This is a genomic window from Streptomyces sp. 7N604 (genome assembly GCF_052245475.1).
GTDB lineage: Bacteria > Actinomycetota > Actinomycetes > Streptomycetales > Streptomycetaceae > Streptomyces.
This window is the reverse complement of the sequence record NZ_JBQQBX010000008.1, coordinates 171,756-228,633: the sequence shown is the minus strand read 5'-3', so window position 1 is coordinate 228,633 and position 56,878 is coordinate 171,756. Positions and strand designations below refer to the sequence as shown.

Sequence of the window (56,878 nt, the reverse complement as noted above, 5' to 3'; positions counted from 1 at the left end):
GGGGTCCATGCCGAGTACTCCGTGCCGGGGGGTCCATGCCGAGTACTCCGTGGCGGGGGGTCCATGCCGAGTACTCCGTGGCGGAAAGGGGGTCCATGCGAAGCGTCGAGCGCCGATTGCCGTATGGGGCTTGTGCTTGCGGCTGCCTCTACCGAGAATCTAACGGTCCGTCAGAAACTGCGGGAAGGGGCGCGGCGTGGGGAACTTCTTGGCAGGCAAGGTCGTCGCCGTCACGGGCGCCGGTCGCGGCATCGGACGGGCGGTCGCGCTGGCCTGCGCGGCAGCGGGCGCGAAGGTCGTCGTCAACGACTACGGCGTCTCGATCGAGGGCGCAGAACCGGCCAGCGAGGTCGCCGAGGCCGTGGTCAAGGAGATCGAGGCGGGAAATTATGGGGCGCACAGCGCTTCCGCTGAGGGTGGCGGTGGGCGACGAGCGGGAGATGCGGTCGCCGTAGCCGACGACATCTCGACGATGGCGGGCGGGCAGCGGGTCGTCGACCTCGCGCTGTCCCGGTACGGGCGGATCGACGGCGTCGTGTGCGTCGCCGGGATTCTGCGCGAGCGGATGCTCTTCAACATGAGCGAGGAGGAGTGGGACCCGGTGGTCGCCACCCACCTGAAGGGCACCTTCACCGTCTTCCGAGCCGCATCCGCGGTCATGCGCAGGCAGGGCGGCGGCACGCTGATCGGCTTCACCAGCGGCAACCATCAGGGCAGCGTCTCCCAGGCCAACTACTCGGCGGCCAAGGGCGGAATCATCTCACTCGTGCGCAGCGCGGCGCTCGGGCTCCACAAGTACGGCGTGACCGCGAACTGCGTGGCGCCGGTGGCCCGGACGCGGATGTCGGCCAACGTGCCGATGGAACTGCAGGAGATCGGCGAGCCCGAGGACGTCGCGGCACTCGTCGTCTACCTGCTCAGCGAACGTGCGAAGGAAGCGAAGATCACCGGGCAGGTCTACACGATCGCGGGCCCCAAGATCGCGGTCTGGGCCCAGCCGCGAGAACTGCGCTCCGCCTACGCGGAGGGCTCCTGGACCCCGGAGAAGATCGCGGACTTCCTCCCGGGGTCGGTGGGGACGGACCCCATGCCCCTGCTGGCCCAACTGGAGGCAATGACAGCCGCAGCGGCACGCAAGGACCGTCCCAACGCGTGACTTTGCGCCGACGAGCGCACCTGGCCACCTGGCCACCTGGCCACGTGTGCACCTGGGCACGTGTGCACCTGGGCACGTGTGCACCTGGGCACGTGTGCACCTGGGCACAGGGGCACAGGGGCACGTGGCCACCTGGCTACCGCACCTCCGGTGCGGTCTTACCTCCTTACCCCGCTTGCCAAGGGCGTGCGGCTGGGAGACCAACCCCCGTGCTGAGCGCGGGGAGTGAGGGGAGAGCGGCGTGGACTTCAGCTTCGGGCCCGAGGACGAGCGCTTCCGCGCCGAGGCGCGCGCTTGGTTCGACGCGCACCCCGTCGGCGCGTACGCCGACGCCACCAGCCGCGGCGGCCCCGGCAGCGAGCACGAGCGCGTAGCCACCCGCCGTACGTGGGAGCGCAAGCTCGGCGCCGCCGGCTGGATCGGCCTCGGCTGGGACCGCACTTACGGCGACTACGGCAACCGGGCCGCCACCCTGACCCAACAGGTCGTCTGGGCCGAGGAGTACGCCCGCGCGGGAGCCCCGGGCCGGGTCGGCCACATCGGCGAGAACCTGCTCGCGCCCACGCTGATCGCGTACGGGGACGCGGCCCAGCGGGACCGTTTCCTGCCCGCCATCGCCCGCGGCGATGAACTCTGGTGCCAGGGCTACAGCGAGCCAGACGCGGGCTCCGACCTCGCCGCGCTCCGGACGGCGGCGGTCCGCGACCCGGCCGACGGCACGTACCGGATCACCGGCCAGAAGATCTGGACCTCCCTCGCGCAGCACGCGGACTGGTGCTTCGTCCTCGCCCGGACGGAGCCCGGCTCACAACGTCATCACGGACTCTCCTTCCTTCTCGTGCCGATGGACCAGCCGGGCCGGATCGAGGTCCGGCCGATCCGTCAGATGACCGGCACCGCCGAGTTCAACGAGGTGTTCTTCGACGGCGCGGTGGCGCGCGCCGAGCACCTGGTCGGTGGTCCCGGCAACGGCTGGCGCGTCGCCATGGGCCTCCTCGCGTGGGAGCGCGGCGTGTCCACCCTGGTCCAGCAGATCGGCTTCGCCGAAGAGCTGGACCAGGTCGTGCGGCTGGCGCTGGAGACCGGCGCCGCGCAGGACCCGGTCCTGCGGGACCGGCTCGTGCGCCAGTGGGCCGAGCTCCGCACCATGCGCTGGAACGCCCTGCGCACCCTGGGCACAGCGGCCGGGGACCCCTCCGCCGGGGACCGCCCCGCCGGGCGCAAGGCCGCCGGGGACCGCCCCGCCGCCGGGCGCGCGGCCGCCGGCCCCGGCGCCCCCAGCGTCGCCAAGCTGCTGTGGGGCGGCTGGCACCAGCGGCTCGGCGAGCTGGCCATGCAGGTGCGCGGCGCGGCGGCAGCGCTCGGCCCTGCGGACTGGTCGGCCGACCGCCCGTACGAACTCGACCCGTTGCAGCGCCTGTTCCTCTTCTCCCGCGCCGACACCATCTACGGCGGCTCGGACGAGATCCAGCGCAACATCATCGCCGAGCGTGTGCTCGGCTTGCCGAAGGAATCCCGATGACGACGACGTACCAGCACTGGATCGGCGGCTCCTGGCGGGCACCGGTGACGGGCCACTACCCCGTCGTCAACCCGGCGACCGAGGAGGTCGTCGGCGAGGCCCCCGAAGCGTCCGACTCGGAGGTCGGCGAGGCCGTCGCCGCCGCCAGGGCCGCGTACGAGGAGTGGTCGCGCACGGAGCCGCGCGAGCGCGCCGCCGTGCTCGACCGCATCGCCGACCTGCTGACCGAGCGCGCCAAGGACCTTGTACCGCTCCTGCAGGCCGAGACGGGCTCGACGATGCGCGTCGCCTCGACGATGCAAGTCCCCACCGCCGCCGACCGTTTCCGGCGCTACGCGCGCGGCGCCCTCGAGCCCGCAACCATCCCGCTCGCACCGCAGCCCGTCGCCTCGAGCCCGCTCGCGCCCGGCGGGCTCATCGGCGCCGCGGCCGTCCGCCGACCCGTGGGTGTCGTCGGCTGCATCACCTCCTACAACTTCCCGATCGTCAATCTCGCGGGCAAAGTCGCGCCCGCCCTGGCCATGGGCAACACGGTCGTCGCCAAGCCGGCCCCGCAGGACCCGCTGGGCTGCCTGGAGCTGGGCCCGCTGCTCCAGGAGGCCGGGCTGCCCGACGGCGCGTTCAACGTCGTCACCGGCTCGGGCGCGGCGGCCGGTCAGGCGCTGGTCGCGCACCGGGATGTCGACATGATCAGCTTCACTGGGTCGACTGCCGTGGGAAAGCGGATTGCCCGGTCCGCAGGCGAGACGATGAAGCGCACCCTTATGGAACTGGGCGGCAAGGGCGCGGCCATCGTGCTGGAGGACGCCGACGAGAAGGTCATCAAGTCGGCGATCGGGGCAGTCGGTTCTACCTGGTCGTTCCACAGCGGTCAGATCTGCACGGCGCCGACCCGCGTCCTCGTCCATCGATCGCTGTACGAGAAGGTCGTCGCCGGTCTCCAACCCTACGCATCCGCACTGACCGTCGGGGACCCTGTGGATAACTCCACGATCGTCGGCCCGCTGATCTCCGCCGCCCAGCGCGATCGCGTCGAGGCGTACGTCGCGGGAGCGCGCGACCAGGGCGCCCGTCTCGCCGCCGGCGGCGAGCGCCCGGAGACGAAGACCGGCTTCTACGTCGTCCCCACGCTCCTCACCGACGTCACGCCCGGCATGACCGTCGCGCAGGAGGAGCTGTTCGGCCCGGTCGTGGTGGCCATCCCGTTCGACGACGAGGACGCCGCGGTCCGTATCGCCAACGGCACCCCGTACGGCCTCTACGACTACGTGTTCAGCGCCGACGCGGGCCGCGCCTGGGCGCTCGCCGCCCGGCTGCGCAGCGGGAACGTCGGCATCAACACCGTGCAGCGCCACCCCGAGACGCCCTTCGGCGGATTCAAGGACAGCGGAGTCGGCCGCGACGGCGGCTCGTTCGGCCTGCACGCCTACAGCGAGCTCCAGTCCGTCGTCTGGCCATCCTGAAGGGATCAGCAGCCGTGAGAGGTGTCATTTTCGACGGCCGTCAGCCGCAGGTCGTCGACGACCTGGAAGTTCGCGACCCCGGCCCCGGCGAGGTGCTGGTCGGCATACGGGCGGCGGGCCTGTGCCACAGCGACCTCTCCGTCGTCGACGGCACGATCCCCTTCCCCGTGCCCGTCGTGCTCGGCCACGAGGGTGCGGGCATCGTCGAGGCGGTCGGCCAAGGCGTCCGGCACGTGGCGCCCGGCGACCACGTCGCCCTGTCCACCCTCGCCAACTGCGGCGCCTGCGCCGAGTGCGACCGCGGCCGCCCCACCATGTGCCGGGCCTCCATCGGCCGCCCCGGCCGGCCTTTCTCGCGCGGCGGGCGGCCCCTCCACAACTTCGCCTCCAACTCCGCGTTCGCCGAGCGCACGGTCGTCAAAGCGGTCCAGGCGGTCAGGATCCACCCGGATATTCCACTCACCTCGGCCGCCCTCATCGGCTGCGGCGTGCTGACCGGCGTCGGCGCCGCCCTCAACCGGGCGAAGGTCGACCGCGGCGATACGGTGCTGGTCATCGGCACCGGCGGCATCGGGCTGAACGTGATCCAGGGCGCCCGGATCGCGGGCGCGCTGACCATCGTCGCCGTGGACGCCAACCCGGCGAAGGGAGCCGTGGCCCGCCGCTTCGGCGCGACGCACTTCATCGACGCCTCCGCCGTCCCCGACACCTCGGCCGCCGTGAAGGAGATCCTGCCCACGGGCGCGGACCACGCCTTCGAGTGCGTGGGCAACACCAGGCTCATCCGGCAGGCCGTCGACCTCCTCGACCGGCACGGCCAGGCGGTGCTGCTCGGCGTCCCGCCCGCCACCGAGGAGGCGTCCTTCCTCGTCTCCTCGATGTATCTCGACAAGTCCATCCTCGGCTGCCGCTACGGCTCCTCGCGCCCGCAGCGCGACATCGGCCTCTATGCGGAGCTGTATCGCGCGGGGCGGCTGATGCTGGACGAACTCGTCACCGAGACCTACCCGGTGGAGGACTTCGCCAAGGCCGCGGACGACGCGCACCACGGGCGCGTGGCCCGGGGCGTGCTCACCTTCTAGGGACCCGAATTCCAGGGCCCGGAACTGGGCCTCCGCCCCAGGCCGCGGGCCTGGGGTCCATGCCCCAGGCCCCAGACCCGAGGGGTCCAGGGGGCGAAGCCTCTGGTTAAGGGAAGGGGCGGGCAGGGCCACCCGGGGGCTCAACTCCCGGCGGCGGCCGCGGCGGCCCGGAAAGTACGGCGGTACGCGGTGGGGGAGACACCGAGGGCGGCCTGCAGGTGCTGGCGCAGCGACTGCGCCGTGCCGAAGCCCGCGTCCCGCGCGACCCGGTCCACCGGCAGATCCGTCTCCTCCAGCAGATGCCGGGCCCGCTCCACCCGCCGCAGCAGCAGCCACTGCCCCGGGCTGACGCCGGTCTCCTCCCGGAACCGCCGGGTGAAGGTCCGTACGCTCATCGCCTCCTGCTCGGCCATGTCACGCAGTTGGATGGGCCGGTCGAGCCGGCTCAGCGCCCAGGCTCGGGCGGCTGCCGTGGTGGCCCGCTGCGGCTCGGGAACCGGGCGCTGGATGTACTGGGCCTGGCCGCCGTCGCGGTACGGCGGCACCACGCTGCGGCGCGCGACCTCGTTCGCGACGGACGTGCCGTGGTCGCGCCGCACGATGTGCAGGCACAGGTCGATCCCGGAGGCCACACCGGCGGAGGTGAGCACGTCCCCGTCGTCCACGAACAGCACGTCCGGGTCGACCTTGACCTGCGGAAAGAGCTGCTGGAAGTGGTCGGTGCTGCGCCAGTGGGTGGTGGCGGGCCGCCCGTCGAGCAGCCCCGCGGCCGCCAGCACGTAGGAGCCGGTGCAGATGGACACCATGCGGGCTCCCGGCCGCACGCGCGCGAGGGCGGCGGCCAGCGGCTCGGTCAGCCTCCCCTCCTCGTAGACAGGGCCCAGCTCGTAGGAGGCCGGGATCACGACGGTGTCGGCCTCGGCCAGGGCCTGGGGGCCGTGTTCGACGGTGATCGTGAAGTCGGCGTCCGTACGGACCAGGCCGGGCTCAGGTGCGCAGGTGACGACCTCGTAGAGGCTGCGCCCCTCGGGGGACGTGGCCTTGCCGAAGATCCGGTAGGGGATGCCGAGTTCGAACGGGATGACTCCGGTGAGCACGAGCACGGCCACCCGGTGCGGGCGCGTGCCGCGCTTCGCGCGCGTGGCCTCCTGCGGCATGGCGGCGGCCCCCTCTCCCTCAGCGGCTGGCCGGGCCCTTTGAGGGCCCTGGTGGCCCGATCCTAGCGGACCGTGTCCTTCGGGCCACTCGATTACCGGGGCCGGGCCACTGATGCTGGTCCGGTGACGCAGACGCCTCAGCTCCCCGCACGTGAAGACCACCACAGCCCCCAGGCCGCAGGCCGTCGCGGTCCGCGCATCCACCGCGCCTGGTGGGTCGCCGTCGTCTCCTTCACCGCCCTCGTCGGTGCGGCGTCCTTCCGGGCGGCACCGAGCGTGCTGATCGACCCGCTGCACGCGGAGTTCGGCTGGTCGCGCGGCACGATCTCGGCGGCCGTCTCGATCAACCTGATGCTCTACGGCCTGACCGCGCCCTTCGCCGCCGCGCTGATGGAACGCTTCGGCATGCGCAAGGTCGTGACCGCCGCGCTCCTCCTCGTCGCGGCGGGCAGCGGGCTGACCGTCTTCATGAACGCCAGCTGGCAGCTCGTCCTGTGCTGGGGCGTCCTGGTCGGCCTTGGCACCGGCTCCATGGCGCTGGCCTTCGTCGCCACCGTCGTGAACCGCTGGTTCGTGGCCCGCCGCGGCCTGGTCACGGGCGTGCTGACGGCGGGTGGCGCGGCCGGGCAACTGGTCTTCCTGCCGCTCGTCGCCTGGCTCGCCGAGCGCTACGACTGGCGCACGGCGACGCTCGCCGTGACCTTCGCGGCGCTGGCCGTCGTACCGCTGGTGCTGTGGCTGCTGCGGGACCATCCGCGGGACGCCGGCACGACCCGCTATGGCGCCGGGCCCGGGGACGAGGACGAGGCCGAGCGTGCGGCCGCGGCTTCGAGCGCGACGGCGGGAACGGGGGCGGGCGGAGCCGCGGGGCGCGCCCTCGGCGCGCTGCGCTCGGCGGCCCGCACCAAGGTCTTCTGGCTGCTGGCGGGCACCTTCGCCATCTGCGGGGCCTCCACCAACGGCCTGATCGGCACCCACTTCGTGCCCGCGGCGCACGACCACGGCATGCCGGTCACCGCGGCCGCGAGCCTCCTCGCCGTCATCGGCGTCTTCGACCTCGTCGGCACGGTCGCCTCCGGCTGGTTCACCGACCGCTACGACTCACGGCGGCTGCTCGCCGTCTACTACGCCCTGCGCGGCGTCTCCCTGATGTTCCTGCCGCTGCTGCTGGCCGACTCGGTCCACCCGCCGATGCTGTTCTTCATCGTCTTCTACGGTCTCGACTGGGTCGCCACCGTGCCGCCCACGGTGGCTCTGTGCCGGGAGCACTTCGGCGAGGACGGCGCGATCGTCTTCGGCTGGGTCCTGGCTTCCCACCAGGTCGGAGCGGGCGTCGTCGCCTTCCTGACGGGCGTGGTCCGGGACGTCACGGGCTCGTACAACACGGCCTGGTACACCTCGGGAGCGCTGTGCGCCGCGGCGGCTCTGATGGCGCTGGTGATCCGGCGCCGCCCGGACCACGCGCGCGTGGCAACGGTCTGACGGGCGGTCGATCGCGCCTTGACTTGGCGGTCGACCGTGCCCGGACGGGCGGTCGACCGTGCCCGGACGGGCGGTTCGGTCAGGAGGTGAAGCCGCCGAACGCCCCGCGGTGGAAGAGCAGCGGTCCTGCCGCAGAGGCGTCCTCGTCCGCGCCCAGCGCCTCGACGCGGCCCACGACGATCAGGTGGTCGCCGCCGGTGTGCACGGCGTGGATCGTGCAGTCGATCCACGCCGGCACGCGCGCGAGGCGCGGTGAGCCCGTCGCCGGCGCGGCGTCGTACGCGACGCCCGCGAACTTGTCGGGGCGCCGGTCGCTGCTCACCGCGAAGTCGCGGCACAGCCCGCCCTGTTCCGCGCCCAGGATGTTCACGCAGAAGGCCCCGGCGCGGGCGATGCGCGGCCAGGTCGTGGACGTCCGGCCGACCATGAAGGCGACCAGGGGCGGGTCGAGGGAGAGCGAGGCGAAGGACTGGCACGCGAAGCCCGCGGGGCGGCCGTGGTCGCCTTCATGATCCGCCGGACCGCCCTGAGGGTTGCGATCGTCCTCAGGGGTCTCGTCCGCAGTGCCGGGGGCCGTGATGACCGTGACCCCGCTCGCGAAGTTGCCCAGTACGCGGCGGAACTCGGCCGGGTCGACGGGCAGCCGCTCGTCCTCCCGAACGGCCCGCAGGTCGGGCCGGGGGAGCGGTTCGACCGGTCGTCCGGCGGAGGTCGGCGAACCGACCGAGCGCAGATAGCGCACGGCGGCGGCCGCCATGCCAGCGTGTCCCATCATGCCCCCCATTGAACCTGACGGGCCGTCAGATTGGAAGCTCCGGACGCTCCAGACCGGAACCTCAGCGTCCGCGGTAGTTCGGAGGCCGGCGCTCCACGAACGCGGCGACGCCCTCACGCGCGTCGGCGGTCGTCATGTTGATCTCCTGAGCGGCGGCTTCCGCGGCGAAGGCAGCCGCGCGGTCGGCGTCGAGTGAGGCGTTGACCAGCTGCTTGGTGAGGGCGAGGGCGCGCGTCGGGCCCTCGGCGAGGCGCCCGGCCCACTCGCGGGCCGTCTTCTCCAAGTCGTGGGCGGGCACGACCCGGTTGACCAGGCCCAGGTGCTCCGCGGCGGGGGCGGGCAGCGCGTCGCCGAAGAACATGAGCTCCTTGGCGCGCTGCGGACCGACGAGCCGGGGTAGCAGATACGCGCCGCCGCCGTCCGGGACGAGCCCGCGCCGCACGAACACCTCGATGAACTTGGCCGCTTCCGCGGCGAGCACGAGATCACAGGCGAAGGCGAGGTGCGCGCCGAGGCCTGCGGCGGTGCCGTTCACGGCGGCGATGACCGGCTTCTCGCAGTCGAGGACCGCGGCGACGAGCCGCTGTGCGCCGCGGCGGATCGTACGGGCGACATCGCCCGCGACGCGCTCGCCGCCGCCGTCGCTGCCGTCGCTGCCGCCCGGAGCGCTTCCGCCTGCCGCCCCGCCGCCCGGAGGACCGCCGCGCAGGTCGGCGCCCGCGCAGAATCCCTTGCCCGTACCGGTGATGACGACCGCCCGCACGTCCGGGTCGGCGGAGGCCGCTTCGAGCAGCGCGATGACGCGTTCCCGCTGGTCCCAGGTGACGGCGTTCATCGCCTCCGGGCGGTTCAGCGTGATCCACGAGACGCCGTTGTCAGTGGCGTGCAGTACCAATGTCTCCAGGGACTTCTCGGGGGAGGCAGTCATGTTGAAGCTCCTTGTCGTACGGCGACGTTGGACGCGTCCGCTTGCATCCGCGGCGGCGCGGCAGTTCGCCGCACGGCGGCGTGCGACCGGCCCGCGGGCCGTGCCGCGTCTTTCCCGCGCGGGGGGCGGGAAAGGCCCGGCGCGCCGACCCGCGGATCCACCGGCGCTGCGGCGATCCGCGCGCCGACCCGCCCGCCCGCTCGGCGGGGCCCCGTTTCCGGGAGCGCGGCTTCGCCGCTGCTCGCGGAGAGGGGAGCCGCCGGACCCGCCGCGCGAGCCGCACGGCTCACCGGCAGACGGCCAGCGCGTCGAGTGCCACCGCGCCCTGGCCCCGTGGCAGTACGACCAGTGGGTTGATGTCGAGTTCGGCGAGGCCGTCGCCCAGTTCGAGGGCCATGCGCTGAACGCGCAGGACGACCTCGACCAGGGCGTCGACGTCCGTCGGCGGAGAGCCGCGCACGCCCTCGAGCAGGGCGTGGCCGCGCAGTTCGCGCAGCATCGCTCGGGCCTGGTCCTCGCCGAACGGCGGTACGCGCACGGCCGCGTCCCGCAGCACCTCCACGAGCACGCCGCCGAGGCCGACCGTCACAGTGGGTCCGAAGAGGCTGTCGTGGCTCATGCCCACGACCATTTCCACGCCCTGCTCGATCATCTGGCAGACCAGGACGCCGTCCAGCTTGATCCCTTCGAAGCGGGCGATGTCCGTCAGCTCGCGATAGGCGTCCCGGACCTGGCTGGCCGAGGTCAGACCGACCCTGACAAGCCCCAGTTCGGTCTTGTGGGCGAGCTGGGCGGCCGAGGCCTTCATGACGACCGGGTAGCCGACCAGTCCCGCCGCCCTGACGGCAGCGGCCGCGCTGGTCACGAGCTGCTCGCGCGGCACGCGGATGCCGTACGCCCGCAGCAGTTGCTTCGCCGCGTGCTCGCTGAGCTGCTCGCCGGTGCGCAGCAGGCCCTGCGCCTTGCGCGCCGAGGGCGAAAGCGTGCGGGGCGCGTCGTCGAAGGGGGAGCGGTAGCCGGATACGAACCGGTGGTGGCCGAGGTAGGCGCGGACGGCGGTGATGCAGTTGGCGAATGTACGGAAGGTGGCGACGCGGGAGGAGCCGAGGAGGGTGGTGCGGTAGGCGTCCTCGGTGCCGACCGGAGAGCCCCACACCACGCACACCTGCTTGTCCGTGGCCTCCGCCGCGTCCACCAGGTCCTGCGCCAGCTTGTCGCTCATGGGCGGGAAGGGCCCGGTGATGGGGCAGATCAGCACGCCCACGGCGGGGTCGGCGAGGATCGCGTCGATGATCTTCCGGCCGCGCCAGTCGCCCACCGGGTGTCCGCCGCTGTCCACCGGGTTGGCGACGCCGAGGTACTCCGGTATCCACTGGTGGAGTTCGGCCTGCTTCGCGTCGGAGAGGGCGGGCAGCTTCAGGCCCGCGGCCGCGGCGAGGTCCGCGAAGTGCGCGCCCGTGCCGCCCGAGATCGAATAGACGGCGACGCCGTCGGCGCGCGGCGAGCGGGCTCGGGCGAGGAGCGCGGCCGTGTCCTGGAGTTCGTCGAGCCCGTCGACTCGTATCACGCCGAATTGCCGCATCGCCGCGTCCACCACCTCGTCCGCGCCGGTGAGCTTGCCGGTGTGGGAGGCGGCCGTCCGGGCTCCGGTCTCAGTGCGGCCGACCTTCACCGCCACGACCGGCACCTTGTTCCGGGCGGCCCGGTCGGCGGCGAGGAGGAATCCGCGGCCGTCCTTGAGCCCTTCCATATATGCGGCGATGGCACCGATCTCGGGCTGTGAGGCGAAGTACGAGATGAAGTCGGCCGTCTCCAGGTCGGCCTCGTTGCCCGTCGGCGCCCAGTGGGAGAGCCGTATGCCCAGCTCCTGGAGGGCGAAGACGGGGCGTCCCTGGTGACCGGACTGTGTGATGAGGGCGATGGCGGGGCCTTCGAGGTCCTCGCGGAACTCCTCGAAGGCGTTGAGGTTGGTGTTGGGGCCGAGCAGGCGCAGGCGGCCGGAGCGCCGTACGGCGTCGGCGAGCCGGTTCTGGGCGGCGGCTCCGTCCTCGCCGGTCTCGGCGAAGCCGGACGCGAAGGCGACCGCGAACTTCACCTTGGTCTCGGCGAGTTGCTCGATCACGGGAAAGGGATCGGCGACGAGCAGTACGGCGAGATCGACAGGCTCGGGAAGATCGGCGACGGAAGGGAGGCAGGGCAGGCCGAAGACGGTGGGGCGGCCCGGATTGACGGGGTGCAGGCGGGCGCCGACCCGCTCGGACCAGTCGATGAGCCGCCGGGTGATACCGGTGTTGGGCCGGCCCTCGCTGTCGGATGCCCCGACGACGGCCACGGACTCGGGCCGGAAGAACCGGTCCAGGTCGGGCACGGGTGCGTGCAGCGGGCGCCCGCTGACGTCCAGGTCCTCGCCAGGGGCCGAGGCGTTGTGCACCATGGACCTGGGGAGCTCGCCGCAGGCCACGACGCGGGCCGGGCGGGAGTGAGTGGTGAGGGTGCCGTGAGTAGATCCAAGCATCGTTCTCGCCCGCTCCTGCTCGATGGCCGATTGGGACGCGCGGCGCCCACCGGTCGAGCTCCGCGTATAGCTGACGCTCTGTCAGATTACTTGAACTGACACACTGTCAGGAACAGTCCTGCAGCCATTTCCCGCCCACCCGCAGGAAAACCAGGTGCCACCGCCCCGCCTGCGGCGGCACACTCACCCGGTGCCGCAGCTCATACTCCCGGATGCCCGGGTCCACGCCTCGTACCTCGCCGCCATGGAGGAATTCCGCGCCGAAGGGCGCGGCGGCCCGGACGACGACTCCAGCGTCGGCGTCAGCTTGCGCGAGTACGGCCTCACCTGGCACGACCCCGGGGTCTTCGCGGAGTACCTCGGTCGGCTCCGCCTCACCCACGGGCCGCGGAGCCTGCTCCAGTACGACGTCGAATGCACCACCCTCTGGTACGTGGACGGCGATGCCTATCTCGGCCGTCTCGCCATCCGGCACCGGCTCACGTCCTACTGGCTGGAGCTCGGCGGTCACATCGGCTACGACATCCGCCCCACCGCCAGGCGCCGCGGCCACGCCACCGCCATGCTGCGCGAGGCGCTCCCCCTCGCCGCCCGGCTCGGCGTCGACCCGGCCCTGATCACCTGCGATACCGGCAACGCGGCGTCCCGCAAGGTCATCGAGGCGTGCGGCGGCGTCCTGGAGGACGAGCGCGGCGGCGTACTCCGGTTCTGGGTCCCGACGTGCCGACCATGACCGGCGGCCTGGAGCCCGGCCCGCGCCGCATCAACCCGTGCCGCATCAACCCGTGCCGTCTCAGCCGTGCCGCATCAACCCGCGCCGCCTTAGCCCCGCCGTTTCAGCCCGCGCCGCATCAGCCGCGCCGCCTCAGCCCCGCAGTACCGCCTCGCGTGCGATCGCGTGGGCGATCTTGCGGGCGTCGATGGCCAGTTCGCGGAGCATGCCGCTGATCGGGTTGGTGTAGCCGGTGAAGTAGAGGCCGGGGGTGGCGGGGCGGCGGCCGTGGGAGCGGGGGCGGCCGCGGCCGTCGAGTACGTCCAGGTGGCCGACCAGGTCCTCCAGGCCGCGCCGGTAGCCCGTGGCGGCGATGACCACATCCGGAGTGACCAGGGACCCGTCCGCGAGGATCGCCTTGTCGTCCTCGAAGGACTCGACGGCCGCGACCGGTTCGACCTTCCGGGACCGGATCGCGGCGATCAGACCCACGTCCTGGACCGGGACCGCGCCCTCCAGGACCCGGGAGTAGAGGCCGGTGTCCGGGCGGGGCAGCCCGTACGGGCCGAGGTCGGGGACGGAGATACGGGCCATCGTCCGTGCCGCCCGGTCGACCGCGCGGCGCGGCAGCCGCCGTACGAGGATGCCGGTGGCCTGCGCGGGCCAGCCCGCCGTCGTACGGCGCACGATGTGCGGCGCCGTGCGCACCGCCAGCCGCACGCGCGCCGCGCCGCCTTCGGCGAGGTCGACGGCGATGTCGGCACCCGTGTTGCCGGTGCCGACGACCAGAGCGTCACGGCCGCGGTACGGCTCGGCGTTCCGGTAGTGGGCCGCGTGCAGCAGCTCTCCGCGGAAGCCGTCGCGGCCGGGCCAGTCCGGCACGTACGGGGTGTGGTTGAAGCCGGTCGCCACGACGACCGCGTCCGCCGCGAGCTCCCGCCCGCCGGTCGCCCGCAGCAGCCAGCGAGGCCCGGGCGAGCCGGAGTCGGACCCCGAGCCGGAGCCTGAGCCAGTTCGCCGGCCGGACCGTGCACCAGGCTGGGGCTCCGCCTCGGACTGCGGCTCCGCCCCGAGGCCGGACCGCTCGATGCGGGTCACCTCCACGCCCGTGGCGATCTCCAGCCGGTGGTACTCCGCGTACTCCTCCAGATAGCGCACCACGCCGTCCCGGCTGAGCCACCGCCCGTACGCCCGCGGTATCGGCAGGCCGGGCAGGGCGGACAGCCTGCGCGTGGTGTGCAGCTCCAGCCGGTCGTAGTGCCCGCGCCACGAGGCGCCCACCGCCCCGGACTTCTCCAGTACGACGGTGCGTACGCCGCGCTCGCTCAGCGCGGCCGCGGTGGCGAGCCCGCCGGGCCCGGCGCCGATGACGTACACGGGAGAACTGCGCAGCCGGGTCGTGTGAGCCGTGGCGGTCGTGGGGGTGATGTCGGGCATGGGCGTGAGCGTAGGACCGGACGATTGCCGTGCGTCGGTCGAGCTCATACCGAATGGGTTGCGGATCGATCACGGTCCGCTACCTTCACCGGCCTTCCGCCGCCCATGCTCCGTCCGCCGACCCTCGCTCCTTCCGCCACCCCTTGCGCCAAGCCGTCCGGATCCGTTGAACTTACTGAACTGACGCACCGTCAGGAAGTTCGGAAGGGGTGTGCCCCGTGCAGACGATCTGGCTCAGCGGAGTCGACTGGCTCGCCGTGCCGCGCATCGGCCCCGGCCGGCTCGACAGCGCCTGGGGGCTCTTCCCGTGACCGTGCCGCCCCGCTACGACCTGCCCGAGACGGATGCCTTCTCCCAGCCCTACTGGGACGCGGCCGCCGAGGGCCGGCTGCTCATCCGCCGCTGCGGCGACTGCGGCACGGCGCACCACTACCCGCGGGAGTTCTGCCCGCGCTGTTGGAGCGAGAGCGTCTCGTGGGAGGAGGCGAGCGGCCGCGCCACGCTCTACACCTGGTCGGTGGTGCACCGGAACGACCTGCCGCCGTTCGGCGACCGGGTGCCGTACGTCGCGGCGGTCGTCGACCTCGCGGAGGGCCCGCGGATGATGACGGAGATCGTCGACTGTGGCGAGTCCGACCTCCGCATCGGCATGGAGCTGCGGGTCCACTTCCGGGGCGACCCGCCCGTACCCGTCTTCCGGCACGGCGTCCCGCCGGAGAGCAACCGCTGAGAACTTGCCGGCGAGGGCCAGGAGTTCAGCGGGGCGCGGCGACCGCGAGTCCGAGGGACTCGGCAGCCTTCAGCAACCGCTGGTCGTACGTGCGGGATCCGGGCCGGGCGGCCGTTCCCGCTACGGCGCCCCCCGCTACGGCGCCCCCCGCTACGGCGCCCCGGCTACGGCGCCCCCGTTACGGCGCCCCGGCTACGGCGCCGCCGCCGGTGGTCCTCAGTCGCTGCCCAGGACGACCGTTCCCGACGAGCAGAACCAGCCGCCCGTGCCCGAGGCCACCGCCAGTTCCGGGAGCCGGCCGCCCGCCTTGCGGACCTGGCCTTCGCCCGCCTCGCCGCGCAGCTGCCGTACCGCCTCCACCAGCAGGAACAGCCCGCGCATCCCCGGGTGGCAGGCGGACAGGCCGCCGCCGTCCGTGTTGACCGGCAGGTCGCCGTCCCGCAGCAGCCGCCCCTTCCCGACGAACGCGCCGCCCTCGCCCTTCGCACAGAAGCCCAGGTCCTCAAGGGTCACCAGCGTCATGTACGTGAACGCGTCGTAGATCTCGGCGAGATCGATGTCGTCCGGCCGGACCCCGGCCCGCTCGAAGGCGAGGCGGCTGGACACCGCCGCAGGCGAGACCGTGAAGTCCTCCCACTCGGACATGGCGCTGTGCGACACCGAGGTTCCCGTGCCCAGCACCCACACCGGCGCCTTCGCCGTGTCCGGTACGTACTCCTCGGCCGCCAGCAGCACCGCGCAGCCGCCGTCCGAGCGGATGCAGCAGTGCAGCTTGGTGAAGGGGTCGGCGATCAACGGGCCCGACAGGACGTCGTCGACCGTGATCGGCGCGCGGTACATCGCGGCCGGGTTGTGGGCGGCGTTCGCGCGCGCCTGGACGGCGACCTCGGCGAGCTGCTCAAGCGTGGTGCCGTACTCGTGCATATGGCGGCGGGCGGCCATCGCGTACTTGGCGATGAGCGTGTGGCCGTACGGGACCTCGAACTGCAGCGGGCCGCGCGCGCCGAAGGAGAGGTTCGCGGTGCGCCGCTGCGCCTTGAGGTCGGCGCGTGCCGTGGAGCCGTACACCAGGAGTACGGCGTTGGCGTGGCCTGCGACGATGGCGTCCGCGGCGTGCGCGGCCATCACCTCCCAGGTGGCGCCGCCGACCGCTGTGGAATCGGTCCAGGTGGGCCTCAGGCCCAGGTACTCGGCCACCTCGACCGGGGCGAGCGTGCCGAGGCCCGCCGACGCGAAGCCGTCGACGACCGCGCGGTCGAGCCCGGAGTCGGCGAGTGCGCGGCGGGCGGCCTGGGCGTGCAGGGCGTACGGCGTGAGCTCGTCGACCCGGCCGCAGTCCGCGAGGGCGACGCCGACGACGGCGACCCTGCGGGCGCTACCGGTACCGGTACCGCTACCGGTACGGGTCGGGGCTGTCGTGCGTATCGCGCGGGTCGCGCGGGTCGCGTCCGCGTCTGCGCTCACGTTCGCGTTCGGCATGAATCTGACGGTACATCAGATTACGGGGGCGCCGCTTCCCGCGCGGCTCTGTCCATCTGGTTCTCGGCGGCCTAGCATGACGGCCCGTCAGATCAAGTTTCCCTGCACGCCGTGCAGCGCGCGCAGCGGTGGGAGCAGGCCGGGTGGGAGGAGCTTGCCGATGGACGCCGCCTTCACCGCCGAGCAGGACGAGATCCGCCGCACGCTGCGCGAGCTGCTGCTCAAGCGGTGCGGCCCCGACGAGGTCAAGGCCGCGGTGCGCACGCCCGCCGGGTGGGACGAGGGTCTGTGGCGGCAGCTCGGCGAGCAGCTCGGGCTGCCGGGGCTCGCGCTGCCCGCCGAATACGGGGGTGCGGGCTGCGGTCCTGCCGAGCTGGCGCTCGCCTGCGAGGAGGCGGGGCGCGTGCTGCTGCCCTCCCCGCTGCTGGCGACCGCGGTACTCGCCGCGCCGCTCATCGCCGCCCTCGGGACGGAGGAGCAGCGGGACGTGCTGCTGCCGCGCATCGCGGGCGGCGAGCTGACCGCCACGCTCGCCGTGCCCGGCGGCGCCCTGCCCCTCGCCCTCGGCCTGACCGGCGACAACGGCGGCGACAGCGACAGCGGCAACGGCGACAGCGGCGGCGACGGTGGCGACTGGGCGGGCGGCGCGCGCGCCGGGGGTGTCCAGGCGCGGCGCACGCCTGACGGTTGGCGGCTGTACGGGCAGGCCGACCAGGTGCTCGACGGGCACAGCGCCGGGCTGCTGGTGGTAGCCGCCCACACGGGCGGCTACGCGCGCAGCCGCACACAGCTGTTCGTCGTGCGGGACGACATACAGGACGACGACGTGCGGAGCAGGGCCACGGGGCTCACCCGTACGCGGCGGACCGCGCTCGACGAGACGCGGCCACACGCCCGTATCGAACTACGGGAAGTGGAAGGGGAGTTGCTCGGTCCGGAGAAGGGCGCGGACGTGCTGGGTGCGCTGGCCCGGCTGGGCGGCTCGGCGGCCGCTGCCCTCGCGGCGGAAGCGGTGGGAGCGGCGGACGGGGCGTTCGCGCGGACGGTGGAATACGTGAAGGCACGCGAGCAGTTCGGCCGCCCGATCGGCTCCTTCCAGGCGGTCAAACACCGGCTGGCCGACCTCTACGTACAGATCCAGGCGGCGAGGTCGGCGGCGTACTACGCGGCTTGGGCGGCGGCCGAGGCGGCGTCGTGGGACGACTCGGCGGAGGGCGGTCCGGCGGCCGTACCCGATCCGGCCGTCGGCGGGCTGGCCCTCGCCCAGGCGCTGGAGGCGCTACGAGCGGTGGCGGGCGAGGCCGTACAGCTGCACGGCGGCATGGGCTTCACCTGGGAGCACGACGCGCACCTCTACTTCAAGCGGGCCGCCTCGGACGAGCTGCTCTTCGGTCCCGTGCACCGGTTGCGGGCGCGCGCCGCACAGCGGGCGGGACTCTTCGATGCGGCGAAGGCTGCAGCTCGGGGCACGGCCCCGGGCGCCGCCGCAGGCCCGGCCGCGCAGGGAGTGGGGATCTGATGTCCGCCGCAGAGCGGATGGTCCAGAAGGTGTCCTCGACGCGGTTCTTCGCGAAGGTCGCGCCGTACGTGATCCCGGCCATGGACCGGGCCGTGCACCGGCTGACGCGCGGCAAGGTGCTGCCGAGCGCGCAGATGCTGCCGGGCGTGATCCTGACGGTCACGGGCGCGAAGAGCGGGGAGCCGCGGCGCACGCCGCTGGCCTGCATGCCGGAGGACGGCGGGACGTTCGTCCTGGTCGGCAGCAACTTCGGGCGGCCGGGTCACCCGGCCTGGACCGCGAACCTGCTGGCCAACCCCGAGGCGGAGATCAGCTGGAAGGGGCGGGACATTCCGGTGCGGGCGCGGCTGCTCGAGGGGGCGGAGCGCGAGGAGACGTGGGCGGCGGTCCTCGCGTTCTGGCCGCCGTACGCCACGTATCAGAGCCGCGTCGAGCGCCGCATCCGCCTCTTCCGCCTCCACTCGCGCTGACCTGGGGCCGAATGGCCGCCCGCGGGCGATGCCGGCATCGGCATCGGCATCGGCATCGGCGGCGCACTCCGGCGTGCAGGTCGACTCGTCCGGGAGTCCCTGGGGTCCGCCCCAGCGGTTACCGGGCTGTGCGGGCCGGGGTGGAGCCGGGCTGCGGGCCGTAGGCTTCCAGGAAGCGGTCGCGGAAGGTATCCATCCGCCAGACCGGGGCCTTCGGACCGGGCTTCAGGCCGTCCTGCCAGCCCCAGCCGGATATTCGGTCCATCACGGCCGGGTCGTGGGCGACGATCGCGACCGGTACGTCGCGGCTGGCGTGGTCGCCGCTGACCTTCGCGACGGGCTGGTGGTCACCGAGGAAGACGAGCACGGTGTTCTTGTTGCCGTACTTCTCCACGTACGAGATGAGGCTGTTCAGCGAGTACTCGATGGAACGGCCGTACTCGGTGCGCACCTGGTCGGTCTCCTTCCATACGTCTTTGGGGTCCTTGCCCGCCTTCCGGATGGCGTTGTAGACGGAGCCGTCACCGATCTCCTCCCAGCCGAGCGTCTTGGGGAGGGGCGCCCAGGGGTTGTGGCTGGAGGTCAGGATGATCTCCGTCATCAGCGGCTTGCCGCCCGGCTTGCCGTGTTCCAGGCGCTCGAAGGCCGACAGGGTGTACTGGTCGGGCATGGTCGACCAGCTGAACTTCGGGCCCTTGTACCCGAGGTGCCGGGAGTCGTAGACGTGGTCGAGACCGTAGAACTTGGCCTCCGGCCAGCCCGTGGTGACGCCCGGCATGATGCCGACCGTCCGCCAGGCGCCCGTGCGTCGGAAGGCCCCGGTGAGGGTCAGGTGGTTGCCCGCGGTGACCGTGCGGTAGCGCAGCTGGTTGTTGATCCACAGGCCCGACAGGAAGGTGGAGTGACCCAGCCAGCTCATGCCGCCGTACGTAGATGAGGTGAGCCAGCCGCTCCGGGACGAGTACCCGGCCGCGCGCAGCCGTTTGGTCCCGTCGGCGAGCACCGCGTCGACCCCCGGTGCTATCCCCGGGTCCTCGACCGCGCTGCGGCCGTAGCTCTCGATGAAGGTGAAGATGACGTCCTTGCCGCGCAGTCCGGTCAACAGCTGGTCGGGCGGGGTATCGCGGAAGGCGTCGACGGCGGCCTCCTTTTGGAACGCCTGCTCGTCCTCCAGGGCCGCATTCACGCGGTTCACACGGTCCTTGACCAGCGCGGCCGTGCTCCTGGAAGCGACCGGTGCGCCGGCGAGCTGCAGGCCGAGCGCCGCGCAGGTGACCCAGACGGTCCCGAGTATCAGGGTCGTACGGGTCGCCGTGGCGCTGTGCCGGGTCATGAGGTTGCTGAGCCTGACGACCGCCAGCGTCGTGAGGACGAGCAGGGCGAGGACGAGGACCACGATCCCGATCTCGACCCCGATCGCGCCCGCCCGGCCGATCGCGTCCCTGAGGAACGACTCGCCGTCGTCGAGCAGGACCCAGTCGAGCACCAGGTTGAACCCCCGGCCGAAAGCCTCGTTGAAGCCGATGTCGAGGAAGTTCAGGATGGTCAGCAGGCCCAGGCCCAACCCGGCGAGCACCGCCACCGCCCGCCTCGCCTTCGGCGGCAGGACGAGCAGCACGGCGGCCCCGAAGATCGCCTCGCCCGGGATGCGCACGAATGCGCTGGGCCTGACGCGGGTGAGCTCGTTCGGCAGGAGAAGGGCGAAGAGCACAAGGCCGGCGGCCAGGGCAGTGGTTCCCCAGGCCACGGCCCGCGCCGCGGCCGGATGCTTGTCCCGCCAGCCGCCACGTGCGACGGCCTCGCCCGGGTCGTCACCTGCGGCGCCACCTGCGGTGGCTTCTTCACGGATGCCGGTGCCGTCAGCGGCGGTGTCCTGGGTGGCGGTGTCCTGGCCGGGGGTGTCCTGACTCGCGGCAGTGTCGTCCGGCGTGGGTTCCGGGGGGCCCTCAGGCGTCAGGTCCTCCTCCGTGGATGCCCTGTCCGTATTCGGCAGCTGACGAGAGCTCGACAACCCCAAGATCCTTCCGTGCGAAGCCCGGTGGTGGCACGGCGGACCGGGATCGGGAGGTCGGGGGCCCGCCATCACCCGTACGGCTTGCCCGCGGCTTCCGTTCAATCACCAGCGCCGCCCGCGCCGGAAGCGTACGCCGGTGGGGGTGACTCAACCCGCGCGGGTGGAAAGGCGAGGTGGTGGGTGGTCGACAACTCATCTATCGCGGGGGCGTGTTCGTATGTCGGGGTGCGGGCCGCGGGCGCGCACCGGGTCGAGCCGCCGGGGCGGATCTCGCGCGTCGGATCAGGCGGTGCGCCGCAGATGGGGCTACGAGAGGGGCGGGCGCTTGGCGCTCGGCTTGGTCTGACCTGGCCGCGCGGTGCTCGCACTGTGGCCGCCGGATCTTGCCGGTGTGCCCGCCGGTCTCTCGCGCCGGGGGAAGAGAGCCGCCACAGGCTGACAGGACTTGGGCGGACGGCGGGCGCGTAGGGGGCACGAGACATGGACGGGACCAGAAGCCGGAGACGGCGAACGGGGAGGCCGCGAAACGGGGGCCGCGGAAACGGGGACCGCGAAAGCCGCGAAAGCGGGGGCCGCGAGAACCGGGGGCCGGGAACCGAAGGCCCCGGGGCCGGGAGTCCCGGCTGAGAGGAACCGGGGGCCGAGTAAGGGGCGGGTACCAGGGGCCGGGGGACCCGGAGGTCCAGGGGGAGCCCCGGCACCTTCGAAGTCAGTGCGGAGCGCTTACTTCGCCGGCTTCTTGCCCGTAATCCCCAAATGCACCAGCAGCGCCAAGTTCGGCTTCAGCTCGGCCTGTTTGACGCCCCAGCTCTGGAACCCCTTCTGGTGCGCAGCCACCGCAGCGAGCATCGCGACCAGCGAACCGGCCACCGCCGCCGGGCTCACGTCCTTGTCGACCTTCCCCTTGGACTGCAGCTCCTTGATCGAGTCCGTCAGGGAGTTGGTGACGGCGTTGAGGATCTTCATCCGGATCTTGTAGAAGCGTTTGTCCCCCTCCGCCGCCCCGAGGTCGACGACCCGCAGGATCGCGTCGTTCCGGCGCCAGAAGGAGAGGAAGCCGTCGACGAGTTCCTCGGCGGTCTGCCAGCCCGACTTGCCGACCCAGGAGCGGCCGGCGACCAATTCGGTGAGGCTCTGGCCCTCCTTGGCCATCTCCTCCGCGATCTCGAGGACGGCGCCCTCGACATCCGGGAAGTACTGGTAAAAGGTCGCGGGGGAAGTCCCCGCCTTGCGGGCGACGTCGATGACCTTGACGTCGCGGTACGGCGAGGAGCTGAGCATCTCGCCGAGGCAGTCGAGCAGCTTCTGCCGCGTCGCCTGCCCGCGGCGCCCCGCCACCCGGCCGTCCACGGTGCGAACTTGTCCTGTCATGCCGTCAGCTTACCGAGGGGTGATCGGAGCGCGATTCGGCCGCCTGCAAATGGGGAGGGTGCTCGGCGCCACCGTGAAGCGCCAGCTCAGTGCCGTGATCCGCAAGGCGCCCGCCGCCCGTTTGGTCCATACGAATGAATCCTGTTATCAACAGGCTGTGGACAACTTTCGTGGACGACGGGCGGGGCTTCAAATCACCGGATAGCGTGCTGAAACAAGACATCTTCCGAAGAATTTCGTGCGGGAGGAAGCACGCGATGGCCGCATATCCCGAGGGCGCCCCCTGCTGGGTGGACGCCATGGTCCCCGACCTGGAGGCGGGCAAGCGCTTCTACGGCGAACTCTTCGGCTGGACCTTCCAGGAGGGTGAGGCCGAGTACGGCTACTACACGCAGGCCTTCCACGAAGGAAAGAACGTCGCCGCGCTCGCCCCGGCCCCCGAGGGCCAGAACGGCATGCCTCCCGCCTGGAGCCTCTACTTCGCGTCCGACGACATCGCCCGCACCGCCGAGAAGATCCGCGCCAACGGCGGCGTCACGATGATGGGCCCGATGCAGGTCGGCGAGTACGGCAGCATGCTCATGGCCAAGGACCCGGGCGGCGCGATCTTCGGCGTCTGGCAGCCCGGCACCCACAAGGGCTTCGAGAAGAGATACGAGCCGGGATCGTTCGGCTGGGCGGAGATCGTCGTCCGGGAAACGGCGGGCGTGGACGCGTTCTACCCGGCCGTCTTCCCGTACGAGGTGGTGCCGCACGGGGACGAGACTTTCGACTTCAACGTCTGGAAGCTGGAAGGGAAACCGGTGGCCGGGCGCTTCAAACTGCCCGAGGGCACCCCGCCCGACGTCGGGCCGCACGCGATGGTCTACTTCGTCGTCGGCGACTGCGACGACGCCGTGGGCACCATCCGGAAGCTCGGCGGCCAGGTCCGCATGGGCCCGCAGGACAGCCCGTACGGGCGCTTTGCCATCGTCACCGACCAGCAGGGCGCGAGCTTCTCGGTGATCGACCCGCAGACGAAGGTGGGCGAGCCGAAGGCCTGACCAAAACGTCCAGTCGCAGTGTCGGAGGTGCCGTAGGCGCCGAAGGTGCCAAGGTCTAGAAGGTCGAGGAGGACCGCTGTCATGGCCGTGTTCGAAGACGGCGTGCCCTGCTGGGTGGACGCGATGCTGCCGGACCTGGAGGCGGGCAAGCGCTTCTACGGCGAGCTGTTCGGCTGGACGTTCCAGGAGGGCGAGAAGAAGTACGGCTCCTACACGCAGGCCTTCCACGACAGCCGCAACGTGGCCGCGCTCGCACCCAAGCCGGACGGGCGCATGCCCACTGTGTGGAACCTCTACTTCGCGGCCCGCGACATCGCGGCGACCGCCGTGAAGATCCGGGACGCCGGCGGCCAGATCATCACCGACCCCACGCCGATCGGCGACTTCGGCACGATGGCCATGGGCGTCGACCCGGGCGGCGCGGTCTTCGGGCTGTGGCAGGCGGGCTCGCACACCGGCTTCGAGAAGCAGGGCCTGCCCGTCTCGTACGCCTGGACCGATCTCTTCGCGCGGGAGCCGGAGCGCGCCGACCCGTTCTACGAGGCCGTGTTCGGCTACACCACGCGGAGGCTGGACACGGCCAACGGCACGGAGTTCGCAGTCTGGTCGCCGCCGGGCAGGCCGCCGGGTCTCGAGGGCGCGGTCGTCGGCCGCGCCGTGATCAGCGCCGGTCTCCCCGCCGAGATGCCCGCGCACTTCCTCGTTTACTTCGCGGTCGCCGACTGCGATGAGACGGTGAACACCACGACGCGGCTCGGCGGACGTGTCATCCTCGACCCGGAGGACACCCCGTACGGACGTTTTGCGGTGCTGGTCGACAATCAGGGGGCGAATTTCGCGGCCATCGACCTTTCCCGCGCAGTCCGATAACCGGAGCTGACCGGCCGGTAACCACCACCCGCTCACGTATATGCGTCATATGTCCGGGGAGACACCCCGATTCGCCCCCGGGTTCGCAACCACCGCCTTCGCCAGGAAGAATCAGGATGCGTACCCCGGGACGGTTCACGGTGAGACGCTGCACGGGGCTGAAATCATTCAAGCCCCTACGGGGAGGTGGCAGGCAAAGTGGTGGAGCAGCTGACGCAGCACGACCCGAGGCGGATCGGGCCGTTCGAGGTGCTCGGCCGACTCGGTGCCGGCGGCATGGGGCTGGTCTATCTCGCCCGCTCGGCGTCCGGCCGGCGCGTCGCGATCAAGACGGTCCGGACCGAACTCGCCGAGGACCAGCTGTTCCGGGTCCGCTTCACGCGCGAGGTGGAGGCCGCCCGCGCGGTCAGCGGCTTCTACACCGCAGCCGTCGTGGACGCCGATCCGCGGGCCGCGGTGCCGTGGCTCGCGACCGCGTACGTCCCGGCGCCCTCCCTCGAGGAAATAGTCAATGAGTGCGGTCCGCTGCCCGCGCAGGCGGTGCGCTGGCTTGCGGCCGGCGTGGCCGAGGCGCTGCAGTCCATCCACGGAGCCGGTCTCGTCCACCGCGACTTGAAGCCTTCCAATGTGCTCGTCGTCGAGGACGGACCGCGGGTCATCGACTTCGGCATTGCGAGCGGCGTTTCCAACACGCGGTTGACGATGACGAATGTGGCCGTCGGCACGCCCGCGTACATGTCGCCGGAGCAGGCGCGGGATTCGCGCAGCGTGACCGGCGCGAGCGACATCTTCTCGCTCGGCTCGACGCTGGTGTTCGCGGCGACCGGGCACGCGCCCTTTCACGGGGCGAACCCCGTCGAGACGGTCTTCATGCTGCTGCGGGAGGGCCCCGACCTGGAGGGGCTGCCGGAGGAGCTGCGGCCGCTCATCGAGTCCTGTATGCAGATGGCCGCGGAGAACCGGCCGAGCCCGGCGGATCTGCAGTCGCAGCTCGCGCCGCATCTCTTCTCCTCCGGAGGGGACGACAGCGGGACGGCTTCGGCGTGGCTGCCGGGGCGGGCGGTCTCGATGATCGAGCAGCGGCGGGGCGGGCGGTCGTCGTCGGGCGCGGCGGGTGCGGGCGCGGGCGCGGGCCGCGGCGCGAGCGGCGGCAAGGGCCGCGCTCCGGCGTCGCCCCCGCCGCCGTACGCGCCGGCCCCTGAGCCGGGCCAGGGCCAGGACGGCGGGCCGGGCGTGGGCGGTCGGCGGGGAGATGCCCGTGACGGGCGGGTTCAGGTCGCCGATTCCGGCCGGGGCGGCCTTGACGGCCGGGATGAGGCTTGGCGTGGTGAGGGCGGAGGCGCCGGAGGTCCGGCGGCGCGTATCGGTGATGGCGCCGACTGGGACGGCGCGTGGCAGGGCGACGGCGCGGGGGCGGGAGACCCGCGCGGGGCTGCCCGGCATGGTGATGGGTCGCGACGGGATGGCGGCCGGCCTGGTGAGGCCGGCGGTCCGGGCGCGGATGGCCCGGGAGGCGCCCGAGCGCAGGGGGTGGGAGCCCGGCACGCTGCCGGACCCGGACCCGGACCCGGACCCGGACGCGGACGCGGGCCCGAACCGGACGGTGGCGCCGTCACCGGAGCCGGGGATCCGCGTGGTGGGTCCGCGGCCGCACTGCACGGCCAGGGGCCCGGGCCCCTGGCCTCCGGACCCGCGATCGGCCCCGGCCCGACCGCCGTACGGGCCGGCCCGGGCCCCGCGGTTCCGGACCGGCCCCCTGCGGCCGCCGCGGGCTGGGCGGACGGCGGCGGTGCGCACGCCGCGCCCGTCGTGCCCGCCGCCCCCGACGGTGCCGTACGGCTGCCCGGCTCGCAGGTGTCGATAGGGCCGGGACCGCGGGCCGCGGAGGGCCGTGACCCGCAGGCCCGGCCCGCCGACGACGCCGGGGCCACCGGCTGGATCCGGCCCCCGGCCGGCGCGGCGGCCGCGGCCGTGCCCGGCCCTTCCCCCGCGGCCGACGGCCACCCCGCGCCGCCCGTGCCCCTTTCCGCTCCCGCTCCCGCGCCCGTACCTGCCCCCGCGGAGCCGCCCGGCGCGCAGGGTGCGCAAAGCGCTCCCGGGCGCTGGCGGCCGTGGCGGTTCCGGATGTCCAACGACGTCTGGGGCACCCCGGCCGTCGCCGGCGACCTGCTCTACGTCACCTCCTTCGAGGTGCACGCGCTCGATGTGGCCACCGGGCGGCGGCAGTTCAAGACCCGCGACGTGGCGTGGGCGATGGCGGTCGCGGACGGCCGTATCCACGCCTCCGACGGGCCGACGCTGTACGCGCTGGACGCCCTCGACGGCTCCGAGCGGTGGCGGCTGAACACCGACGGCTGGGTGTACTCGCTGAAGGTCGACCGCGGCACGGTCGTCACCGGCACGCGCGGCGGCGGCGTCCAGGCGTGGGAGGCCGCCAACGGCGAGCAGCTGTGGGAACTCTCCGGCGTCCAGGCCGACTTCGAGACCCCGGAGTCCGGTCCCGCGGTGCACGACGGCACGGTGTACGTCTGGTCGGACGGGCGGATGCGCGCGCTCGAGGCCCGTACGGGGGTGGAGCGCTGGTCCTATCCGGTCGGCGACGCGGCCTCCTGCGGCGGCGTACCGGTGCGGCTGCTGCACGCGCCGGACGGGGTCGTGTACGTGGCCGCGGGGACGCGGGTGCTGGCCATCGACGTGGCGCGGGGCGAGGTGCGGTGGCGCTTCGAGGCGCCGGCGGTCTTCCTGAGCGCCCCGGCGTACGCGCCGGGGCCGGCTGTGACGGGCGGCGGCGTATACATCGCCGACTACCTCGGCACGGTGTACGCCTTGGACCCGGCGGATGGCCGCGACCGCTGGCGGATCGCGACCGAGGCCCGGCAGTCGACCGAGCCGGTCCTGGTCGCGGCGGGCTCCGTGCACGTGGGCAGCGGCAGCGCGCTCTACACGCTGGACGCGGTCACGGGCACGCCGAAGTGGCGCTTCGCGGCGCAGGGCGAGGTCATCGGCGCGCCGGTCGTCGCCGACGGACGGGTTCACTTCGGCTCGGCCGACCACTGCCTCTACACGCTGGACGCGGGGGGCGGGCAGCTGCGGTGGAAGCTGGCGACGGGTGGGGAGATCACCGGGACGCCGGTGGTGTCGGGCGGCGTTGTCTACGCGTGCAGCAAGGATCGTTGCGTGTACGCGCTGGACGCGCTGAAGGGTACGGGCCTCTCCCGCCAATCGGCCTCCGGCCGGGCTTGAGGGTGTGGGCAGTCGTTCCCACAAGCTGTGGGCAGTCGTTCCGCTGGGGCGATGGGGGTGCCCCCATGCCGTTCAGGCTATGGGGGAGGGTGGGCACAGCGACCCGCACTCGGCAACGGTGCGCCACCCCGCGCCTGGGGTTGCCGTCTCGTACGCGGCTGCACGCCGGTGGCCGGGGTGTGCCCACCCGTACCGCCCCTCGGGCGGTCCGAGTGCCCACAACCCGGTCAGGACGTGTGGCGGTGGCCTGGGCTCCAGGGCTCGTCCGGGGGTGGCGCCGGAGGGAGGCCGTGCGTCGGGTCGGCCTCCGTCGTCGCCGGGCCGTACGGCTCCCCCTCCGGGACCTCCGGCCGGCCCCGCCCGCGCCGCGCCCGCCGCCCGCGCGGCCGCCGCCCCCGCATGACCAGCGCGCCCAGCAGCATCAGCACGCCGCCGCCCAGCGCCACCCCGCTCCCCATCCCCAGCCCGCTGTCGCCCCCGGCGGTCAGGCTCCCCAGCGCCAGCCCCTGCTGCACCATCCACAGGATCGCGAAGGCGAGCACCACGAGGCCCGCGCCCGCCACGACCAGCCGCGACCGCAGCAGCACGCCGAGCACGGCCAGAACAGCGCCGATCAGCATGGGCAGGAAGAGCGAGCCCATGAGCCCGGTCGGCGTCTGCGCGGTGATCCCGGTGAACAGGTCGCCGATGCGGATGTCACGCCCCTCACGGCCGTCGTACCAGATACGGAAGGGGCTCCAGGCGGCGGCCGCCGCTCCGAGGAGGGCGATCGCGGAGCCAATGAGATTTCGGGCCATACGCGCGGACCACCTCGTTCGGGGATCCCTCCTGCCGAAGGCAAAGGCAGGGGGAAGCGTCCACTGTCGACGCTACGCCCGGTGCCGGGCGCCCGCCACGCAGCCGCCCGGCCCCCCGAGGGCCCGCCTCACCGGGTCCGGAACTCGTGGCCGCGCGCGGCGAAGAGCCCGGCCTGCCGCTCCGGCGGCAGGTTACCGAGCGCGATGAGGTGCGGCGCGCCCGCGAGCGCCTGCGTGCGCGCCGCCTCACGGGCCGACCACACGGCCCGTACGGTCCCCTGCACCGCCTCGGTCGGGTACGACGCGACGACCGAGGCCACCCGCAGGGCCGCCTCCAGAAGCCCGTCCGGCGGGACGACCTCCGAGACCAGCCCGATCTCGCACGCGCGGGTCGCCGAGAGCCGCTCGGCCGTGCCCATCAGCGACATCCGCGCGACCTCGCCGAACGGCATCCGCTGCGCCATGCCGATGGCCTCGTACGCGCTGACCATCCCGTACGTCGTATGCGGGTCGAAGAAGGTCGCGGTCTCGGACGCGATGAGGAACTCGCTCTCGCCGAGCAGGTAGAAGGCGCCGCCGCACGCCATGCCGTTGACCGCCGCGACGACCGGCTTCCACAGGTCGCATGCCTTCGGGCCGACGGTCAGGAGCGGGTCGTCGATCGCGTACGGGCTGCTGGGCTGCGGGACGTCGGCCGACCGGTCGAGGCCGGTGCAGAAGGCGCGGTCGCCGGCCCCGGTGAGGACCACGGCCCGTACGTCGTCCGTCATCCGGAACTCCCGCCACGCGCACCGCAGTTCCGCGGCCGTCTCCAGGTCGATCGCGTTGTGGCGCTCCGGCCGGTCGAGCGTGACCAGCGCGACGCCGTCCTCGCTCTCGACTCGTACGGTCATGGCCGCTCCAGCAGCCAGCGCGGCACGGTCACGCCGTCCGCGTGCCCGGCGAAGACGGCCTTCACGGGGGCGCCGATCCGGATCCGTGACGGGTCGACGGAGCCGATGGGCGCATCCGGGGCCGCCACCAGGTTTCCGGCCAGCCGGATCGCGGGGTCCTCGGCCAGCTCGACGAGGATCACGTCGTACGGGGCGCGGGCGGCGTAGGCGGGCAGCAGCGGCGGGTGCGGGATGACGTACGACCAGATCCGGCCGCGCCCGCTCATCCTCCGCCACTCGCTGTCGAAGGACCGGCAGTGCGGGCAGCAGGGGCGGGGCGGGAAGCGCAGCCTGCCGCAGGGGGCGCACGCCTGTACGCGCAGCTCGCCCCGCGCCGCGTACTCCCAGAAGGGCGCGCCGTCCTCGTCGGCCACTGGCGTCAGCAGCCGGGCTTCCGTAGCGTCTCGCATCTCAACTCCTCAGCAGCAGCGCGGAGGTGGGGACTCCCTCGCCCGCGGTGACCAGGCAGGTCGTTGCGTCCGGGACCTGGGCGGTGGAGGTGCCGCGCAGCTGCTTCACGCCCTCGTTGATCAGGTTGAAGCCGTGCACATAGCCTTCCGAGAGCCCGCCGCCGCCGGTGTTCAGCGGCAGCCGCCCACCGATCTCGAGCGCCCCGCCCTCGGTGAAGGCCGCACCCTCGCCGCGCCCGCAGAAGCCGTAGCCCTCCAGCGAAAGCGGGATGAGCGGGGTGAACGCGTCGTAGATCTGGGCCACGTCGACGTCCTCCGGGCCGAAGTCGGCCGTCTTCCAGAGGTGGCGGGCCGCGGTCCAGGCGGGCCCGGTCAGCGGGTCCTCGCACCAGTAGTTGACCATTCCGTGGGCTTGCGCGGGCAGCCCCTGCGCGGCGGAGTGGACGTGGACGGGGCGGTGGCGGCAGTCGCGGGCGCGCTCGGCGGAGACGACGACGCAGGCCAGGGCCCCGTCCGTCTCCAGGCAGTTGTCGAAGAGGCACAGCGGCTCGCTGATCCAGCGCGCGGTCATGTACATCTCGCGGGTCAGCGGGCGCTCGTACATCATCGCGGCGGGGTTCTGGTTCGCCCGGTTCCGGCATGCCAGCGCGACGTTGAAGAAGTGGTCGCGGGTCGCCCCGTACTCGTGCATGTACCGGCGCGCCAGCATGCCGATCTCGTCGGCGGGGCGGAGCAGCCCGTACGGCCGGGTCCACTGGGCGGGTGTGGGCAGTTGGACCGCGGTGTTGGTCCACGGGCGGGGCCCGCTGCCGCGCTTGCGCGAGCGCCAGGCGACCCCGACGCTCGCCTGCCCGGTCGCGATGGCCGCGGCGAGGTGCCCCACGGTCGCGCAGGAGCCGCCGCCCCCGTAGCCGACCTTGGAGAAGAACGTGACGTCTCCGGCGCCCACGGCTTTGGCGACCTCGACCTCGTCGGTCTCCTCCATGGTGTACGAGGTGAAGGCGTCGACCTCGTGCGGGGCGATGCCGGCGTCGTCGAGGGCGGCCAGGATGGCGCGGCAGGCCAGGGTCTTCTCGGATTCGGGGAGCCGCTTGGCGAACGGGGTCTGGCCGATACCGGCTATCGCGGTCGCGTCCTTGAGCGTCGCCGCCATCGCCACCTCCGTGGTCGGCCGTCACTGCTGACAGCCGGGAAGGCTACCGCTAATCTGACGGATAGTCAGCTAGTACGTGGTGCGGGGTATGGGGTACGGCGGAGGTTGTGCGATGCGCGCAGACGTGGAGTTCGGCAGCATCCCGGGGCTGGTGTACGCGGCGGCGGAGCGCTACCGGGACCGCGAGGCCGTGGTCGAAGGGCGTACCAGGATCACCTACGGCGAGCTGGGGGAGCGCGTCGAGCGGGCGGCCGCGGCCTGCATCGCGGCGGGCGTCGAGCCGGGCGACCGGGTGGCGGTGTGGGCGCCCAACACGGTCGACTGGATCGTCTCGGCCCTCGGCGCCGTCACGGCGGGCGGCATCGTCGTCCCCGTCAACACGCGCTTCAAGGGCACCGAGGCCGCGTACGTCCTGGAGCGGACGCGGGCGAGGCTGCTGTTCATCACCGGCACCTTCCTCGGCACGTCGTACGTCGCCTCGCTGCGGCGCGCGGCGGGGGACGGCGCGGGCGAGGGCCCGCTGCCCGGACTGCCCTCACTGCGGGACGTGGTCGTCCTGGCGGACGACGCACCGGCCGACTTCCGCACGTGGAAGGACTTCCTGGCGGCGGGCGAGGTGGTGCCGGCGACTTCCGTACGGGCCCGGGCGGACGCCGTGCGGGCGAGCGCTCCCTCCGACATCACCTTCACGTCGGGGACGACCGGGCACCCGAAGGGCGTGGTCATCACCCACGCCCAGACGCTCCGGGTCTACGGGGTGTGGAGCGAGCTCGCGGGCCTCGGGGAAGGTGACCGCTATCTGATCGTGAACCCGTTCTTCCACACCTTCGGCTACAAGGCGGGCATCATCGCCTGCCTCATGCGCGGGGCGACGATGGTCCCGCAGCCGGTGTTCAACGTGGACACCGCGCTCGCCAATATCGCCGCCGAGCGCATCAGCGTGCTGCCCGGGCCGCCGACGCTGCATCAGTCGATCCTCGACCACCCGGCGCGTGCGCAGCACGACCTGTCGGCGCTGCGGCTGGTCGTGACGGGGGCGGCCGTGGTGCCGCTCGAGCTGGTGGAGCGGCTGCGCAGCGAACTGAGGATCGCGACGGTGCTCACCGCGTACGGGCTGACGGAGGCGAGCGGGACGGTGACCATGTGCCGGCGCGGCGACCCGGCGGAGGTCATCTCCGGCACGTCGGGGCGCGCCATCCCCGACACGGAGGTCAAGGTCGTCGCGCCGAACGGCGAGCAGCTGTCGCCGGGCCACCCGGGCGAGGTGCTGGTACGCGGCTACCACGTCATGTCCGGCTACTTCGAGGAGCCGCAGGAGACCAAGAAGGCCATCACACCGGACGGCTGGCTGCGCACGGGCGACGTCGGCGTCATGGACGCGCAGGGGAACCTGCGGATCACCGACCGCATCAAGGACATGTTCATCGTCGGCGGCTTCAACGCCTACCCGGCGGAGATCGAGCAGCTCATCGCCCGCCACCCGGACATCGCGGAGGTGGCGGTGGTCGGCGTTCCGGACCCGCGGCTGGGCGAGGTGGGCAAGGCGTACGCGGTACGGCGGGCGGGGGCGACGCTCACCGGGGACGACCTCATCGCCTGGTCGCGGCGGGAGATGGCCAACTTCAAGGTCCCGAGGGAGGTCGAGTTCCTGCGGGAGCTGCCGCGCAACGCGAGCGGCAAGGTGCTGAAGACACAACTCAGGTCGCGGGCCCTGTGAGACCGCTGCACTGGGACCCGTCAAGCGGAGGTGGCGGGGGTGCCGTCGGGGCTGGTTTGGGGGGCCGGGATAGTCGAGTGGTTGTCCCGGGTGGCGACGGTGCCGCCGCCGGTGGAGTGGTTGTCGGCCATCGCGGGAGCCACAGAGCCACCGGTCGCGGCGACCATGATTGCAATCGTTATGAGAAGTCTCTTCGTGCAGAACATTGCCAGCTCCTGGGGGCCGTAGGGGATGGGATGTCTATTCCCTGTTGAAGATGCGATGCGGATGCAAAGGCAGCGACTCTTCCGATGTCTGGCCAAAAGAGAGCGAAGGTTGGCGAGATCGCACAAGGTGATGACGCAGATGCGGCCGCGACGGCTCCCCCTCCGTGCCGCCGCGGCCGTCCCCCGCTCGGTGTGGCCGGGGTCAGATGCCCCCGCCAGTGGTGTGGTTGTCCAGCGGCTTGGTGTCCCCGCCGGTGGTGTGGTTGTCCTCCGGCTTGAGGTCTCCGCCGGTGGCGTGGCCGGCCAGTGCGGTCAGGCCTCCGCCGGTGGTGTGGTTGTCCAGCGGCTTGGTGTCCCCGCCGGTGGTGTGGTTGTCCTCCGGCTTGAGATCTGCGCCGGTGATGTGGTTGGTCAGTGCGGCGGTCACATCCCCGCCGGTGGTGTGGTTGTCCACCGGGACGAGGTCCGCGTGGCTGTCCAGGGTGGTGACGTCCCCGCCAGTGGTGTGGTTGTCCAGCGGCTTCACCACATCGGGCGCGACGGTTTTGGGCTTCTTCTCGGTCGTCATTGCGATCAACTCCTGTGAGTGCGCGCCCCGTTGAGCAACCCGCCCGGCGACTCCCCCGTGGGCCGCCGGACGGGCATATCGGAGCCGCTCACCATAGTGGTGGGGCCATCTCACCGACCCGTCTGCCCCCCGACGCGGCGGATCGGCACTCATGAGAATGGCGCGGAGCGATGAACGATCGATAAACGTCCGCGGCAATGCCCCCGGCAGGGATTCAGGTCGCGGCGACCGGCGCGAGGAGGCGTCGTACCTCGTCCGCCTCCGGCGAGCCCAACTGCTCGTAGACGGCCAGCGCATCCTGCCAGCACGCCCGGGCCCGGTCCGCGTGGCCGACGCCGCTGAGAGCCTGCCCGAGCACGGTCAGCGCGTTCGCGCGCCGCCACTCGCCGCCGATACCGCGGAGCACGGAGAGCGACTGTTCGGCGTGGACGGCGGCCTGGGCCGGGCGCTGCGCTGCGAGATGGACTTCGGCGAGCCGGAAGTAGGTCATACCCTCCCACAGCCGCTGCCTGCTGTCGCGGAAGATCGCCAGCGCTTCGGTGAGTTGGTGCATGGCCTCGTCGAGCCGCTTGTCCTGCGTGAGAGCAAGCCCGAGCGTGTACATCCCGTTGGCGAGGCGCATCGTGACACCCAACTGCCGGTAGATGGCGATCGCTTCCTCCGCCAGCCGTACGGCACTGCTGATCCGCCCGGTGTTCAGGTGCACTCGCGAGAGATTGCAGAGCGAACTCGCCTCGCACTGCTGGTTTCCGTCGGCCTGGAAGGTGGCCAGTGCCTGAGTCAGATACGCCTCGGCGTCCTCGTGGCGGTTCTGGTAGGTCGCGATGATGCCGCGGTCGTTGGGCGCGAAGCCGGAAGCGACGGGATCCTCGGCCGCGAGCCCGAGCAGCATGGCGGACTGCGCTTCCTTGTCCGCCTCGTCGAACCGGCCCGCAAGGCTGTGCAGATGCGCGAGCGAGGCGCGTACCCGCCCCTCGGCCAGCGGGTCGCCCACCTCTCGCGCGGCAGCCGCGAGCGCCGTGTTCGCCTGCCCCCACTGGCGGGAATCGGCTCCGGATTCGGCCAGGTCCTTGGTCACGAAGACGAGGTCGACCGCGCGCCTCAGCGTGCTCGGGCCGGACAGCTGCTGGGCGCAGGCCAGCAGGCACCGGGCTTCGGTGAACAGCCACTTCAACGCCGCGTTCCGGTCCGGGAAGGACAGACCGGGGCGCCGGGTGGGGGCGACGTGGGCCGTGACCCGGTCACCCGGCCGCTCCAGCGCGTAGACCCCCGCCGCCGTCGCCAGGTAGAAGTCCAGCAGCCGCGACAGCGCCGCGTCCCGCTCCGACGGGGGGAGTTCGTCCCTCTCCGCGCATGCACGCGCGTAAAGCCGTACGAGGTCGTGGAAGCGGTAGCGACCCGGGGCGGCGGATTCGAGGAGGGAGGTGTCCACGAGGGACTCCAGGAGTTCCTCGGTCTCGTAGGCGTCCAGGTCGAGCACCGCCGCGGCCGCCGTCAGGGAGATGTCCGGGCCGTCGGCGAGGCCCAGCAGCCGGAAGGCGCGGGCCTGTTGCGGTTCGAGCTGGGCGTAGCCGAGTTCGAAGGTGGCGCGGACCGCGAGGTCGCCCGCCTGGAGCTCGTCCAGGCGGCGGCGCTCGTCGCCCAGCTTCGCGGCCAGGACCGAGACGGTCCACGTCCGCCGCGCGGCCAGCCGGGACGCCGCGATGCGGATCGCCAGCGGCAGGAAGCCGCACGCCGCGACGACGTCCAGCGCCGCCTCCCGCTCACTCGCGACCCGCTCCTCGCCCACGATCTTCGTGAAGAGCTGAAGGGCTTCCTCGGGGCTCATGACGTCGAGATCGACCAGGTGCGCGCCCGCCAGGTCGACCATACGGGCCCGCGAAGTGATCAGTGCCGCGCAGCCCTCCGTACCCGGCAGCAGGGGCCTGACCTGGGCCGCGTCGCGAGCGTTGTCCAGCAGGACCAGCACCCGGCGCCCGTCCAGCGTCGACCGGTAGAGCGCGGCGCGCTCCTCGACCGCGTCGGGGATCGCGGTGTCCGGCGTGCCGAGGGCGCGCAGGAACGCGCCCAGCACGGCCTCCGGCTCCGCGGCGCGCGCACCCGCACCCTGGAGGTCCACATACAGCTGCCCGTCCGGGAAGCGGTCCCGGGCCGCGTGCGCCACGTGCACGGCCAGCGTCGTCTTGCCCACGCCGCCGATGCCCGCCACCGCCGACACCGCCATGATCCGGCCCTCCGCCGTCGCCAGCTGCTCGCCGAGCTCGCCGACGAAGGCCGCGCGCCCGGTGAAGTCGGCGACCGTCGCGGGCAGTTGCGCGGGCCGTACGACCGCCGCCTCGCGCGCCGGATCGCCGCCGTGCCCGCCGCCCGCAGGCGCGGCGGCCAGGCCCGCGTCGGCCTGGAGGATGCCCTGGTGCAGCTCGTTGAGCTCGGCGCTCGGGTCGATGCCGAGCTCATCCGCGAGCAGCCGCCGGGTGTCCGCGTACACGGCGAGCGCCTCCGCCTGCCGGCCGCTGCGGTAGAGCGCCAGCATCAGCAGGCCGCGCAGCCGCTCGCGCAGCGGGTGGGCGGCGGTCAGCGCGGTCAGCTCGGAGATCGCCTCCGCGTGGCAGCCGACCTCCAGGTCCATCTCGAGGCGGGCCTCTATGAGTTGGAGCCGCCACTCGTCGAGGCGGGTGCGCTGCGCCTCGGCGTACGGGCCCGAGAGCCCGGCCAGCGGTTCGCCGTCCCAGAGGCCGAGCGCGTCGTTGATGAGGTCGCGGGCGCGGCTGCGGTCGCCATGGCTGCGGACCTTCTCGGCTTCGGCCGCCCAGCGCTCGGCCAGCGCGATGTCGAGGCAGCCGTCCGCGACCCGGATCGCGTACCCGCCCGACTCGCTGACCAGCGCGTCCGCGTCCGGTCCGAACGCCTTGCGCAGCCGGGACGCGTACGTCCGCAGCGCGGCCACGGCGGCCTCCGGCGGGTCCTCGCCCCACAGTGCGTCGACCAGCTCGGGCGCGGTGGCGGTGCGGCCGCCGCGGAGCAGGAGGGCGGCCAGCAGGGCGCGTTGCTGCGGCGAACCGGTCGGCAGCGGCTGCTGGCCGCACCAGGCCCGTACGGGACCGAGTACGGCGAAACGCAGGCGCGCGCCGACCGCCGGTTCCTGACCCATTCGCTGCCCCCAGATCTCCTTAAGTCAAGTCGCACACGCCAGTTTGCCTTGTGCATGACTGCCGCGTCACCAGGAGTCCACTGTCTCCCCTTCTCTCTACAAACCGTGTACAGAGGGCGCGGAGCAAGCGCCTGCCCCGAGGAGCTGACGGTTCGTCAGATCGGCGCTACCGTGTCAGACATGGAGAGCTTCCCGAAGATAATCTCGGTGGACGACCACACGGTCGAGCCCCCCGGCGTCTGGCGGGACCGGCTCCCGTCGAAGTACCACGACGTCGGACCCCGCATCGTCCGCGCGCCCCTGAAGGAAATGACCTTCGTCGGAGGCAAGTTCGCCCCCAAGATGGGCGCCCCGGGCGACGAAGGACCGGTCGTGGACTGGTGGGTGTACGAGGACCTGCACCGCCCCCTGACCCGTCTGGATACGGCGGTCGGCTACGCCAGGGACGACATCAGGCTCGAAGGAATTACGTACGAGCAGATGCGCCCCGGATCCTTCTCGGTGCCCGAGCGGCTGGCCGACATGGACGTCAACCACGTTCAGTCCGCGCTCTGCTTCCCGACCTTCCCGCGGTTCTGCGGACAGACCTTCACCGAGGCCAAGGACCGCGAACTCGGGCTGCTGGGCGTACGGGCCTACAACGACTGGATGGTGGAGGAGTGGTGCGGGCCCGAGGCGCAGGGCCGGCTCATCCCGCTGACCCTGATCCCCCTGTGGGACGCGGAGCTGGCGGCCGCGGAGGTGCGCAGGAACGCGGCGCGCGGCGTGCCGGCCGTCTGCTTCAGCGAGATCCCGCCACACCTGGGCCTGCCGTCCGTCCACACCGACGCGTGGGACCCCCTCCTGCGCGCCTGCGACGAGACCGGCACGGTCATCGCCATGCACATCGGGTCCAGCTCGAAGATGCCGTCGACCTCGGCGGACGCACCGCCGGCCGTCGGGTCCACGATCACCTTCGCCAACTGCTGCTTCTCGATGGTCGACTGGCTGATGTCCGGCAAGTTCGACCGCTTCCCCAACCTGAAGATCATGTACGCGGAGGGCCAGATCGGCTGGATCCCGTACATCCTCGAGCGCGCGGACGTGGTCTGGGAGGAGAACCGCGGCTGGGGCGGCGTCGCCGACAAGGTGCTCCGCCCGCCGTCCGAGCTCTTCGCGGAACACGTCTACGGCTGCTTCTTCGACGATGCGGTGGGACTGCGGAACCTGGACGCGATCGGGGTCGGCAACGTCCTGTACGAGACGGACTACCCGCACTCGGACTCGACCTGGCCCAAGTCGCGGGAGGTCGGCGAGGCCCAGATGCGGCACCTGACGCCGGACGTCGTGGAGCGGATCGTGCGCGGCAACGCGATCGAGCTGCTGCGGCTGACGAAGGACGGCCTCTGGCCGGGGGCGTAGCGCCCGGGGGCCGTAGTGCCGGGGGCGTAGCCAGTCGGCCCGCGCCTGCGGCGCGGAAATTCCGCCCGCCCGCCGGGCCCGCCGCCGGGCCGTGCGCCGCTTGGTGCGGCCGAGTGACCGAGTGTGACCGTCGAGGAGACGCCGTGGTTCAGATCCTGCCCGGAGGGCAGCTGGTGTACGGCATGCAACTGCCGATCCAGTCGCTGAGCACCATCTACGCGGAGCCGTGGGAGGCCGGGGCCGGACCCGGCGACCTCGCCGAGGTGGCCAGGGCCGCCGACCGGCTCGGCTTCTTCTACATCGCCTGCTGCGACCACGTGGCCATCCCCCGGCGGCTCGCCGCCGCCATGGGCACGACCTGGTACGACCCGGTGGCCACCCTCGCGTACCTCGCGGGACTCACCGAGCGCGTACGGCTGCTGAGCCATGTGGCCGTGGTCGGGCTGCGGCACCCGCTGGCCACCGCCAAGCAGTACGCGACGCTCGACCACCTCTCCGGCGGCCGGCTGGTCCTCGGGGTCGGGGCCGGGCATGTGGAGGAGGAGTTCGCGGCGCTCGGCGTGGAGTTCGCCGAGCGCGGGACTGTCCTGGACGATGCGGTCGACGCGCTCAAGGCGGCCCTGGGACCCGAGGAGTTCCCGGAGTTCGGCGGCGAACGCTTCGCGTTCAGCGGCCTCGGTCAGCGGCCCCGCCCGGCGCAGGAGCCGCGCCCGCCGCTATGGGTGGGCGGCTCGTCCCCCGCGGCCGTACGGCGGGCCGCGGTCCGCGGCGACGGCTGGCTGCCGCAGGGGGACCCGCGCGACCGGCTGCCGCAGCAGATCGCCCGGCTGCATGCCCTTCGGGAGCAGGCGGGGGTGACGGAGCCGATCGAGATCGGCGCGATCACCGAGCCGCTGTACGTCGGTGAGCCCGGCTGGCACGTCGGCAGAAGGACGCTGTCGGGGAAGCCGGAGCAGCTGGCCGAGTCGCTGCGCGAGTACGCGGCCATGGGCGTGCACCAGATCCAGGTCCGCTTCCGGAGCCGGAGCAGGGCCGAACTGACCGACCAGATGGAGGCCTTCACCACGGACGTCGCCCCGCACCTGGACGCCTAGCCGCCCGGTTGTGGGCATTCGTTCCGCAGGGGCTGCGGGTCCCCCTGGACGGAGTCTGGGGGAGGGTGGGCCCACCCCGGCCACCGGGCCCGCACCCGAACGCGGGTCCAGGGGCGAAGCCCCTGGCTGGATCTGAGGAGTTCGTATGGGCAAGCTGGACGGCCGCGTCGTCATCGTCACCGGGGCGTCGCGCGGACAGGGCGAGCAGGAGGCACGGCTGTTCGCCGCCGAGGGCGCGAAGGTCGTCCTCGGCGACATACTCGACGACCAGGGCGAGGCGCTCGCCAAGGAGCTGGGCGAGAGCGTCGCCACGTACGTCCACCTCGACGTGAGCCAGGAGGCGGACTGGCAGGCCGCGGTCGCCGCCGCCAAAGCCGCCTTCGGGAAGATCGACGGGCTGGTCAACAACGCCGGGATTCTCAGGTTCAACGAACTGACCGCCACCCCGCTCGACGAGTTCCAGCAGATCGTGCAGGTCAACCAGGTCGGCGCCTTCCTCGGCATCAAGACCGTCGCCCCCGAGATCGCTGCGGCCGGCGGCGGCACGATCGTCAACACCGCCTCGTACACCGCCCTGACCGGCATGGCCGCCGTCGGCGCGTACGCGGCGACGAAGGCCGCGATCGTCGGGCTGACCCGGGTGGCGGCGCTGGAGCTGGCGGGCAGGAAGATCAGGGTCAACGCCATGTGCCCGGGGGCTATCGACACCCCGATGAGCAATCCCGCCCAGCTCGACCCCACGGCCGACTCGGCGGAGACCTCCGCGGCCCTGGACGAGCTCTACAGGAGGCTGGTGCCGCTCGAGCGCGTCGGGCGGCCGGAAGAGGTCGCCAAGCTGGCGCTCTTCCTCTCCAGCGACGACTCCTCGTACATCACCGGGCAGCCCTTCGTCATCGACGGCGGGTGGCTGGCGGGCGTCAGCATTTTCTGACGAGGCGTCAGCTATTGACGGCTCGTACGGCCGGTGCGACAGTCGTCTGCATCGCGAGCTGACGCTCCGTCAGAACAACCTCGGGACGGTGAACCTCCTTGGAATTCGGGATCTTCGTACAGGGATATGTGCCCGACACACGGCGTGCAGTCGACCCCGAGGCGGAGCACAACGCTCTGATCGAGGAGACCAAGTACGTCATCCAGGCCGACACGTACAACTTCAAGTACGCCTGGGCCTCCGAGCACCACTTCCTGGAGCAGTACTCGCACCTCTCGGCGAACGACGTGTTCCTCGGCTACCTCGCGCACGCCACCGAACGCATCCACCTCGGCTCCGGCATCTTCAACCCGCTCGCCCAGGTCAACCACCCGGTGAAGGTCGCCGAAAAGGTGGCCATGCTCGACCACCTCTCCGAGGGGCGCTTCGAGTTCGGCTCCGGGCGCGGGGCCGGCAGCCACGAGATCCTGGGGTTCCTGCCGGGTATCACCGACATGAACCACACCAAGGAGATCTGGGAAGAGACGATCGCCGAGTTCCCCAGGATGTGGCTGCAGGAGGAGTACGCGGGCTTCCAGGGCAAGCACTGGTCGCTGCCGCCGCGCAAGGTCTTCCCCAAGCCGTACGGGAAGTCCCACCCCGGCATGTGGTACGCGGCCGGGTCCCCGTCCTCGTACGCGATGGCGGCGAAGAAGGGGCTCGGGGTGCTGGGCTTCAGCGTGCAGAAGGTCTCCGACATGGAGTGGGTCCTGGAGCAGTACAAGACCGCCATCCGGGAGGCCGAGCCGGTCGGCGACTTCGTCAACGACAACGTCATGGTGACGTCGACCGCGATCTGCGCCGAGACGCACGAGGAGGCCGTACGGATCGCGGCGGGCGCCGGGCTCAACCGGCTGCAGTCCCTGGTCTTCCACTACCACGACACCTTCCCGAAGCCCGAGGGGCTGCCGGTGTGGCCGGAGATGCTGCCGGACTTCAACGAGGAGATCATCGAGCTGCTCATCCAGGAGGAGCTGCTGATCTGCGGTGATCCGGACGAGGTGCTGCAGCAGTGCAAGCGGTGGGAGCAGGCGGGGGCGGACCAGTTGAGCTTCGGCATACCGATCGGGGTGCCGTTCGAGGACGTGATGAACACGCTCAGGCTGGTGGGCGAGCACGTGATCCCCAAGATCGACACGGACCCCGTCCACCGCACGACCCGCTTCCGCCAGGCGGCAGGCACCTGACGACGCCTGCCGCTTTGTGGGCATTCGTTCCTCGGGGCTGGGGGTCCCCCCGGACGGAGTCTGGGGGAGGGTGGGCACACCACGGCCACCGGCGTGCAGCCGCGTACGAGACGGGAAGCCCCGGCGGGGGGTTGCGCGCCGTTGCCCGTCGACCACCGGCGTGCGGTTGCGTACGAAACCGGAAACCCCCCCGGCGGGGGTGCGCGCCGTTGCCGTGTGCGGGCCGGGTGAGCCCACCCTCCCCCAACTACCGCTGGGAGGTGCCCCCAGCCCCGCGGAACGAAGGCCCACACCCGTGAAACGTGGGCAGCTGCCGCCGTCCGGCGGGGGCTGCCCCGCACGGGCGGCGGCATCCCGGGCCGCCGTCCCGGTCGCGGTCCCGGCCGGAGGCCCCTCCGCGTCAGCCCCCGGCCGGGACCCATCGGGCCGGGCGGCCCGGCTGCCCGGCGGGCCACGGCCGACAGACCGCCTCAGCCGAGAAGGGACCTCAGCCATGCTCGACCACCTCATTCGCGGAGCGACCGTCGTCGACGGCACGGGCGCGCCCGCACGCGCCGCCGACGTCGGCATACGCGACGGGCGGATCGCGGTCGTCGCCGAGGCCGGTTCCGTCACGGAACAGGCCCGCAGCACCGAGGACGCCACGGGCCTCGTCCTCACCCCCGGCTTCGTCGACCCGCACACCCACTACGACGCCCAGCTCTTCTGGGACCCGTACGCCACCCCCTCCATGAACCACGGCGTGACCACCGTCGCCGGCGGCAACTGCGGCTTCACGCTCGCGCCGCTCAACCCCGACCGTCCCGAGGACGCCGACTACACGCGCCGGATGATGAGCAAGGTCGAGGGCATGTCCCTGGTGGCGCTCGAAGAGGGCGCCCCCTGGAACTGGCACTCGTTCGGCGACTACCTCGACGCGCTGGAGGGCGGGATCGCCGTCAACGCGGGTTTCATGGCCGGGCATTGCGCGCTGCGCAGGCACGTCATGGGCCCGGACGCGGTCGGCGGCCGGCCCACGCCGGAACAGCTGGAGCAGATGCTCCGGCTCTTCCACGAGGCGATGGACCAGGGCGCGTGGGGCCTGTCCACCACCCAGTCCTCCACGCACTCGGACGGCGACGGCAAGCCCGTCGCCTCCCGGCACGCCGCGCCCGACGAACTGCTCGCGCTCTCCCGCGCGGTCGGCGAGCACGAGGGCACGCAGATCGAAGCGATCGTCGCCGGCTGCCTCGACCAGTTCGCGGACGAGGAGATCGACCTCTTCGTCGAGATGTCGGCCGCCGCGGGCCGGCCTCTCAACTGGAACGTGCTCACCATCGACGCGGCCGTGCCCGAGCGCGTCCCGCGCCAGCTCCTCGCCTCCGAGCGGGCCCGCAAGGCGGGCGGCAGGATCGTCGCCCTCACCATGCCGATCCTCACGCCCATGAACATGTCGCTCGGGACCTTCTGCGCCCTCAACCTCATCCCCGGCTGGGGTGACCTTCTGGGCCTGCCGGTGCCGGAGCGGATCGCGAAGCTGCGCGACCCCGCCGTACGGGCGGAGATGCTGCGCCGCGCGGACAGCAAGGAGGCCGGTGTCTTCCGGCGGCTGACGAACTTCGGCCGATACGTCATCGGGGACACGTACGCGGAGGCCAACGCAGGGCTCACCGGTCGGGTCGTACGCGACATCGCCGCCGAGCGCGGCCAGGACCCCTTCGCCTGCCTGGTGGAGATCTGCGCCAACGACGAGCTGCGTACGGTGCTGTGGCCGATGCCGACCGACAACGACCCGGCCAGCTGGGAGCTGCGGAGGCAGACCTGGGAGCACGAGGACGTCATGCTGGGCGGCTCGGACGCCGGGGCTCACCTGGACCGGATGTGCGGGGCGCCGTACACCACCCGCTTCCTGGGAGACTGCCTGCGCGGTCGCAGGCTGGTCGGCCTCGAGCAGGCGGTGAAGATGCTCACGGACGACCCGGCGCAGCTGTTCGGGCTGCGGGAGCGCGGCCGTATCGCCGAGGGCTGGCACGCGGATCTGGTGCTCTTCGACCCGGAGCGGATCGAGGCGGGACCTGCGCGGCTCGTACACGACCTGCCGGGGGACAGCCCGCGGCTGGACTCGCGGGCGGTGGGAATCGTGAGCGTGCGGGTGAACGGTGTGGAGACCGTCCGGGACGACACCGTGACGGGCCGGATTCCCGGGATCGTGCTGCGGTCCGGCAGGGACACGCGGACGGTGAGCACCGCGGGCTGAAAGAACCGGATGTGCTGCGGGTCGCGTTGACCGTCTCGTCCGCGACCCGCTCGGACTCATCCCTGGTGCTGCCGCTGCGCATCACCATGTTTCTGTCGATGGCGTGCTCGTCGGCATCGCACGCTCAACCCGGCACGCTCATCCCAACCGCACGGGTGAGTTCTCGTCCCGCGCTGCCCGCGTGCGGTGGTGCTACTCTCTTTCACGGCACGTGTGTACGCCGCGTCGCGGCGCCCGTGCTTGTTCGTTCGAAGGCTTCCGCAGTCGGCACCGTCACGTCCTTCGATGACCGGTGTTGTGCGAAGTTCCTGATTTTCATCGCCGTGGCTGGTTCCCGTACGCGTGTGCGTACGTCGCCGTGGGTTGATCCCTGCCGCCTTGCGGAGCTGTGAGTTGTTCCGGCTTCGGTGCGGCCCCCTTCCCCTTCCCCTTCCCCTTCTCTCCTCGATCTCTTCCTGTTCGAGCGAATCACGAAAGGACTCCGCGTGAGTACCGCTACCGAATCCCCTACAGAACACACCTCCCCCCAGCTCCGCCCGGCGAAGGACGAAGCGGTCCTGCCGTTCGCCGGGGTCGTCGACCTCGTCGGCCAGCATGCGTACGTACGCGCCGACGGCTATCTGCCCGGCGCTCGCGATCTGCACCTGACGATGAACCAGGTACGCCGACTCGGCCTGCGCAAAGGCGACTTCGCCGAAGGCACCACGCGCCCCGGGCACGGCAAGGCCGCCCAGCCGTGGGTCGGTGTCGACAAGGTCAACGGGATCGAGGCGGGCGGAGACGGCGACCGTCCCCGCCTCGCCAATCGTCCCAGCCTTGCCGACCGTCCCCACTTCGCCGATCTCACCCCGCTCCACCCGCAGCAGCGCCTGCGGCTCGAGACCGCTCCGGGGCGGATGGCGACCCGGGTCATCGATCTCGTCGCACCCGTCGGCAAGGGACAGCGTGGGCTCATCGTGGCCCCGCCCAAGACAGGCAAGACCGTAATCCTTCAGGAACTCGCGGAGGCCGTCGCCCATAACCACCCGGAGTGCCATCTCATGGTGGTGCTCCTCGACGAGCGGCCGGAGGAAGTCACCGACATGCAGCGCTCGGTGCGCGGCGAGGTCCTCTCCTCGACCTTCGACCGGCCCGCCAAGGACCACGCCGCCCTCGCCGACCTGGCCATCGAGCGCGCCAAACGGCTCGTGGAACTCGGCCATGACGTGGTGATCCTGCTCGACTCCCTCACCCGGCTCTGCCGCGCGCACAACAACTGCGCACCGGGCAACGGGCGCATCCTCACCGGCGGGGTCGACTCCTCCGCACTGCTGGCGCCCAAGCGGCTGTTCGGCGCCGCGCGCAACATCGAGAACGGCGGGTCGCTGACGATCCTGGCGACCGCGCTGGTCGAGACCGGGTCCCGGGCCGACGACTACTACTTCGAGGAGCTGAAGAGCACCGGCAACATGGAACTGCGCCTCGACCGCGCCCTCGCCGAGAAGCGGATCTTCCCGGCGATCGACGTCGATCCCTCGGGCACCCGCAGGGAGGAGATCCTCACCCCGCCCGGCGAACTGGCGGTTGTCCGCAGGCTGCGGCGCGCACTGCACGAGCGGGACGCGCAGAAGGCGATCGAGCTGTTGCTGGACCGGATGAGGAACACCGGCAGCAACGCCGAATTCCTGCACCGGATCAGCCAGACGGGCCAGGGCAGCTAGATGGGTGAGGCCAGCCCGGCCAGATTCCGCTTCGCCCCGCCGAACGCTCGATCGGCGAGGCGAAGTGCTGTCGCCGAGGTCAATTCGGTCCTTGATTCCGGGCGGTGGCTGTGGGCCCGGAGAGGACCGCGGTGAAGAGAACCGGGCCATTCTGATGGGCAGTCACTTCGGCAGTCCGCTCGCCATTCACGGAGCCGTCCATCAATTCGGCCGAGATGGTGCAAGGGGTGTCCAGCTCCGCATATCGATGGAAAGAGATGGCTGCGGAGGTAGGCTTCACACCCAGGGGGGTGAGAAGGATGTGACCGGCTTGACGCGCGGCTTCGAGCAGGACCATCCCGGGGGTGTGATCGCTGCCGTGGTCGAAGAGGATGGGATGGCGCGGGTCGGGGCTCAGCAGCCAGCGGTTCGGCTTGCCGGTAGGAGCGAGTACGACCTCTGTCGGAGCTGACCGGCCCACGCTGGCCGGGCTGACCGGGGCCGGTCGGCTGAGCAGTCCATTGGTAGTGGTGCTGATCCGTTCGCCGCGTACGCGCTGGTAGAACGCCGGCGTCAGGCAGGCGAAGCCCGAACTTCCGGTGGCCACCAGGCGGCCCGCCCGGTGGATGGTGAACTCCATCCGGGACTCCACGCGCTGACGTCCCTGCCACTGCAGCTCCGGGCAGCTGGCGTCCAGGACGATGTCGGCAGGGGACTGCCCGATGGCCATCTCCTCGTCGACGACGGTGAAGTCCAGGTCGCGCAGCAGGAAGACGTGCTCGAGCGGAATTCCGTACTTGGCGTGTGCGAGGTACAGCCCGCACTGCCGGATCGTCACGGCCGCTATCAGTGGGTCGTACCGGGTGCCGCCATCGGTGGTGAAGAAGGTGTGCGCCCTGGGCCACTGGCCAGTGAGGGAGAAGTGGGTGGCGCTGAGCTGTATGCAGCCGGTCAGGAAGACCTCGGCGACGGTGTCCAGATGGACGAACTCCTTGGGCACGGTGGTCGTGAGCGTGGCCTCGGGAGTCAGGGAGGAGCCAACGGTGTAGCTGTTGCGCGAAATCGTCGTCAGCTGAGTCATGAAGGTGACCTCGCCCCGTAGCTGAGTGGATTGCGTTCGGACCTTACGGCTTCATAAGATACAGACTGGCCGGTTTTTTTCAAAGGCTAAATGGGACCGCACGTCAGCGCGGCATTGGCGCCCGGAAGACAGCAGCGCGTGCCCGCAGGCCGAGAGGTCAGAAGCATGCTGACGGCGCTGCGCCCGCGCGTGGAGGCGGGACGATCTGCGGCACCGGGCCATCGACACCCTGTTCCGCACCGCGATCACCGCTCGGAAGGCGCGCGGTGCCCAGGAGCGGCGCGCGCCGAGCCGCGCTGAACATGACCAGCGATCTGGTCGCCACGAGGGACGCGGGGGGCGGAGGCGGCCCCCTGGGTGGACGTGATCGAGGAAACCTTGCGCGCGGAGGGGCCGTAGCGAACCTCCCCGACGGGCCCGAACGGCTCGATCCGGCTGCGTCAGAAAGTTTGTGATCGCGAAGTCGCGTAGATGGCAACCGGTGGTCGATGCGGTAATATACGTGCCGTTCGGTTTGGTTTTCTGTCAGGGCGCCGTCGCTGCACTCGCCAGTCTGGTGCTTCGCCCGTGGTGGAAGGCCCTGAAGCGAGGAGGCAGGAGGCCGCGATGGCGCAGCAGCAGCGTGCGATCCGGACCCGTCGGCAGATCGTGGAGGCTGCAGCGGAGGTCTTCGCCGAGCGCGGCTACGCCGCCGCCAGCATCTCCGAGATTCTCTCCCGGGCGGGCGTGACCAAGGGATCGCTGTACTTCCACTTCGCCTCGAAGGAGGCTCTGCTGCATGGAGTGCTCGAGGGGCAGTTGACGGGCGAGGAGCTTCCGGCGCGTTCTTCCAAGCTGCAGGAGTGGGTGGACACGGGGATGGTGCTCGCGCACCGCTTCCCCCGCGACCCCGTGCTGCGGGCCGGGTCCCAATTGCTGATCGATCCGAGCCTGCAGACCTTGTTCCGGGTGGGCCCGCAGGAGGGGTGGATCGACGTGACGGCCGCCCTGCTGGCCGAGGCCAAGAAGCGGGGTGAGGTGCTCCCGCATGTGGTGCCGCGGCAGACGGCCCGCTTCGTGGTCGCGTCCTTCAACGGGATCCTGATCCTCTCGAAGGCCGGGTCACACCTGGCCGATCTGGAAGAGGAGGTCTCCGTGTTCTACCGTCACGTGCTGCCCGGGATCGCGGTGCCCGCCGTGCTGGCCCACCTGGATGCGGCCCCTGACCGCGGGGCGCGGGTGGTCGCCGAGATGGAGCGTCCGACGGCTTCGGTCTAGGTCTGTGCATACGGGGGATATGAATGATTCTGCTCACCGGAGCGAGCGGAACGGTAGGACGGCGGACCGCACGGCTGCTTGCCCACGAGGGGCATGCCATACGGCTGTTGACCCGGGATCCGGCGCGGCTGCCGGAGCCGACGGCGCGGGCCGAGACGGTGGTGGGGGACTTCGAGGAGCCCGCCACGCTGCGCCGGGCACTGTCCGGGGTCCGGGCGGCGCTGATCGTCACCAACAACCCGTTGCGCCCCGCACACGATGCCGAGTTGATCACCGCTGCCGCCCGGGCCGGAGTCCAGCGGCTGGTCAAGCTCTCCGCGCTGGGCGTCACCGATTCGAGCGCCGACGACCTCATCACGCGCTGGCAACGGGAGACCGAGGACTGCGTTCGGACATCGGGGCTGGAGTGGACCCTGCTGCGGCCCAGAGCGTTCATGAGCAACTCGCTCGGCTGGGCACCGGACATCAGGGCGAAGGGCACCGTGTCCGCCTGGCCGGGTGACGCACCGTCGGCCTGTGTCGACCCGTATGACATCGCGGCCGTCGCGGCCCGTGCGCTGACCGAGCCGGGCCACGCAAGCCGGGCCTACGCACTGACCGGACCCGAGTCGCTGACGGCCCGTCAGCAGACTGCGATCCTCGGCACCGTGCTGGGGCGCCCTCTGGTGTTTCGCGAGCAGACCCGTGAGCAGACACGGCAGTTGCTCGAGAGCCGCTATCCGGCCCCGGTGGCCCAGGCGCTGCTGGAGATCGCCGAGCGGAGGCTCCTGGGGAACAGCGGCCAGGTGAACCCCACTGTGGAGCGGCTGATCGGGCGGCCCGCGCGAAGCTATGCCGACTGGGCCGACGAACACGGGCTGTATTTCGCGCCGGCCGACCGGCATCGTCAGGATGACGCCTGACTCTCCGGCGCGCTGAGTGTCGCTTCGGACGGGACGAGGCCCAGGAGCAGCTTCCAGATCCCGGCCACGGTCTCTCCCGCCCACCAGGTGTCGTCCTCACGTCCGAGCACTTCCAGGCCGGCCGTCACGGCAGCGAGCAACTGTGCTACGAAGCGGCCGTCTTGGCCTTCCGGGCGATGGCAGCCCAGAAAGGTCAACCACTCCTGGCGTAGCGTGGGTCCGGTGAGCCGGCCGAGCTCGCCCTCTGCCTCCAGCCGGATTCCGGCTCGCAGTACCGGATCGCGCCGCATCTCAGAGGTGAGGGCCACGACGAACCGGGCCACCGAGGCCACAGCCGGAGCAGCGGTGGCGGGGAAGTGCCGCCGCGCAAGGCTGTGCGCGCGGCTGCGGGCCTCACGCCACACCGCGGTGGCCAGCTCATCCTTCGAGCCGAAGTGGAAGTACAGCGCGCCCTTGCTCACCCCTGCACTTCGGCTGATGTCGATCAGGCCGGTGGCCCTCAGCCCCTTGCTGTCGAACAGCTGGGCAGCTGCGTCGATGAGGGCTTGTCGTGTGTGTTCGGCTCGTAACTGCATGGGGCGGTCCCGTCCCCTCGGTCTGTGGCGTTCGCTCCGGACACGGCACTCTCATGACTGCTCGTGCCTGGTTGAACACCTTTGGTTATCCTAGTCTGCTCGAAGATCGAGAAAACAGACTGCATGGTCTTATTTTGGCGACCCTAGCCCGAGGCCCCTCTCGTGAATGCCGCTTCTGCGGCCGGTACATACGTGCAGTTCGATGCGGGTGTCTGGGTGCGAAGGCGGTTGTATCGCAGTCCGTTCCACGAGGGAAGCGGATGGTGGCGTTACGGTCAATGCTTGACCTGGACTTGAAAAACAGCCCGGACGGTTTGTTATGCTGTCAGAGTGCTGAACGGGGGTAATGCACGCTGGTACCCGGCTCCCGTTGGCAGGCAGAGAGCAGTGCCGACCGCCTGGTCGGCCGTCAACCTTGGGGATGGCCATGCATGTACTCGTAGTCGAGGACGAGGTGGATGTCGCCGAGTCCCTGATCCGCGGTCTGCGCCGCCACGGCTATGACGCGGTCGGAGTCGCCACGGGATCCCGGGCGCTGGATACGTACCGCGACGCGGACCTGGTCTTGCTCGACCTGGAACTGCCGGACATCGACGGGCTGGAGGTGTGCCGCACCATCAGGGCGGCAGGCGACACCCCGATCATCGCCTTCACCGACCACAGCAACGAGTCGGATCGGGTGCTCGGACTGCAGGCGGGGTCGGACGACTGCCTGAACAAGCCGTACGGCTTCCGGGAGCTGATGGCCCGGATCGACGCCGTCATGCGGCGGGTCCGGCCGCGGCACCCGGCCACTGATCCGGCGATCGAGCATGGTCCGCTGCGCATCGACGCGGCTACCCGCGAGGTGTGGCTCGACGGAGGACTGGTGGAGGTGACCCGTAAGGAGTTCGACCTGCTCTACTACCTCGCCAGCCACCCTGGCGTGGTCATCTCGCGCCGTCAGTTGATGGCCGAGATCTGGGGTGACCCCATGACCCACACCGCGAGCCCGCACGTCAGCCGCACCATCGATACGCATGTGAGCACCCTGCGCGGGAAGCTCGGCTCCAGCAACTGGATCCGCACCGTGCGCGGTGTCGGCTTCCTGTTCGGGAACGGGTGAGGCGCCGCGGCGACGGGGTGAGAAAGGAGCGAGGGGCGGCGCCACAGGCGCCGCCCCTCAATGGTGTGCGGGGCCACTGCGACGGGCCGCTATGCGGAGTGCGGTTCCCTCTCCCGCAAGGTGTCCGTGACATCGTCCTCGTGGTAATAGGCGCGCCCTCCCCGGCTGCGGCGCCTCCAGCGGTGCTCGCTGGCCAGCCGGTAGACGCTGCCGGACGAGATGTCCCACAGCCGCGAGATCTCGGCGGCCGTCAGCCAGGCCACCCGTCCCGTCTGCGACCCCGCCGGCCGACCGGTCAGACCGCGCAGGCGCCGGCCCAGCCGGGTCCACTCGTGCGCGGCCCACTGGTGCGCCGGGTCCACGTCGCACCGTATCTCCGCCAACTCAGCGGCCGTCCCAGGCCGTAGGAGGGCGATCAGTGTGCCGGAGCAGCCTGGCTCCGCACAGGCGCCGACGGGCACCCGGCGCACCGGGTCGGGGTCGGCGATCCGCCGGGCCCGGCGGGCGAGCCGGGCCATCTCGATGGTGAGGTCGGCCACGGCGTCGTGCCCGGCCAGCCACGCCAGGTGCCGGACGAGAAAGTCGGCCAGGTGCCGCACGGTACGCGCCGGCGGCGTCACCGCGCCTTCCTCGGCGACCATCGCGGCCCAGGAGCACAGGACACCATCGATGGCCGAACGGGCCTCCGAGGCCGCGGCGTTGAAGGGCATGCCGGGCAGGTGGCCGCCCGAGGTCCGCTCCCGCAGCTCGGCGCGGCCGCCGCCCAGTATCTGGCCCAGGGAGTCGTACAGCCGCGGCATCGCGCGGATGTCCGCGGCGAGCCGGGCCTGGCATGGGGCGCAGAGCCGGCCTCCGCCCCCCGCCGCCACCCGGCGGCATTCGGCACCCTCACAGAGTTCCACCCGTTCCATGTCGCTCTCCCTCGCGAAAGGACTCGTGCCTGGTTGCACGTTCCGGACGCTAGGGAGAGGGGGCGGGAGGGCCAAGTACGGCCGTGGATATTTTTCGTTCGCCACACGGTAATTGACGCCGTGCTGAGGAGTTTCAATTCCTTGACACAGGTTTGCGGTTCTCTTGAGCGATCTTCCTTGACGGCGCTTCGGCCGCCGAAGAAGCTGTTATCTAGCTTCCCCCGAACTGCGCCGAGAGGAGCGCGGCGCGCCTTTCCCGGTGCGCCGGTATGCGGCGAGGCAGAGGCCACTGAAAGCCGCAACCATCCGTGTCGCGGGAGGCGCCGGACCGCGGGGAAACCGCAAACGGTCCCGCGGCGGGGCGATTGCGCGGACCGGCTCCGGCAACCGGGCGGGCCGGTAAGTCCGCGCCAAGCGAGCCCATGCGGCCTCGCTTTTTTCTTTCCGTCCGCGTGCGGGCGTAATTCGTTCCGTTTCCCGACCCTCCTAGGAGAGGTAATGGACGCTCCAGTCATCGTTGCCGGCGCCGGTCCGGCCGGACTCATGGTCGCTGCAGAACTGCGCCTCGCCGGCGTCGACGTCACCGTCATAGAACGCCTTCCCGGGCGCACCGGCGAGTCCCGCGGGCTGGGCTTCACGGCCCGCACCATGGAGGTCTTCGACCAGCGGGGCCTGCTGCGCCGCTTCGGCGACATCGAGACCAGCAACCAGGGCCACTTCGGCGGCATCCCCGTCGACTTCGGCGTCCTGGAGGGCGCGCACCAGGCCGCCAAGACCGTGCCGCAGTCCGCCACCGAGGCCATACTCGAGCAGTGGGCGACGGAGCTCGGCGTGGACATCCGCCGCGGCCACGAGCTGCTGTCCCTGCATGACGACGGGGACGGCGTCCGGATCGACGTGCGCGGTCCGGACGGGGAACAGACCCTGCGTGCCGCCTGGGTGGTGGGCTGCGACGGCGGCCGCAGCACCGTCCGCAAGGCCGCGGGCTTCGACTTCCCCGGCACCGCCGCCACCATGGAGATGTACCTCGCCGACCTGCGTGGCGTGGAGCTCGAGCCGCGCATGATCGGTGAGACCGTGCCCGGCGGCATGGTCATGGTCGGCCCACTGCCCGGCGGCATCACCCGCATCATCGTCTGCGAGCGTGGCACCCCGCCGCAGCGGCGTGCCGAGCCGCCCGCCTTCGCGGAGGTCGCCGACGCCTGGAAACGGCTCACCGGTATCGACATCTCCGACGCCGAGCCCGTGTGGGTCAGCGCGTTCGGCGACGCGACTCGCCAGGTGACCGAGTACCGGCGCGGCCGGGTGCTGCTGTCCGGCGACTCCGCACACATCCACCTCCCGGCCGGCGGCCAGGGCATGAACACCAGCATCCAGGACTCGGTGAACCTCGGCTGGAAACTGGCCGCCGTGGTCCGCGGCACCGCGCCCGAAGCGCTGCTGGACACCTACCACGACGAACGCCACCCGGTGGGGCAGCGGCTGCTGATGAACACCCAGGCCCAGGGCCTGCTCTTCCTCAGCGGTGAGGAGATGCAGCCGCTGCGCGACGTGCTCGCCGAGCTGATCCGGTACGAGGAGGTCAGCCGCCATCTGGCCGCCATGGTCAGCGGCCTGGAGGTCCGCTACGACGTCGGCTCCGGCAGCCATCCGCTGCTCGGCCTGCGCATGCCCCGCCTGCAGTTGACCCGTGACGGCCGTGCCACCAGCTCCGCCGAACTGCTGCACCAGGGGCACGGCGTCCTGCTGGATCTCGCCGACAACCCCGAGCTGCGCCGCCGGGCGGCGGGCTGGAAGGACCGGATCGACATCGTCACCGGCACGCCCGAGGGCGCCTGGAGCGACGGTCCCCTGGCGGACACCGCTGCGGTGCTCATCCGCCCCGACGGCTATGTCGCCTGGGCCGCGCCTGGCAGCCACCACGACCTTCCCATGGCCCTGGAGCGGTGGTTCGGCCCCGCCCGATAGATCTAGCCCACAAGGAGACAGACACATGCACAGTACGTTGATCGTGGCCCGCATGGAGCCGGGCTCCGCCAAGGATGTCGCCAGGCTGTTCGCGGCGTTCGACGAGACCGACATGCCGGACAGGATGGGCACCCGGCGCCGGCAGCTCTTCTCGTACCGGGGGCTCTACTTCCACCTGCAGGACTTCGACTCCGAGGACGGCGGGGAGCGCATCGAGGCGGCCAAGAACGACCCCCGCTTCGTCGGCATCAGCGAGGATCTGAAGCCGTTCATCGAGCCGTACGACCCGGCCACCTGGCGTTCGCCCGCCGACGCGATGGCCAGCCGCTTCTACCACTGGAGTGCGCTGTGAGCGGCGGTCGGCGCGTCGTCATCACCGGCATCGGGGTCATCGCGCCGGGCGGAGTGGGGACCAAGAACTTCTGGAGCCTGCTCACCGATGGCCGCACCGCCACCCGCAGGATCAGTTTCTTCGACCCTTCCCCGTTCCGCTCCCAGGTCGCGGCGGAGGCCGACTTCGACCCGGACCTGCACGGGCTCACCCCGCAGGAGGTGCGGCGGATGGACCGGGCAGCGCAGTTCGCCGTGGCCACCGCCCGGGAGGCGGTGGCCGACAGCGGACTGGAGTTCGCCGGGCTCGACCCCTACCGCACCGGCGTGACCATCGGCAGCGCGGTTGGCGCGACCACGGGTCTCGACTGGGAGTACCGCACGGTCAGCGACGGCGGACGGCTGGACCTGGTCGATCACGAGTACGCGGTGCCGCACCTGTACAACTACCTGGTCCCCAGCTCGTTCGCCGCCGAGGTTGCCTGGGCGGTCGGCGCCGAGGGGCCCAGCACGGTGGTCTCCACCGGCTGCACCTCGGGTCTGGACGCGGTCGGGCACGCCACCGAGCTGATCCGGGAGGGCACGGCCGACGTGATGGTGGCGGGTGCCACCGATGCACCCATCTCACCCATCACCGTCGCCTGCTTCGACGCGATCAAGGCGACCACACCACGCAACGACGACCCGGAACACGCCTCCCGCCCGTTCGACGGGACCCGTAACGGATTCGTCCTGGGCGAGGGGGCGGCTGTCTTCGTGCTGGAGGAGCTGGAGGGCGCCAGGCGGCGCGGGGCGCGCATCTACGCGGAGATCGCCGGCTTCGCCTCCCGGTGCAACGCCTTCCACATGACCGGGCTGCGCCCCGATGGGCGGGAGATGGCCGAGGCCATCCGGGTCGCCCTCGACGAGGCCCGGCTGAACCCGCAGGACATCGACTACATCAACGCGCACGGTTCGGGCACCAAGCAGAACGACCGGCACGAGACCGCGGCCTTCAAGCGCAGCCTGGGCGAGCATGCTTACCGCGCCCCGGTCAGCTCCATCAAGTCGATGGTCGGTCACTCGCTGGGCGCCATCGGCTCCATCGAGATCGCCGCGTCGGCCCTGGCCATGGAACACGGCGTGGTGCCGCCCACGGCCAACCTGCACACCCCCGACCCCGAGTGCGACCTCGACTATGTGCCGCTGACCGCGCGGGAGTGGCAGACCGACACGGTGTTGTCCGTGGGCAGCGGATTCGGCGGATTCCAGAGCGCCACGGTGCTCGCCCGTCCCGAGAGGAGTGGCGCATGACCGGCGAGAATGGCGAGGGGAAGGGCAAGGTCGTCGTCACCGGCCTCGGCATCGCCGCACCCAACGGCCTGGGTGTGGAGAACTACTGGGCCGCGACCCGCAGCGGCACCCACGGCATCGGCCGTATCGCCCGTTTCGACCCCTCGCGGTACCCGGCCAGGCTGGCCGGGGAGATCGAGGGCTTCGCGGTCGAGGAACATCTGCCGGGGCGGCTCATCCCGCAGACTGACCGGATGACCCGGCTGGCCCTGGTCGGCGCCGACTGCGCGTTCGCCGACGCGGCTGTACAACCGGGCGATCTGCCCGAGTACGACATGGGCGTGGTCACCGCCAGCTCGTCGGGCGGCTTCGAGTTCGGCCAGGGCGAGCTGCAGAACCTGTGGAGCAAGGGCAGCCAGTACGTCAGCGCGTACCAGTCGTTCGCCTGGTTCTATGCCGTCAACAGCGGCCAGATCTCCATACGCAACGGCATGCGCGGGCCCAGCGGCGTGGTCGTCAGCGACCAGGCCGGCGGGCTGGACGCGGTCGCCCAAGCCCGCCGCCAGATCCGCAAGGGCACCCGGCTGATCATCTCCGGCGGCATCGACGCCTCGATCTGCCCTTGGGGCTGGGTCGCCCTGCTGGCCAGCAAGCGGCTGAGCACCAGCGACGACCCCGAACGGGCCTATCTGCCCTTCGACGCGGCGGCCGACGGCCATGTACCGGGCGAGGGCGGGGCGTTGCTGGTCATGGAGGACCTGGAGAGCGCCCGCCGCCGCCGCGCCCCGCGCATCTACGGGGAGATCGCCGGCTACGGCTCGACCTTCGACCCCCGGCCCGGCAGCGGGCGGGGCCCCGGGCTGCAAAAGGCCGTCGAGCTGGCGCTGGAGGACGCGGACACCGGGCCCGAGGAGATCGACGTGGTCTTCGCGGACGCCGCTGCCATCCCCGAGCTCGACCGGATCGAGGCCGAGGCCATCGCCAAGGTCTTCGGACCGCGCGCCGTGCCGGTCACCGCGCCCAAGACGATGACCGGGCGGCTGTACTCCGGAGCCGCTCCGCTGGATCTGGCCACCGCGTTCCTGGCGATGCGGGACGGGATCATCCCGCCGACCCCGCACGTGACCCTGGCCGACGAGTACGACATCGACCTCGTCACCGCGCAGCCCCGACGGGCCTCGCAGCTGCGTGCCGCCCTGGTGCTGGGCCGCGGCCACGGCGGCTTCAACTCCGCGGTCGTGGCGCGGACCTGTGGCCGCTGACGTTCGACGGCCACTTCTGAGAACGAACGAGAGGACACACATGTCAGCAACCGACTTCACCCTCGAGGACCTCAGGCGGATCCTGCGTGAGGGCGCGGGAGCCGACGAGGGCGTCGACCTCGACGGCGACATCCTCGACACCGACTTCGAGCAGCTCGGCTACGAGTCGCTGGCGCTGCTGGAGACCGGCGGCCGGATCGAGCGGGAGTACGGCATCACGCTGGACGACTCCGCGCTGACCGACGCCGAGACGCCGCGCGCCCTGATCGAGGTCGTCAACGCCCACCTGGCACCCGCCACGGCCGCCTGACCCCACACCCCACTCGTACCCCACCCCAACCCCGAACCGTACGCGCCGCCACCCGTGCGTACGGGCCGCTGCCGCCGCTCGCGCTCCGGTGCGGCGGCAGCGGCACATCCGCCCGGCACCACCAGGCCAACCGACTTCCAGGAGACAGAGATGACGCAGCAGGACCGGCGGGTCGCCATCGTCACCGGCGCGACCAGTGGAATCGGGCTCGCCGTGACCCGGCTGCTGGCTCAGCAGGGACACCAGGTGTTCCTCTGTGCCCGCACCGAGGACAGCGTGACCGACACCCTCAAGGAGCTCCAGGCCGAGGGCCTGGACGTCGACGGCATGCCGTGCGACGTGCGGTCACCGGAGGACATCGGCCGCTTCGTGCAGGCCGCCGTCCACCGCTACGGACCGGTGGACGTCCTGGTCAACAACGCGGGCCGGTCCGGCGGCGGCGTGACCGCGGACATCGCCGACGAGCTGTGGTTCGACGTCATCAACACCAACCTCAACAGCGTCTTCCTGATGACCCGTGACGTGCTGAACACCGGTGGCATGCGGAACAGAAAGCGCGGCCGGATCGTCAATGTCGCCTCCACCGCGGGCAAGCAGGGCGTCGTCCTGGGCGCTCCGTACTCCGCCTCCAAGCACGGCGTCGTCGGCTTCACCAAGGCGCTGGGCAACGAGCTGGCCCCGACCGGCATCACCGTGAACGCGGTGTGCCCCGGCTATGTGGAGACCCCCATGGCGCAGCGAGTCCGGCAGGGCTACGCCGCCGCCTACGACACCAGCGAGGAGAAGATCCTCGAGAAGTTCCAGAGCAAGATCCCGCTCGGCCGCTACTCCACCCCCGAGGAGGTCGCCGGGCTCATCGGCTATCTGGCCTCCGACACCGCCGCCTCGATCACTTCGCAGGCGCTCAACGTCTGCGGCGGCCTGGGCAACTTCTGACGATCCGCCCCACGCCCCGCCCCGGCCACGCCAAGCCAAGGAGAAGACATGACCGTGCGTGAGGTCGAGCACGACATCACCATCGAAGCCCCGGCCACCGAGGTGTACCGGCTGATCGCCCACGTGGAGAACTGGCCGCGTATCTTCCCCCCGTCCGTCTACGTCGACCACGTCGAGCGTGGCGAGCTCGAGGAGCGGATCCGGATCTGGGCCACCGCCAACGGGGAGGCCAAGAACTGGACCTCCCGCCGCACTCTGGAGCCCGAACGGCTGCGCATCACCTTCCGGCAGGAGGTGCCCGCTCCGCCGGTCGCGGCGATGGGCGGCACCTGGATCATCGAGCCGCTCGGGGAGAGCTCCGCCCGGGTACGCCTGCTGCACGACTACCGGGCCGTCGGCGACGACCCCGAGAAGCTGGCCTGGATCGACCAGGCCGTCGACCGCAACAGCCGCTCCGAGCTCGCCTCGCTCAAGGCCAACGTCGAGCTCGCCACCGGCGC

The 56,878-nt window shown here is 71.7% G+C and carries 47 protein-coding genes (1 of these 47 running past the window's edge); 29 read left to right on the top strand and 18 right to left on the bottom strand.

From position 1 onward, the window contains the following. Positions 1–196 precede the first annotated feature (196 nt). From ACTWP8_RS11615 to ACTWP8_RS11600, 4 genes are all read left to right on the top strand, one after another. Positions 197–1,156: an SDR family oxidoreductase gene (locus ACTWP8_RS11615; RefSeq protein WP_443322049.1), complete on the top strand. Its 960-nt coding sequence runs from the start codon at positions 197–199 to the stop codon at positions 1,154–1,156. Positions 1,157–1,397: 241 nt separating this feature from the next. Next, positions 1,398–2,678, top strand: coding sequence for an acyl-CoA dehydrogenase family protein (locus tag ACTWP8_RS11610; protein ID WP_443322048.1), 1,281 nt, complete (start codon positions 1,398–1,400; stop codon positions 2,676–2,678). Continuing rightward, the gene (locus tag ACTWP8_RS11605; protein ID WP_443322047.1) at positions 2,675–4,141 is read left to right on the top strand and encodes an aldehyde dehydrogenase family protein; all 1,467 of its coding nucleotides are present in this window, start codon (positions 2,675–2,677) and stop codon (positions 4,139–4,141) included. The genes ACTWP8_RS11610 and ACTWP8_RS11605 overlap by 4 nt, the downstream gene beginning before the upstream one ends. Positions 4,142–4,155: 14 nt before the next feature. After that, positions 4,156–5,223 (top strand): Zn-dependent alcohol dehydrogenase, encoded by a 1,068-nt coding sequence (locus ACTWP8_RS11600; protein ID WP_443322046.1) that lies wholly within the window; start codon positions 4,156–4,158, stop codon positions 5,221–5,223. A gap of 140 nt (positions 5,224–5,363) precedes the next feature. Here ACTWP8_RS11600 and ACTWP8_RS11595 read toward each other — a convergent pair whose 3' ends face one another. Further along, a complete protein-coding gene (locus ACTWP8_RS11595) occupies positions 5,364–6,380 on the bottom strand; it encodes a GlxA family transcriptional regulator (protein WP_443322045.1) in 1,017 nt (338 codons plus the stop codon). Positions 6,381–6,503: 123 nt separating this feature from the next. Between ACTWP8_RS11595 and ACTWP8_RS11590 the strand changes: the two genes are divergently transcribed. Then, positions 6,504–7,862 carry an MFS transporter gene (locus ACTWP8_RS11590; RefSeq protein ID WP_443322044.1) on the top strand — a complete coding sequence of 453 codons (1,359 nt, stop codon included), beginning with the start codon at positions 6,504–6,506 and terminating at the stop codon, positions 7,860–7,862. 79 nt (positions 7,863–7,941) lie between these two features. Here ACTWP8_RS11590 and ACTWP8_RS11585 read toward each other — a convergent pair whose 3' ends face one another. The 3 genes from ACTWP8_RS11585 to ACTWP8_RS11575 form a co-directional block, all read right to left on the bottom strand. Then, on the bottom strand, positions 7,942–8,646 hold the full coding sequence (locus tag ACTWP8_RS11585) for a flavin reductase family protein (protein WP_443322043.1): 705 nt from the start codon (positions 8,644–8,646) through the stop codon (positions 7,942–7,944). A gap of 52 nt (positions 8,647–8,698) precedes the next feature. After that, positions 8,699–9,565, bottom strand: a complete 867-nt coding sequence (locus tag ACTWP8_RS11580) for an enoyl-CoA hydratase/isomerase family protein (RefSeq protein ID WP_443322042.1) — start codon at positions 9,563–9,565, stop codon at positions 8,699–8,701. 286 nt (positions 9,566–9,851) lie between these two features. Then, the gene (locus ACTWP8_RS11575; RefSeq protein WP_443322041.1) at positions 9,852–12,080 is read right to left on the bottom strand and encodes an acetate--CoA ligase family protein; all 2,229 of its coding nucleotides are present in this window, start codon (positions 12,078–12,080) and stop codon (positions 9,852–9,854) included. A gap of 190 nt (positions 12,081–12,270) precedes the next feature. On the opposite strand from ACTWP8_RS11575, the gene ACTWP8_RS11570 reads away from it, so the two are divergent. After that, a complete protein-coding gene (locus tag ACTWP8_RS11570; RefSeq protein WP_443322040.1) occupies positions 12,271–12,813 on the top strand; it encodes a GNAT family N-acetyltransferase in 543 nt (180 codons plus the stop codon). 132 nt (positions 12,814–12,945) lie between these two features. Here ACTWP8_RS11570 and ACTWP8_RS11565 read toward each other — a convergent pair whose 3' ends face one another. Continuing rightward, entirely contained in the window at positions 12,946–14,229 is a 1,284-nt protein-coding gene (locus ACTWP8_RS11565) for a flavin-containing monooxygenase (RefSeq protein WP_443322039.1), read from the bottom strand. 307 nt (positions 14,230–14,536) lie between these two features. Here ACTWP8_RS11565 and ACTWP8_RS11560 point away from each other — a divergent pair, with 307 nt between their 5' ends. Beyond that, on the top strand, positions 14,537–14,959 hold the full coding sequence (locus ACTWP8_RS11560; protein WP_443322038.1) for a Zn-ribbon domain-containing OB-fold protein: 423 nt from the start codon (positions 14,537–14,539) through the stop codon (positions 14,957–14,959). Between the two features lie 216 nt (positions 14,960–15,175). On the opposite strand, the gene ACTWP8_RS11555 is transcribed toward ACTWP8_RS11560, so the two are convergent. Beyond that, positions 15,176–16,438 (bottom strand): thiolase C-terminal domain-containing protein, encoded by a 1,263-nt coding sequence (locus ACTWP8_RS11555; RefSeq protein WP_443322037.1) that lies wholly within the window; start codon positions 16,436–16,438, stop codon positions 15,176–15,178. Positions 16,439–16,598: 160 nt separating this feature from the next. On the opposite strand from ACTWP8_RS11555, the gene ACTWP8_RS11550 reads away from it, so the two are divergent. Then, the gene (locus tag ACTWP8_RS11550; protein ID WP_443322036.1) at positions 16,599–17,957 is read left to right on the top strand and encodes an acyl-CoA dehydrogenase family protein; all 1,359 of its coding nucleotides are present in this window, start codon (positions 16,599–16,601) and stop codon (positions 17,955–17,957) included. After that, complete coding sequence (locus tag ACTWP8_RS11545) at positions 17,957–18,427, top strand: nitroreductase family deazaflavin-dependent oxidoreductase (protein ID WP_443322035.1); 471 nt, start codon at positions 17,957–17,959, stop codon at positions 18,425–18,427. The genes ACTWP8_RS11550 and ACTWP8_RS11545 overlap by 1 nt, the downstream gene beginning before the upstream one ends. Positions 18,428–18,545: 118 nt before the next feature. Here ACTWP8_RS11545 and ACTWP8_RS11540 read toward each other — a convergent pair whose 3' ends face one another. After that, entirely contained in the window at positions 18,546–20,444 is a 1,899-nt protein-coding gene (locus ACTWP8_RS11540; protein WP_443322034.1) for a sulfatase, read from the bottom strand. A gap of 720 nt (positions 20,445–21,164) precedes the next feature. Then, complete coding sequence (locus ACTWP8_RS11535) at positions 21,165–21,812, bottom strand: TetR family transcriptional regulator (protein WP_443322033.1); 648 nt, start codon at positions 21,810–21,812, stop codon at positions 21,165–21,167. 257 nt (positions 21,813–22,069) lie between these two features. Here ACTWP8_RS11535 and ACTWP8_RS11530 point away from each other — a divergent pair, with 257 nt between their 5' ends. From ACTWP8_RS11530 to ACTWP8_RS11520, 3 genes are all read left to right on the top strand, one after another. Continuing rightward, entirely contained in the window at positions 22,070–22,855 is a 786-nt protein-coding gene (locus tag ACTWP8_RS11530) for a VOC family protein (RefSeq protein WP_443322032.1), read from the top strand. An 81-nt stretch (positions 22,856–22,936) separates the two neighbouring features. Next, positions 22,937–23,725: a VOC family protein gene (locus tag ACTWP8_RS11525; protein WP_443322031.1), complete on the top strand. Its 789-nt coding sequence runs from the start codon at positions 22,937–22,939 to the stop codon at positions 23,723–23,725. 198 nt (positions 23,726–23,923) lie between these two features. Further along, on the top strand, positions 23,924–26,968 hold the full coding sequence (locus ACTWP8_RS11520) for an outer membrane protein assembly factor BamB family protein (protein WP_443322069.1): 3,045 nt from the start codon (positions 23,924–23,926) through the stop codon (positions 26,966–26,968). A gap of 227 nt (positions 26,969–27,195) precedes the next feature. On the opposite strand, the gene ACTWP8_RS11515 is transcribed toward ACTWP8_RS11520, so the two are convergent. From ACTWP8_RS11515 to ACTWP8_RS11500, 4 genes are all read right to left on the bottom strand, one after another. Next, positions 27,196–27,765, bottom strand: a complete 570-nt coding sequence (locus ACTWP8_RS11515) for a hypothetical protein (protein ID WP_443322030.1) — start codon at positions 27,763–27,765, stop codon at positions 27,196–27,198. A 128-nt stretch (positions 27,766–27,893) separates the two neighbouring features. Further along, entirely contained in the window at positions 27,894–28,658 is a 765-nt protein-coding gene (locus ACTWP8_RS11510; RefSeq protein WP_443322029.1) for an enoyl-CoA hydratase/isomerase family protein, read from the bottom strand. After that, positions 28,655–29,107, bottom strand: coding sequence for a Zn-ribbon domain-containing OB-fold protein (locus ACTWP8_RS11505; RefSeq protein WP_443322028.1), 453 nt, complete (start codon positions 29,105–29,107; stop codon positions 28,655–28,657). The genes ACTWP8_RS11510 and ACTWP8_RS11505 overlap by 4 nt, the downstream gene beginning before the upstream one ends. A gap of 1 nt (position 29,108) precedes the next feature. Continuing rightward, complete coding sequence (locus ACTWP8_RS11500) at positions 29,109–30,260, bottom strand: lipid-transfer protein (protein WP_443322027.1); 1,152 nt, start codon at positions 30,258–30,260, stop codon at positions 29,109–29,111. Positions 30,261–30,372: 112 nt separating this feature from the next. Here ACTWP8_RS11500 and ACTWP8_RS11495 point away from each other — a divergent pair, with 112 nt between their 5' ends. Then, complete coding sequence (locus tag ACTWP8_RS11495) at positions 30,373–31,977, top strand: FadD3 family acyl-CoA ligase (RefSeq protein ID WP_443322026.1); 1,605 nt, start codon at positions 30,373–30,375, stop codon at positions 31,975–31,977. 20 nt (positions 31,978–31,997) lie between these two features. On the opposite strand, the gene ACTWP8_RS11490 is transcribed toward ACTWP8_RS11495, so the two are convergent. The 3 genes from ACTWP8_RS11490 to ACTWP8_RS11480 all read right to left on the bottom strand — a co-directional run bounded on the left by ACTWP8_RS11490 (position 31,998) and on the right by ACTWP8_RS11480 (position 35,902). Continuing rightward, a complete protein-coding gene (locus ACTWP8_RS11490) occupies positions 31,998–32,144 on the bottom strand; it encodes a hypothetical protein (RefSeq protein ID WP_443322025.1) in 147 nt (48 codons plus the stop codon). A 241-nt stretch (positions 32,145–32,385) separates the two neighbouring features. Next, positions 32,386–32,751: a hypothetical protein gene (locus tag ACTWP8_RS11485; RefSeq protein WP_443322024.1), complete on the bottom strand. Its 366-nt coding sequence runs from the start codon at positions 32,749–32,751 to the stop codon at positions 32,386–32,388. Positions 32,752–32,965: 214 nt separating this feature from the next. Further along, the gene (locus ACTWP8_RS11480; protein ID WP_443322023.1) at positions 32,966–35,902 is read right to left on the bottom strand and encodes a BTAD domain-containing putative transcriptional regulator; all 2,937 of its coding nucleotides are present in this window, start codon (positions 35,900–35,902) and stop codon (positions 32,966–32,968) included. 180 nt (positions 35,903–36,082) lie between these two features. On the opposite strand from ACTWP8_RS11480, the gene ACTWP8_RS11475 reads away from it, so the two are divergent. The 6 genes from ACTWP8_RS11475 to rho all read left to right on the top strand — a co-directional run bounded on the left by ACTWP8_RS11475 (position 36,083) and on the right by rho (position 44,490). Further along, positions 36,083–37,303, top strand: a complete 1,221-nt coding sequence (locus tag ACTWP8_RS11475; protein WP_443322022.1) for an amidohydrolase family protein — start codon at positions 36,083–36,085, stop codon at positions 37,301–37,303. A 182-nt stretch (positions 37,304–37,485) separates the two neighbouring features. After that, entirely contained in the window at positions 37,486–38,397 is a 912-nt protein-coding gene (locus ACTWP8_RS11470; RefSeq protein ID WP_443322068.1) for an LLM class F420-dependent oxidoreductase, read from the top strand. A gap of 145 nt (positions 38,398–38,542) precedes the next feature. Continuing rightward, positions 38,543–39,328, top strand: a complete 786-nt coding sequence (locus ACTWP8_RS11465) for an SDR family NAD(P)-dependent oxidoreductase (RefSeq protein WP_443322021.1) — start codon at positions 38,543–38,545, stop codon at positions 39,326–39,328. A 98-nt stretch (positions 39,329–39,426) separates the two neighbouring features. Continuing rightward, on the top strand, positions 39,427–40,554 hold the full coding sequence (locus ACTWP8_RS11460) for an LLM class flavin-dependent oxidoreductase (RefSeq protein ID WP_443322020.1): 1,128 nt from the start codon (positions 39,427–39,429) through the stop codon (positions 40,552–40,554). A 493-nt stretch (positions 40,555–41,047) separates the two neighbouring features. Beyond that, positions 41,048–42,790 carry an N-acyl-D-amino-acid deacylase family protein gene (locus ACTWP8_RS11455; RefSeq protein WP_443322019.1) on the top strand — a complete coding sequence of 581 codons (1,743 nt, stop codon included), beginning with the start codon at positions 41,048–41,050 and terminating at the stop codon, positions 42,788–42,790. 485 nt (positions 42,791–43,275) lie between these two features. After that, entirely contained in the window at positions 43,276–44,490 is a 1,215-nt protein-coding gene (rho, locus tag ACTWP8_RS11450) for a transcription termination factor Rho (RefSeq protein WP_443322018.1), read from the top strand. 79 nt (positions 44,491–44,569) lie between these two features. On the opposite strand, the gene ACTWP8_RS11445 is transcribed toward rho, so the two are convergent. Beyond that, positions 44,570–45,550 carry a ScbA/BarX family gamma-butyrolactone biosynthesis protein gene (locus ACTWP8_RS11445; RefSeq protein ID WP_443322017.1) on the bottom strand — a complete coding sequence of 327 codons (981 nt, stop codon included), beginning with the start codon at positions 45,548–45,550 and terminating at the stop codon, positions 44,570–44,572. A 606-nt stretch (positions 45,551–46,156) separates the two neighbouring features. On the opposite strand from ACTWP8_RS11445, the gene ACTWP8_RS11440 reads away from it, so the two are divergent. Beyond that, positions 46,157–46,807, top strand: a complete 651-nt coding sequence (locus tag ACTWP8_RS11440; protein WP_443322016.1) for a ScbR family autoregulator-binding transcription factor — start codon at positions 46,157–46,159, stop codon at positions 46,805–46,807. Between the two features lie 23 nt (positions 46,808–46,830). Then, positions 46,831–47,709 carry an NAD(P)H-binding protein gene (locus ACTWP8_RS11435; protein ID WP_443322015.1) on the top strand — a complete coding sequence of 293 codons (879 nt, stop codon included), beginning with the start codon at positions 46,831–46,833 and terminating at the stop codon, positions 47,707–47,709. Here the strand turns inward: ACTWP8_RS11435 and ACTWP8_RS11430 are convergent. Continuing rightward, positions 47,694–48,284, bottom strand: coding sequence for a TetR family transcriptional regulator (locus ACTWP8_RS11430; protein WP_443322014.1), 591 nt, complete (start codon positions 48,282–48,284; stop codon positions 47,694–47,696). The two genes, ACTWP8_RS11435 and ACTWP8_RS11430, sit on opposite strands and share 16 nt — an antisense overlap. A gap of 427 nt (positions 48,285–48,711) precedes the next feature. On the opposite strand from ACTWP8_RS11430, the gene ACTWP8_RS11425 reads away from it, so the two are divergent. Then, positions 48,712–49,389 (top strand): response regulator transcription factor, encoded by a 678-nt coding sequence (locus ACTWP8_RS11425; protein ID WP_443322013.1) that lies wholly within the window; start codon positions 48,712–48,714, stop codon positions 49,387–49,389. An 89-nt stretch (positions 49,390–49,478) separates the two neighbouring features. On the opposite strand, the gene ACTWP8_RS11420 is transcribed toward ACTWP8_RS11425, so the two are convergent. Further along, positions 49,479–50,300 carry a hypothetical protein gene (locus ACTWP8_RS11420; protein WP_443322012.1) on the bottom strand — a complete coding sequence of 274 codons (822 nt, stop codon included), beginning with the start codon at positions 50,298–50,300 and terminating at the stop codon, positions 49,479–49,481. A gap of 498 nt (positions 50,301–50,798) precedes the next feature. On the opposite strand from ACTWP8_RS11420, the gene ACTWP8_RS11415 reads away from it, so the two are divergent. From ACTWP8_RS11415 to ACTWP8_RS11385, 7 genes are all read left to right on the top strand, one after another. After that, the gene (locus ACTWP8_RS11415; protein ID WP_443322011.1) at positions 50,799–52,268 is read left to right on the top strand and encodes an FAD-dependent monooxygenase; all 1,470 of its coding nucleotides are present in this window, start codon (positions 50,799–50,801) and stop codon (positions 52,266–52,268) included. A gap of 25 nt (positions 52,269–52,293) precedes the next feature. Further along, positions 52,294–52,620, top strand: a complete 327-nt coding sequence (locus ACTWP8_RS11410; protein ID WP_443322010.1) for a TcmI family type II polyketide cyclase — start codon at positions 52,294–52,296, stop codon at positions 52,618–52,620. Further along, positions 52,617–53,891, top strand: coding sequence for a beta-ketoacyl-[acyl-carrier-protein] synthase family protein (locus ACTWP8_RS11405; protein WP_443322009.1), 1,275 nt, complete (start codon positions 52,617–52,619; stop codon positions 53,889–53,891). The genes ACTWP8_RS11410 and ACTWP8_RS11405 overlap by 4 nt, the downstream gene beginning before the upstream one ends. After that, the gene (locus tag ACTWP8_RS11400; protein ID WP_443322008.1) at positions 53,888–55,132 is read left to right on the top strand and encodes a ketosynthase chain-length factor; all 1,245 of its coding nucleotides are present in this window, start codon (positions 53,888–53,890) and stop codon (positions 55,130–55,132) included. Before ACTWP8_RS11405 ends, ACTWP8_RS11400 begins: the two co-directional genes overlap by 4 nt. Positions 55,133–55,172: 40 nt before the next feature. Further along, positions 55,173–55,442: an acyl carrier protein gene (locus ACTWP8_RS11395; RefSeq protein WP_443322007.1), complete on the top strand. Its 270-nt coding sequence runs from the start codon at positions 55,173–55,175 to the stop codon at positions 55,440–55,442. Positions 55,443–55,592: 150 nt separating this feature from the next. Next, positions 55,593–56,378, top strand: a complete 786-nt coding sequence (locus tag ACTWP8_RS11390) for a 3-oxoacyl-ACP reductase (RefSeq protein WP_443322006.1) — start codon at positions 55,593–55,595, stop codon at positions 56,376–56,378. A gap of 48 nt (positions 56,379–56,426) precedes the next feature. Further along, positions 56,427–56,878: the 5' end (the start) of an aromatase/cyclase gene (locus ACTWP8_RS11385; protein ID WP_443322005.1), read on the top strand. The gene runs 487 nt beyond the window's last position; the window shows 452 of its 939 coding nt (coding positions 1–452); it begins with the start codon at positions 56,427–56,429; its stop codon lies beyond the right edge, outside the window.

Coding starts and splice junctions, on each gene's coding strand:
- ACTWP8_RS11605 (WP_443322047.1), top strand. CDS start 2,675: ATGACGACGACGTACCAGCACTGGATCGGCGGCTCCTGGCGGGCACCG.
- ACTWP8_RS11595 (WP_443322045.1), bottom strand. CDS start 6,380: ATGCCGCAGGAGGCCACGCGCGCGAAGCGCGGCACGCGCCCGCACCGG.
- ACTWP8_RS11585 (WP_443322043.1), bottom strand. CDS start 8,646: ATGGGGGGCATGATGGGACACGCTGGCATGGCGGCCGCCGCCGTGCGC.
- ACTWP8_RS11580 (WP_443322042.1), bottom strand. CDS start 9,565: ATGACTGCCTCCCCCGAGAAGTCCCTGGAGACATTGGTACTGCACGCC.
- ACTWP8_RS11575 (WP_443322041.1), bottom strand. CDS start 12,080: ATGCTTGGATCTACTCACGGCACCCTCACCACTCACTCCCGCCCGGCC.
- ACTWP8_RS11565 (WP_443322039.1), bottom strand. CDS start 14,229: ATGCCCGACATCACCCCCACGACCGCCACGGCTCACACGACCCGGCTG.
- ACTWP8_RS11555 (WP_443322037.1), bottom strand. CDS start 16,438: ATGCCGAACGCGAACGTGAGCGCAGACGCGGACGCGACCCGCGCGACC.
- ACTWP8_RS11550 (WP_443322036.1), top strand. CDS start 16,599: ATGGACGCCGCCTTCACCGCCGAGCAGGACGAGATCCGCCGCACGCTG.
- ACTWP8_RS11545 (WP_443322035.1), top strand. CDS start 17,957: ATGTCCGCCGCAGAGCGGATGGTCCAGAAGGTGTCCTCGACGCGGTTC.
- ACTWP8_RS11535 (WP_443322033.1), bottom strand. CDS start 21,812: ATGACAGGACAAGTTCGCACCGTGGACGGCCGGGTGGCGGGGCGCCGC.
- ACTWP8_RS11530 (WP_443322032.1), top strand. CDS start 22,070: ATGGCCGCATATCCCGAGGGCGCCCCCTGCTGGGTGGACGCCATGGTC.
- ACTWP8_RS11525 (WP_443322031.1), top strand. CDS start 22,937: ATGGCCGTGTTCGAAGACGGCGTGCCCTGCTGGGTGGACGCGATGCTG.
- ACTWP8_RS11515 (WP_443322030.1), bottom strand. CDS start 27,765: ATGGCCCGAAATCTCATTGGCTCCGCGATCGCCCTCCTCGGAGCGGCG.
- ACTWP8_RS11510 (WP_443322029.1), bottom strand. CDS start 28,658: ATGACCGTACGAGTCGAGAGCGAGGACGGCGTCGCGCTGGTCACGCTC.
- ACTWP8_RS11505 (WP_443322028.1), bottom strand. CDS start 29,107: ATGCGAGACGCTACGGAAGCCCGGCTGCTGACGCCAGTGGCCGACGAG.
- ACTWP8_RS11500 (WP_443322027.1), bottom strand. CDS start 30,260: ATGGCGGCGACGCTCAAGGACGCGACCGCGATAGCCGGTATCGGCCAG.
- ACTWP8_RS11495 (WP_443322026.1), top strand. CDS start 30,373: ATGCGCGCAGACGTGGAGTTCGGCAGCATCCCGGGGCTGGTGTACGCG.
- ACTWP8_RS11490 (WP_443322025.1), bottom strand. CDS start 32,144: ATGGTCGCCGCGACCGGTGGCTCTGTGGCTCCCGCGATGGCCGACAAC.
- ACTWP8_RS11485 (WP_443322024.1), bottom strand. CDS start 32,751: ATGACGACCGAGAAGAAGCCCAAAACCGTCGCGCCCGATGTGGTGAAG.
- ACTWP8_RS11480 (WP_443322023.1), bottom strand. CDS start 35,902: ATGGGTCAGGAACCGGCGGTCGGCGCGCGCCTGCGTTTCGCCGTACTC.
- ACTWP8_RS11475 (WP_443322022.1), top strand. CDS start 36,083: ATGGAGAGCTTCCCGAAGATAATCTCGGTGGACGACCACACGGTCGAG.
- ACTWP8_RS11470 (WP_443322068.1), top strand. CDS start 37,486: ATGCAACTGCCGATCCAGTCGCTGAGCACCATCTACGCGGAGCCGTGG.
- ACTWP8_RS11465 (WP_443322021.1), top strand. CDS start 38,543: ATGGGCAAGCTGGACGGCCGCGTCGTCATCGTCACCGGGGCGTCGCGC.
- ACTWP8_RS11455 (WP_443322019.1), top strand. CDS start 41,048: ATGCTCGACCACCTCATTCGCGGAGCGACCGTCGTCGACGGCACGGGC.
- ACTWP8_RS11445 (WP_443322017.1), bottom strand. CDS start 45,550: ATGACTCAGCTGACGACGATTTCGCGCAACAGCTACACCGTTGGCTCC.
- ACTWP8_RS11440 (WP_443322016.1), top strand. CDS start 46,157: ATGGCGCAGCAGCAGCGTGCGATCCGGACCCGTCGGCAGATCGTGGAG.
- ACTWP8_RS11435 (WP_443322015.1), top strand. CDS start 46,831: ATGATTCTGCTCACCGGAGCGAGCGGAACGGTAGGACGGCGGACCGCA.
- ACTWP8_RS11430 (WP_443322014.1), bottom strand. CDS start 48,284: ATGCAGTTACGAGCCGAACACACACGACAAGCCCTCATCGACGCAGCT.
- ACTWP8_RS11425 (WP_443322013.1), top strand. CDS start 48,712: ATGCATGTACTCGTAGTCGAGGACGAGGTGGATGTCGCCGAGTCCCTG.
- ACTWP8_RS11420 (WP_443322012.1), bottom strand. CDS start 50,300: ATGGAACGGGTGGAACTCTGTGAGGGTGCCGAATGCCGCCGGGTGGCG.
- ACTWP8_RS11415 (WP_443322011.1), top strand. CDS start 50,799: ATGGACGCTCCAGTCATCGTTGCCGGCGCCGGTCCGGCCGGACTCATG.
- ACTWP8_RS11410 (WP_443322010.1), top strand. CDS start 52,294: ATGCACAGTACGTTGATCGTGGCCCGCATGGAGCCGGGCTCCGCCAAG.
- ACTWP8_RS11400 (WP_443322008.1), top strand. CDS start 53,888: ATGACCGGCGAGAATGGCGAGGGGAAGGGCAAGGTCGTCGTCACCGGC.
- ACTWP8_RS11395 (WP_443322007.1), top strand. CDS start 55,173: ATGTCAGCAACCGACTTCACCCTCGAGGACCTCAGGCGGATCCTGCGT.
- ACTWP8_RS11390 (WP_443322006.1), top strand. CDS start 55,593: ATGACGCAGCAGGACCGGCGGGTCGCCATCGTCACCGGCGCGACCAGT.